Genomic DNA, 44,533 nt, shown 5'->3' on the forward strand with positions numbered 1-44,533 from the left:
AATGTGAAAAAAGGCAACTAGAAAATAACTAAGAGTTTCCAACATATTCACGTGTCGAATATTAGAATGAAAATTGTGAAAACCCTACCATTTTATGCCCTTTGTAAGCATACAATAGCCCCTTGTCAATGTCAATGCATTTGGAGTGAATTTCTTCACAAACTAATTATACCAAACAAGGTATTCCGATAGCTAATAAATTAGCGAAAAAAGAGACAGGAATTATTTCAATTCCTGCCAATTTCTTCTTTTCTCGGAAAAATTAATTCCGTTTCGATAGAATCTTCCTGATTTGCCTTTTTTGCAAAGACTTTTGCGAGGTATCTTCCCTCCTCAGGAATCAACTCAGCAGAAATCTCCTTTTGAATCATACCCCTCTTCAAATTCCGGCTTATATCAAGGAATCCAACAAAGCGGTAGTCTTCCGGATTGAAAAGGGCGATGCCAAACTCATCCGCCCCGCCAGGCAGATACACCTCATACCGGAACGTTCCCGGTTTATCTCCCTGGGTCAAATCAAACCCCATCACCTTTGGATACCCCGGTTCCTCAACCACATACAAATAGGGAATTCCTATCACGTTTGTTCCATCTTCCAACTCAAGCCGGCCGTCATAAATCTTTTTCCGCGATAATATTTCATCTACCCTGAGCCCAACTTTCACTCTCCGGCTTTCGCCAGGATTAAGGGTAAATGATAGAGGAAGCTGCCACTCTAATCCTTCCTCCGCCTCAGGCATCCGAAAGGAATATGTTCGGGTCTTTAAGCTTTTATTTTCAATGGTTAAAACCGCTTCGCTCTGGCCACTCAGGCCCGATGTCCCAAACTTTCCAAAGTGGAGTGAGGCTGGCAGCACGAGTGAGGCCGCCTGAACAGCCTCCAGAATTTGCACTCTTCCAGCCCCCTGTTCATAAGTTCGGTAGGGTTTTTGGATTCCTTTGGAGATAGGCTTGGCTGTATTCATCAAGGCTGCTTTTACTTCTAGCGGCGACCAATCAGGATGAGCCTGAAGGATTAGCGCGCAGGCCCCGGCAACATGAGGAGCTGCCATGCTGGTGCCTTGAAGTGCCATGTAGCCCCCGGGAATCGTACTATTAATGGCTACTCCGGGGGCAACAACGTCCGGCTTGATTTCCCAGGTACCTGTTACAGGACCGCGCGAGCTAAATGCTGCAAGCCTGTCCTGTTCCTCTTCCATACTAATCCGTATCGATCTATTTCCACTTTCTATCTGTTTTTTTAAAAACTCTCCCGTCTTTTTACTGACAGAGACAACGGGAATTTGAAGCTCTTCTTCTAGATTTCCGATAAATCTTCCATTCGTATTATTATAAATCATCACACCTTTGGCGCCTGCATTTTGTGCATTTTGGGCCTTTTTCGTAAAGGTAGTGGTGCCCCTTTTAATCAGGACAAATTTATTTTTTGCATCTGATAGTTCTTCCTTTTTTCCCATTCCACCTACAGCCAGCTCCATGGATTTGCTGGTATCCCACTGACCCGAACCCGCCATAGGTTCCAAACGGATTTTTTCACTAGTTCCTTCTATTAATAAGAAAGGAATATTCATTATAGGTGTTGAAGCCCCTACTGAAATGGCCTTTGCAGCTGTGCCAGGTGAGCCAACCGACCACACATTGGGTCCTGAGTTTCCAGAGGCGGCTACTGCGACAATTCCTTTATCGACAGCCTTGTTAAGAGCAAGACTGATGGGAAGGTCTGGACCATTTATCTCGTTTCCTAATGATAGATTTAGAACATCCACCTTATCCTTAATAGCCTGTTCAATAGCAGAAAGGATTTGTTCTGTTGTTCCGGATCCACCCGGGCCCAGCGCCCTGTAGGCAATAATCTTTGCTTCCGGAGCTACACCCTTTATTTTTCCATTGGCAGCAATAATTCCGGCAACATGGGTTCCATGGATGGTCGGGAGCCCCTGCTGAACCTTTGTTTCCATTGGGTCAGCATCGCCATCTACCAAATCATGCCCCCCAGCATAATTATTCCTGAGGTCAGGATGTGTATAATCAAGGCCTGTATCGATTACTCCAACCGTAATTCCTTTCCCCGTAAGGCGCCTGTCAAGCTTATCAAAATAACCGCGTACCGCTTCTCCCCCTATCATCTTTACGTTATCCACCGTATCCGCCTGATAGGAATAGACAGGAGAAATCTTCATAATATCCTCTTTGAAGGAGAGTTTACTGAAAGTCTCAGCATCTCCTTTAACAGAAAAACCGTAAAGCGCCTCAGTGAAAATATGACGCAGCTGCAGTCCAGGATAAGAGGAGAGCAGCGCTTTAATCTGGGTTTCTGTTTTTGGTTCCTTTAAAAGCACAATAGCAACCTGTTCCTTTTCATAGGGAACAGGGGGAACCACAAGCAGTTTTCCAATCGCCATTCCTGTACCTGGTAAAATGAGAAAAACCACTAAAGCGGCAGCAAGAAATTTCATTGTGATCCCTACTTTTATTTAGATTGTCTTCTATTCCACCAATTTTGGTATCTTTTCCGCGAAAACCCCGTACTTATCCGCCAATTTTGGTCTCCATTTCCGCGAAAATCTAGTACTTATCCGCCAATTTTGGTCTCTATTCCGCGAAAACCCCGTACTTATCCGCCTAAGTTGAGAACAATTCCGCGAAACCCTCACTCTTTTCCGCGTTTATAGGGTTTTCATGTAAAAAGGAAAGTATACAAAAAAATCCAGCCTATTGGCTGGATTTCTCTTTTATTATTTAGTTCCAAACAGTCTGTCTCCTGCGTCCCCAAGTCCAGGAACGATGTAGCCGTGATCGTTTAACTTTTCATCAAGAGCAGCAATATAAATGTCCACGTCAGGGTGAGCATTTCTCACTGCTTCAACACCTTCTGGAGCTGCAATTAGGCACATGAATTTAATGTTTTTTCCGCCGCGCTTTTTCAGGGAGTTAATCGCTTCAATTGCTGAACCGCCGGTAGCAAGCATTGGATCAACAACGATGAAGTCTCTTTCTTCCACATCGCTTGGAAGCTTTACATAATATTCAACTGGCATTAAAGTTTCAGGGTCACGATATAAACCGATATGGCCCACTTTTGCAGCCGGAATTAATTTAAGGACTCCGTCTACCATTCCAATTCCGGCACGAAGGATTGGGATAACTCCAATTTTTTTACCGGAAAGAACCTTTGATTTCGTAAGGCTTACAGGTGTTTCAATTTCAATTTCTTCAAGAGGCATGTCCCTTGTAATTTCAAAAGCCATCAATGTTGCTACTTCATCAACCAGTTCACGGAACTCTTTAGTTCCTGTGCTTTTGTCTCTTATGTAAGTTAGCTTATGCTGAATGAGTGGATGATCAAATACGTAAACCTTTGCCACGGCTATCGCCCCTTTATTAAATTAGATATTCTTTGGAACTTTAAATTAATGCCTAGCTCCAGCGCCCAGTGAGTTTTCAACTTCGAAAAGCCTAAAACAACTTCGAAAAGCCTAAAACGAATCGCTTTGCTCTTCGTGTTTCCTTTATCTCCGTCGAATCGGGGACCTGCAGGAAGCAGGTCAGAAAGACGTTGCCACAGGACGTGGCGAATTTAGCCTTTCTCCAAATCCCTTACACCGCTTAACAGTCGCTTACGCTCTACTATTTAAGTTCTGCAAAAATAAGCAAATCATGTTGCAAATTTTGCTTTTTCACACTTCGTCTAATTTTACAGAAAAATATTTCATTGGGCAACTATCATAAATTAAAAAAACATCAATCCTTCGACACGCGATTCAAAAAGAAAAAACCGACCTAATGATACGGCCGGTTAAAGGTAATTATAGTTCTGGATAAAGGGTAAATTTACCTGTTAAAGCTTCAACGCGCTTACCTGCTTCAGCAAGAGTTTCTTCATTTTCATAGTTTTTAAGAGCCAGGGAAATGATAGAAGCAACTTCGTCCATATCCTCCAAGCCAAATCCGCGCGTAGTAACGGCAGCAGTACCGATTCGGATTCCGCTAGTCACAAATGGGCTTTCAGGATCAAAAGGAATGGTATTTTTGTTTACTGTGATTCCGATATCATCAAGAACCTTTTCCGCAACCTTACCTGTTAAGCCAAGTGAACGAAGGTCAACAAGGAGTAGGTGATTATCCGTTCCTCCTGATACAAGGTTCAAGCCTTCTTTTTGCAGCCCCTCAGCAAGACGCTTAGCATTTTCGATAATCTTCTTGGAATATTCTTTGAAACTGTCCTGAAGAGTTTCTCCAAAAGCTACTGCTTTTGCCGCAATGACATGCATAAGAGGTCCGCCCTGGATGCCTGGGAAGATGGATTTATCAATCTTTTTAGCCCATTCTTCCTTGCAGAGGATCATTCCTCCACGTGGTCCGCGTAAAGTTTTATGAGTTGTGGTTGTCACAAAATCTGCATAAGGAACTGGGCTTGGGTGCAAGCCTGCTGCAACAAGGCCAGCAATATGCGCCATATCAACCATAAAGTAAGCTCCTACATCATCAGCGATTTCACGGAACCTTTTAAAATCAATTTCACGAGGATACGCACTTGCTCCAGCTACAATTAGCTTCGGCTTATGCTGACGGGCTTTTTCCAAAACATCGTCATAATTAATTCTGTGTGTATTTTCATCAACGCCATATTCAACGAAATTGTACTGTACACCACTAAAGTTAACAGGACTTCCGTGTGTAAGGTGCCCGCCATGGGATAAGTTCATGCCCAGAACAGTATCGCCGTGCTCAAGAATTGTAAAATAAACGGCCATGTTTGCCTGAGCACCTGAGTGCGGCTGAACATTTACGTGTTCCGCTCCAAAAATTTGCTTAGCACGATCGCGTGCGATGTTTTCTGCAATATCCACGTATTCACAGCCGCCGTAATAACGTCTGCCCGGATATCCTTCTGCATATTTATTTGTAAGAACAGAGCCTTGCGCTTCCATTACAGCTTCACTTACAAAGTTCTCTGATGCAATCAATTCAATCTTTGAGCGCTGACGGCCCAATTCCTGCTGCATTGCCTCAAAAAGCTGTGGATCCTGCTGTGCCAAATGTTTCATGGTTTATCCCCCTCAGTTCTTTTATGTTCGAAAAACTGGGCATTCGCCCAAGCATGAAGGCGAATGTCCTCTTTTACTTATGTGTTCAGAATTTTTAATTCTGATTACCTAAAAAACAATCTTTAGAAAATTCCCATTTTAGTTTAGCATGTTCATACCTAAAAAGAAAAGGACAATATCCTTTCTGCAAAAAAGAAAGGACCCTATTGATGGAGTCCTAGTGGCAAGCCTGATTGCTATCAGTTTTTTCGTATACGGCTCTCGAGCCTCCAATTAATTTTGGCCTAGCTTTTGCTAAGGTTACATGCGCACCGCCAACACTCTTCTGCTTAATACGCACCGGAACGGCCACATGCTTTAAATGCATCCCGATAAAGGTGTCGCCAATGTCAATTCCCGCATCAGCTTTCAAAAATTCTACCACCGATGGGTTTTCCATATGCTCGTACGCAAAGGTTGCCATTGCTCCCCCAGCCTTACGAACCGGGATTACAGAGACGGCCTCCAGGTTTCTGGCATCAGCTGAACGGCTTTCAACTACCAGTGCACGGTTTAGATGCTCACAGCATTGAAAGGCAAGCTCAATACCCGTTTCCTCCTGGAGCTTTTTCAGCTGGCGAAAAATCATTTCCGCTGCATCGAAGGTTCCGGCTGTTCCGATTTTCTCGCCCATAACCTCACTGGTACTGCAGCCAACCACTAATAAAGCTCCCGGCTTAAGATCTGCCTGCTCCTTAAATTGGCTTAAAACAGAAGCAAATTCTTTTTCCCATTGTTCAAGAGTCTCTGCCATCTTTGCATTCCCTCCAATATTTCGGATTAGAAGTACTTTTAATCACCAAGTCCTTTAAGTTCTTATCACGCGCAAAACGGCACATCCTCGAAAAAACAAAGCTTTTTATTCGCAAGAGGCCTAGCTGATGAAGCTTACCTTGTCCTACGCCTTTTGCCTGACTAGGACTTCCTCGGAAAAGAGCAATGATATAGCTAACGAAGCCTTCCTTGTCCTTCCTGTCCGTCGTGCTGATTAGCCAAGAATTAAGCTTTACAAATTTTGATTTTCGTATTCAGAAATCTTTCCAATTCGGTTTGAATGGCGTCCTGCCTGAAACTCTTCTGTCAGCCAGACTTCAGCAATTTCTCTAGCTAATCCTGGTCCAATTACACGTTCACCCATCGCAAGAATATTGCTGTCATTATGCTGGCGTGTTGCTCTTGCGCTGAACGTGTCATGAACAAGCGCACAGCGAATTCCTTTTACTTTATTCGCCGCAATGCTCATACCGATGCCTGTTCCGCAAATTAAAATGCCCCGGTCAAATTCACCGTTTGCTACCTTTTCTGCTACCGGAAGGGCGTAATCCGGATAATCCACCGAAGTACTGCATTCACAGCCAAAATCTTTATACTCAATGCCCAGTTCCTCTAATAATCCCGCAATTTCTTTTCTAATATTTACTCCGCCGTGATCTGAAGCCAGCGCTACTTTCATACTCCCTGCCTCCTTAATATTCCGTTCAATTAAAACTCATTTTTATTTTGACACATTCAGTAGAAATTTTAAAGCTATTGATTTTTCGAAATAAAAGCCCCCTCCTGACCTGGAGAGAGCTTCCTATTATAGTTTAAACTTTGTAATGGTCTCCTTGAGTTTTGCTGCCTGTTCCGTAAGGTCAGCCGCAAGGTGCTCGACTCCTTCAATCACATGAGCCTGTTCCACTGTAGCGGAAGCCACTTCCTGCGCACCTGCCGATGTTTCCTCAGCAATCGCCGCTACCTCCTGCGATTGTGTTGCCGTATGGCGAATGCTCTCCATTTGGCGGTCAACCAGTCCTGTAATGGATTGAACCATACCAGCCATGTCGTTAATGGTTGCCGTCATTTCCTCTATCACTTCATTCGTCCTTGTTCCCTTTTTCGCTTCGGCATTGGCCGTATCAACCTGCCCTGAGATTTGTTTTACTACATTTTGAACCTCAGACTGGATACTCTTTATCAATTCCGAAATTCCCTGAACTGCTCTGGCGCTTTCATCTGCAAGCTTGCGGACTTCCTCTGCGACAACAGCAAATCCTCTGCCATGGTCACCTGCCCTTGCAGCCTCAATTGATGCATTTAGAGCCAAAAGGTTTGTCTGGGAAGCAATATCGCCAACCAGCTGAATGATTTGTTCAACCTTCGCTGCATTTTCTTCCAGATGTTTAACGGTTTTTAAGGACTCACGGTTGTCCTGGGCCAGAAGCTCAATTCCAGAAACAAGGGATTGAATAACCTCCTTGGAAACCTGGAGATCATGAACCATTTCCTTAGATACATTTTCGGCTGTTTTTGCTTTTTCCTGAACCTCTTCCGCTATTAAAATAACTTCCTCAACAGACTCGGCTGTTGTTTGAATGGAAGCTGCAGAATTCTCCGCTCCCATGGAAATTTCATTAATGGTTCTTGAGATGCTTTCCGCCTGTTGAAAGGCAGCAGCTGATCTGTCCGAAATATGTATCACTTTATTATTGGTTTCGATAAAATTCTCATCAATTTTATGAACCATCTCTCTTAGATTTTCAAGCATATGGTTAAAAGCATTTCCAAGGGACCTCATCTCATCATCTGACTTGGAAAGTTCGACATCCTGGCTAATATCCCCATCAGCTGCTTTCAGAGCCACTGCTTCAAGCTTCTGAAGCGGCTTTACTATAAAACTGGCAGCAAAAAAGGCGAGGATTCCGGACCAGATTACCCCGAGTAGTAAGGTTATTAAAGTGAAACTGCCTTCTTGGATGTACTTTGATATAAAAGGATAAATGAAGTAAATAAAAACTTCACTTGTTGAATAGGTGATAAATGCGAGTATTGTTGTAAAAAAAACAAGCTTTTTCCTCAGTCCAAACTTGTACTTCCTTTTCGCTTTCATTTTGCTCCCCCTGGTGGTGATTTATAGTCTATTTATTTGTTCAATGACACGATCGATAAAACCCTCTAGCTCTTTATAAGTTGCCCGGTAGATATCCAGATTCCCGCCATACGGGTCGTTAACATCATGGTTCATGGTTTCTCCGGCAAATTCCTTTAGTGTAAACGTCTTTCGCCCGGCATCTGGAAAGTTCCCAATGAGGGCATTCTTATGAGAGGCTGTCATCGTGAAAATAAGTGTTGCCCAATCGACAAGCTCTTTGGTGACAGGCTTGGACTGATGGTCATGCTGAATAGCGTTTTCCTCCCAGGCCTTCCTTGCATTCGCGGATGGACCGTTTCCACTCGCAGCAAAAACCCCTGCCGATTTCACCTCTATATTCTTTAAATTTTTACTCTTCAGGATGGCTTCTGCCATCGGGCTTCTGCATGTATTTCCGGTGCACACGAACAATATGCGATGCATTTGGCGCCCTCCTTTTCTTACATTATAAGTCATTTTTCGTGTATTCCAATACTCCTTATAAAAATTTAACCATTTTTTCCTTTTTAAAACAAAAAACACCCATTTCGGGTGTCAAAAACGATTTTTTTAAAGACAACAGGTCAAAACGGAAAAAGGAGCTTGATACCGAACGCTAGCAATATACTTCCACCAAGCGCTTCACTATAGGCACCCAGCCATCCCTGTACCTTTCTGCCCGCCAAAAGGCCTGCCCAGGTTAAAATGGTCGCAGCAATTCCGAAACAAAGAATCGTCATCACCATTCTAGCCCCGTAAATTCCAAGTGAAAGGCCTACCGAGAGGCTATCAAGACTAACGCTCAACGCAAAAACAAGCAAGCCGAAGCCTTCTGGCTTAATCACGCTTCCTTCATCTTTTTTCAGGCTGGACCAAATCATCTGCAGCCCAAGTATAATGAGCAGCAGGCCGCCTAAATATGTAGCAAGAGTCCCGAATGTTTCCGATAAAAATTTGCCGGCAACCATTCCAACCAGCGGCATCCAAATATGAAAGATTCCAATCATTATGCCTATTTTAAAGATCTGCCTAAGCCTCAATTGGTACATTCCCATTCCGAGGCCTACTGAAAAAGCATCCATTCCTAGCGCAAACGCCATTAACATTAGCGTAAGCAATTCCCCAAGCACTGCTGACATCACTACCACCCCGTCCCTCGGACTTGCTATTTCAGCTTATGCTCGTCTTAACCCTTTTAGAATCAGGATTCGAGGAAAAGAAACGTTGTGTTTGAAGAATAGCGGTTAATCGATAAGTGTCCGAAGGTGATTGATTAAGAGTTTGAAATGATGGATATGTCTTCTAAAATGAGCGATTAATTCTCCTAAATGAGCGATTAACCCGAAAAAATGATTGATATGGACCAACCCCGTATAGGTTTTTCTAAAAAAGAGGTAACTTGCCCTTAGTTAAGTCCAATTACCAAAGCCAGGCCTCGGTCCTGGCTTTTCTATTAACCAAAATGAATGATAAATTGCCGTAAATGATTGATTTCGTCCTTAACTTGATTGATATGTCTGCGAAGATGATTGATTAATTCTTCAAAATGATCGATTACCCTTAAGAAATGCGTGATATGCTACAACCCCGTAAAGGTTTTTCTATATAAGAGGTAACTGGCCCTTAGTTAATTCCAATTACCAGAGCCAGGCCTCTTCCTGGCTTTTCAGATAGCAAAATCATGGGTCCAGTTAGATAAATTGCCGTAAATGATTGATTGAGTCCTTAACTTGATTGATATCTCCCCGGAAATGATTGATTAATTGTCTAAAATGATCGATTAAGCCATAGAAATGATTGATATGGTCCATCCCCGTAAAGGTTTTCTAAAAGAGGAAACTGGGCCTTAGTTAAATCCAATTACCATAGCCAGGCAGCCGCCTGGATCTTCTATTAGCCAAAATGATTGATTAATTGCTGTGAATAATTGATTGAATCCTTAACTTGATTGATATGTCCCCCAAGATGATTGATTAATTGTCCAAAATGATCGATTAATCCGAAGAAATGATCGATAAGACGCAACCCCGCAAAGGTTTTTCTATAAAAGAGGTAACTGGCCCTTAACGAGGGGAAGATCCAATTACTAGAGCCAGGCTTCGAGCCTGGCTTTTCTATTATCCAAGATGAAAGATAAGTTGCCGTAAATGATTGATTAAATTCTTAACTTGATTGATATCTCCCCCAAGATGATTGATTAATTGTCCAAAATGATCGATTAATCCGAAGAAATGATCGATATAACCCAACCCCGTAATTCAAAAGAAAAACCCCCCCTCCTATTTAGGAGGGGGGGCACGTTATTCGGATATGATTTTGTTTCCAGCTGCCTTGAGGAGGCGGTTCATGATTGCCTGGCCGACTCCTTCAACAGGGAAAACTTCACTGAAAATAATGTCCATGTTTTCATCGTTAAACGAACGAAGGGTATCGTATAGAGCGGTGGCTACTGTCGGGAGAGATTCTCTTTTTCCACAGGCTAGGACGATATCTGCCTGGTAGTCCTCCTGCCGTTCTTCAGTAGTCAAAACCCCTACACGAAGGCCTTCTTTCCTTTTTTCATCAGCGAGTTCCTGAAGAAATTTCTGGCTTCCTTTAACCAGATACATCGGGGCATCAGGTGCGTAATGCTTGTATTTCATGCCCGGAGCCTTCGGTTTCTCCGCTTCATTTAAAAGTGCTGGATCTGTAACTACCTCTCCAATAACCTCTTCAAGCTGCTCCTTTGTAACCCCGCCCGGGCGCAAAATAACTGGAACTTGTTCTGTGCAATCGACTACCGTGGATTCTACTCCCACACCTGTCGGGCCGCCATCGATTATCCCCGCAATTTTTCCTTCCAGGTCGTCCTTTACGTGTTTAGCTGTGGTAGGACTGGGTTTGCCAGAGCTGTTTGCACTTGGTGCTGCTATTGGAAGGCCACACTTTTTTAAAATAGCCAGCGCTACAGGGTGGTCCGGCATCCTGACTGCAATTGTATCCAGACCTGCTGTTGCCTTTTCAGACAGAATGCCTGTCTTCTTTTTAAAAATGATTGTTAACGGACCTGGCCAAAATTTATCCATTAATATAGAAGCTTTCTCAGGAACTTCCTCCACAAATCCATTTAACTGTGATTTATCTGCGATATGAATAATGAGAGGATTGTCTGATGGCCTGCCTTTGGCACTAAATATTTTTTGGACAGCTTCATCATTTTCAGCATTTCCTCCGAGTCCATAAACCGTTTCAGTCGGGATGGCAACTACTTCATTTTTCGTTAACAATGAAGCTGCCATTTCAACCTGTGGATTGTCTGTTAGATTATCCACAGACTTATCCACTGACAAAAGAATTGTTTTCATCTAAAGTCCACCTTTTTTCCAAACGTAAAATATATTTTCAACCCTTATAATCGGGCACTTTTATTAATAAGTACGTTTGAAAGTATAAAAGATGGTGATGGTAAATACAAGTTTTATCCACAAAATGTGGATAAAGTGTTCATAACAGTGGATAACTTTGTGGATATATCCACAATTAAAAAGAAAATTTCAAAAATATTGAGTTATCCACATTCAAAATGTGTTTAATATGTGGAGAGTTAATTAATTCTTCTGGAAGGTTCCCCCATTCTGTTTCCCGGAAGCCTAGTACATGAAAAAAATCTAGTGCACCCCTCTTATTCGTGGCAAGAAACAGGTGAAATATCCTTCTTTTTTTTGCGAGGAGCATCACTTCTTTAAAAAGATAGATAAGATCATTCTCCCCCATATCCGGAGTAATCACTAGCGACCGTAACAGTCCTGATTCCCCAAAAGACTCAAGACCCATCATTCCTTTAATTTCCCCCATGCTATCTTCCATTAACAGAAAGTAGGGCAGACTTTCTGGTGAAATCCCTTCTGTTCCCAAACCAGCTGTTTCCAAAAAGTCTACTATTCTATTAAAGTCCATTTTCTCCGCACAACGAATAACTGCCTGCATTTTTTTCACCCCGGTTTTAGTTTTCTACTACCATTGATATGCACTTTTGATAGAAGTAGAACCTGGAAAACCGGCAGAAAGAACCATTTCATTTCTGAAATATAAAAAACCAGAGCAACGATTCGCTGCCCTGGCTTTGGGAAGATCTTTCTCTTATTCAAGCGACTATATTAGTCTTTTTTTCTATTTCTGGATTCTCCGCCTTTTTCACCGATTTCCTCGTAGAAATCATCGCCATGCTTATCACGTGTTGCTTCGCCGCCTTTACGGCCGATTTCCTGATAGAATTCCTTGTCGTGGTTCTCAGCAGTGGATTCTCCACCTTTACGGCCGATTTCCTGATAGAATTCCTTGTCATGGTTTTCAGCCGTGGATTCTCCGCCTTTACGGCCAATCTCCTGATAGAATTCCTTGTCATGAGTTTCAGCTGTCGTTTCTCCGCCTTTACGGCCAATTTCCTGATAGAAATCCTTGTCGTGGTTCTCAGCAGTGGATTCTCCGCCTTTCCGGCCGATTTCCTGATAGAACTCACGGTCATGATTGCGGCTCGTTGCTTCGCCGCCCTTACGTCCTCTTTCCTCACGAGACATCTTATCGTTGTTATTATCCTTTTTAGCCATTTAAGATCCACTCCTTTAGAAGATTTTTGACGTTACACCCTTTATATATCCCGTTGATTATAAAAAAAACCAATGTAAGGAATTTGTAATGGACTTGTCCATCAGCTGTAAAATAAATGGTAGACACTTCTCAACTTTTAATTTCTTTGTAATAGAAAAGGGTACTTTTGGCTCTTTATTGACAGAAAAAGAGCTGGCATTCTGCCAACTCTCTTAATTAAATATTCTTTCCCATAGTTCTACTACAAAAAATTTCACTTCGACCGGTTTTTCATCTTCAGCTGTATAGACTGAAGCCTTCTTTACTCCCTGTAGTTCTTCATCTTCTGAACTGTAATGTTTTACCTCTTCTACATTAGCATTTGGTTCTATTGTTTTTTCAGTCGAGGCTTCTTCCTTGCTCTCTATTTTTACCGGCTCGGCTCTTTCTATTGTTTTTGCTTTGGTAACTGATTGTTGGATTTCCGGTTTATCTGTTTCTTCCTTTACCTCGGTTTCGTGTTTTAGTTCTTCATTTAATTCAGTTTCTTGTTTTGGTTCTTCTTTTACTTCCATTTCTTGTTTTGTCTCTTCATTTACTTTTGATTCTTTATCAGTATCAGACTTTTTATCTGAAAATCCTGCGCTGACTGCTGTTCCGCTTGAAAAATCAAGGAAGCATAGCGGCGGATACAGTACACACCACCAGTTCGCTCCTTTACCTTCACCAAGTGTTATCAAAATGGCTTCATATTCACCCGCTGGATATAAAAACTCACCGTAAAGCTTCGTAGGAAATTGAACCTTTCCAAAATTAACTTTTACGCTTTGCTTTGATTTCTGTTCTTCCACAACTTTCTCAGCGATCTTCTGGATTTCTGGAAGTTTTGAACGAATCAGCGTTCTTGCCTCATCTATTGAAGTAAGATCCTTCACCCAAAGGGTAATATTTTCATTTACTTTATCTCTTACCAGGCGCTTTAAAGCCTGGTCCGATTCCATATCACTATTAGCCAGAATTCTAAGCCTGATCGCTTCACCAGGTATTACAACTTCTTCCTTCGCTTGTACTGCTTCATTTTTCGGTATATATAAACTCAATATAGTTCCAATTGATAAAATTAATAAATATGCCCAAACCATCGTTCTGCTTCTCATCTCTCGCACCGTCCCTTCACTAACCCATTGTGGACAAAATGCCAGGTTCTTAAACTATGAAAATAAGAAAAATGAATTTGGATTTATAAAATCTCTTTTAAAAGAAAATAATATAGCGAGGTGATTTAATGAGGAAATTGTTTATTATCATTTTTAGTCTTATTTTTATTTTTCCCATTACCAGCCAAGCTGAACAAAGCAGTCCTTCCATAAAAGTTGCCTTTGTCAGGGATGGGTATTTATGGATTAAAGCAGACAATAAAGAGATAAAACTATCGAAACAAAAATCCAAATACCCTGTTCCTCCTCAATGGTCTCATGATGGGAATATGCTCCTTTATCAAAAAGAAACTAAGGGATTGGATACGGTACCACAATATGAGTTATGGGTTTATGACTTTAATACTAATAAGCATCAAAAGGTTTTTTATAATGCACAAAATCCAAAGTGGTCTCCCAAGGAAAATATCATAGCTTTTCAAAGCGACGGTGTTTTAAATGTTTCTGACTTAAAAACATTCTATAATATTGCCTTAGGTGTGAGTGACTATGAATGGCAGCCCGATGGGAAAGGCTTTATTGCCTCTTCGAGTGCTTCCCTCACCCCCCTTGGCTGGAGTAATCCGGTTCTATATACCATCTCCATTGCTGAAGGATATAAGAATATCACCAATTTATCAAAAAATGTGAAAGAGTTTTTTACCATTCCAAAAGAAATAACAAAAGGTAAAATAAACATCCTGTCAATCAATGCAGATTCGTTTGCTTATTCACCAGATCATCAGTGGATTTCCTTTATTTTATCGCCTACAGCGTCCTGGTCCATGGACAGCAACATGCTTTGCGTCATCTCGGCAAACGGAAAAGAATTTCAGCCAATAGATGAAATCATTTTACATTTAGACAGACCTCAGTGGGCCGATAATAAGAACCTTTTAGGATATATTGCTGGAGGAGGAAGGACGTATTTGGTTTTACAAATAAAAAAATGAAGGTGACTGAGCTCCCCGCATATCAAACCTTGACTCTCACTCCTCCCGAGTTTGCTGAATTGGGTTTTACCTGGGTTAACGATTCACAGGTAATTGTCTCAAGGGTAAAAGAGAGCGAATGGTCAAACGATCCTTCCAAACGCCCGGAACCTTCCTTATATGCTTTGGATTTATCAGGGCAAAAGCAAATAAAAATCACATCTCCTCCAATGGGAAAAGGCGATTATCAGCCTCAATACGTTCCTGTTGCAAAAAAGATAACCTGGATTAGAAAAAGCGACTTAACTTCCAATGGAGATCTATTGATGGCAAACCCAAATGGGCACGGGGTCAAACTGTGGGTCAAAAATATAGGGCCCTATTCCATCTTTCGTTGATTTTCATTAAAAAAAGCCAGGCTTCGGCCTGGCTTTTGGCATTTTTAAAGGTTGTTGACCCCTTAGATAGTAATTAGGAGTTCTATCCATGAATTTTAGTGTGCGATTGATTCGTTTTGCTCTCCTAATGCGAAAAAGCCCCGATATTTCCGGGGCTTTAAATCAAAATCCTCTTTCGGCAAATACCATTCGATCCTTGCCGTTAATATCATATAGAATGTCGACATTCGCTGATGGGAATGTTTTTTCAAGCAGTTCTTTAACCAATGGCCCCTGTCCGGCACCTATTTCAAAACCGACTAAAGCCCGGGAATTTAATACCAACGGAAGTTCTTTCATGAACCTTCTGTAAAAATCAAGCCCGTCCTCCCCGGCAAATAAAGCACGGTGCGGTTCATGTTCTGTGACGACCTCAGACATGCCCGCCATATCACTGACAGGGATATAAGGAGGGTTTGATAGTACTAAATCAAAGGACTCGCCTTCCTCAATAAAAGGAATAAGCAAATCTCCCTGGACAAACTGCACGTCAGCGCCAAGCCGGTCAGCATTATTTTTGGCCACGCCTAAAGAATCATCTGCAATATCTGAGGCAGAGACGTTCAACTCAGGACATTCCAGCTTCATGGTAACCGCAATTGCACCGCTTCCGGTCCCGACATCCACCATTCGCCTGCCGGTGCCGCCTCCAAGTCTTATTTCAACTCTTCGCAAAGCTTCCTGGACTAGTTCCTCCGTTTCAGGCCTGGGAATGAGCACCGCCTCACTGACCTTGAAAGAACGTCCGTAAAAATCTTCTTCTCCAATAATATATTGGACTGGCATTCCATTTACATGTTCCATTACTGCCAGCTCAAACTTTTCATAGATATCACCCGAAAGTTCTGAACGCAGTTCGGCAAAAAGCTGAGACCTTGTCATACCCGATAAGTGCCTCAGCAGCAATTCTCCCGCATTTTCATCGCGATTGGCACTTTTTAAAAAAGAAGAAGCCCATTTGAGGGCTTCAAACACTTTTTTAGACATTCGATGCATCCTCAAGACGCTGAGATTGGTCAGCAACAATTAGAGCATCAACAATTTCATCAAGCTTTCCTTCAAGGATCTGGTCAAGCTTTTGGATGGTTAACCCGATGCGGTGGTCGGTCACACGATTTTGCGGGAAGTTGTAAGTACGAATCCGCTCAGAGCGGTCCCCTGTTCCTACCGCAGATTTACGAACCTGATCATATTCCGCTTGTGCCTCCTGCAAAAACTTGTCATAGACACGTGCACGCAATACCTTCATGGCCTTATCCTTGTTTTTATGCTGGGATTTTTCATCCTGACAGGAAACGACGATACCGGTAGGAATATGAGTTAAACGAACAGCTGACATCGTTGTATTAACACTTTGTCCGCCAGCGCCACTTGATGCAAAAGCATCAAATCTAATATCTTTATCGTGGATTTCTACTTCTACTTCCTCTGCTTCCGGCAGGCATGCTACTGTAGCAGTCGAAGTATGGATTCGTCCGCCTGATTCAGTTTCAGGCACACGCTGAACACGATGGGCTCCGTTTTCAAATTTAAGCTTTGAATAGGCTCCCTGCCCATTGATCATAAAAATAATTTCTTTAAATCCGCCAAGACCAGTTGGGTTGGTGTCAATAACTTCTGTTTTCCAGCCTTGAGCTTCAGCAAAACGGCTGTACATCCGGTAAAGATCTCCGGCAAAAAGGGCCGCTTCGTCACCGCCAGCTGCTCCTCTGATTTCAAAGATAACGTTTTTATCATCATTAGGGTCTTTAGGGATAAGAAGAATCTTCAAACGGCTTTCCAATTCCTCAATTTGTCCTTCTAATTCATTGACCTCTTCTTTTACCATTTCGCGCATTTCAGCATCAAGCTTTTCCTCTAGCATAGCCTTAGCGTCCTGAAATTGTTGTTTCGCTTCTTTATACTCGCGATAAGCCATAACAGTATCTTGTATATTAGATTGTTCCTTCGAATATTCACGAAGTTTCTTAGTATCATTTATAATTTCCGGATCGCTCAAAAGCTCATTCAGCTTTTCATAACGATCTTCAACTGCTTGAAGACGATCGAACACAGTTACTCACCTCAGTTTTTAGTCCATACCATTTTAATTATAGTATAGGGGATACAAAGCGTCAAAACCAATTAAAGGAGAGGAAAATAAAAAACATGCCCTGTAATAGGAGCATGTTATCTTCTGTCTTCCCGAACTCTCACTTCTATATTATATCGGGGTAAAGCTTTAGTCAGCTTTCGGTGAATGCGGGCTTGTGCATCCATTCTTTCCTGATCAGAAAGAACTCCCTTTTTATAAACTGTTACCCACATTCTGTCTCCGTTGATCCAGACAGAACCTGGCTTAAATTCTTTGGTTGCGGCAACTGTTTGCCTTGCCTTATCAACATCCGGTCCACCGTTGGGGCTAACTTCACTTCTTTCTGTTGTACCCTCCAGGTTGAGGAAATTGGGATTCTGGTCGCCCATTCGCTGCCTGCCATCATTCCGATTGGACATAAATTGAGGATTAGTCTTATCCTTCCTTAAATCATAGCTTGCTTTGTCATTAGCATTATTATTACAGCCAGCTAAATAAAGAACGGCCATTATGGTTAAAATCATTAATTTTTTCATCTGTACCACCTCTAATACTATCGTTCCCCTATTTCCTAAAGGTGTTTCAGAAAATTTTTTCCACATACATGGACATTAAAAAACCGCAGCTTGTCCGCTGCGGTTTTAGATTATTTATTAAGGACTTCTGCTTCAAGCATGCGGCTTGATGTTTTAGGTACCTCATGGTGATGACGGCAGCGTGGCTCATAGGCTTCTGATGCTCCAACCAAGATAACAGGGTCGTGGTAGGAAGCCGGGCTTCCGTTAATCAGACGCTGCGTTCTGCTTGCAGGTGAACCACAAACGGAGCACACAGCCTGCAGCTTTGTTACCAATTCAGCAACAGCCATAAGAGCAGGCATTTTCCCAAAAGGCTCTCCCCGGAAATCCTGGTCTAAACCTGCACAAATAACGCGATAGCCGCTGTCAGCAAGCTGCTGGACTATACGAACAATTTCATCATCGAAAAATTGAACCTCATCAATTGCAATTAAATCCACTTCAGCATCAATATGATCTAGAATCTCAGTAGATTGGGCAAGAGGCTTGGCAATAAAAGAAGAGCCATTATGGGAAACAACTGATTCCTCACTATAGCGATTATCAATTTTCGGTTTAAAAACAGCAATTTTTTGTTTGGCAAATTGTGCACGTCGAACTCTTCGGATTAATTCCTCCGATTTACCTGAAAACATGCTGCCACAAATAACCTCAATCCATCCGCTTTGTTTCATCACATACATAAAACAGGCCTCTCCTTCCTTGCTAACACCACTTATGTTCTATTTTTGACAAAAAAAATATATGTAACCTTTAATATTTATCCAAGACGATTATGCTGGAAACCCTTTAAAAGTAAAAAACAGGCAAGCGATGAAGATTCTTGCCTGTTTTGACCAGTTATTCTTGTTCTTGTAGTTGAGATTTAAGGCCGTATTTCTTGTTGAAGCGGTCAACACGTCCGCCAGCTTCAGCAAATTTTTGGCGACCAGTATAGAACGGGTGACACTCGGAACAAGTTTCTACACGAATCTCGTTTTTAACGGATCCAGTTTCAAAAGTGTTACCGCAAGCGCAAGACACCGTAATTGTTTTATAATTTGGATGAATACCTGTTTTCATTCTTTTCATCTCCTTCTGCCCTGAGTCATTCTGAAACAGAGTTATAAATTAATGCTTGTCTTTTTAACAAACATTAATAAGCTAAAAACACACTATGATCATTATAGCAAGGGATCCTAGTTTTTGCAACAAGTGACTAAGCATAAAAATCTGGAATTTATTTACTATTCCTATTGACGGGCTGTAGAACGGCTGCCCTTCATTTCTTCACCAAGAATAGCAAAAAACTCTTCATTTGATTTTGTCTGCCTTAATTTTTTTAGGAAGCGTTCAGCAAAATCCGGGCTATCAGACATTGACTTACGTATTGCCCACAGTTTGTCGAGATGGTCTTTAGGAATAAGCAGCTCCTCTTTACGTGTACCTGAGCGGCGAATATCAAGCGCCGGGAAGATTCTGCGTTCAGCAAGAGAGCGGTCAAGGTGAAGCTCCATGTTTCCTGTCCCTTTAAATTCCTCATAAATAACATCATCCATCCTGGATCCAGTATCTACAAGAGCTGTTGCCAGGATTGTCAGACTGCCGCCTTCTTCAATATTTCTCGCCGCACCAAAGAAACGCTTTGGACGGTGAAAGGCAGCAGGATCTATACCCCCTGAAAGAGTCCTTCCACTTGGAGGGATAACCAGGTTATAAGCACGTGCAAGACGAGTAATACTGTCCATCAATATAACAACATCGCGTTTATGTTCTACCAGACGCATCGCACGGTCAAGAACTAGCTCCGCTACTTTAATATGGTTTTCAGGAACCTCATCAAACGTCGAGCTAACAACATCTCCGGCTACGGAACGTTCAATGTCCGTAACCTCCTCCGGCCTTTCATCAATCAGCAGCACGATAAGTTCTGCTTCAGGATGGTTGGTCGTAATGCTGTTGGCAATTTCCTTAAGCAGCATGGTTTTACCTGCTTTTGGCGGAGCCACAATAAGACCCCTCTGTCCAAAACCGACCGGAGCAACAACGTCCATAATTCTTGTTGATAAATGCTTAGGAGTTGTTTCAAGCTTCATTTGCCTGTTTGGATATAAAGCTGTTAACGCAGGAAAATGGACCCGTTCCTTTGCAGATTCGGGATCGTCACCATTTACGGCTTCGACCTGCAGCAGACCATAATAGCGTTCGTTTTCCTTAGGAGGACGAACCTTCCCCGAAACTTTGTCCCCATTCCTTAGGTCAAAGCGGCGAATTTGGGAGGCAGAAATATAAATATCCTCCGAGCTTGGTGAATAATTAATTGGGCGAAGGAAGCCAAAGCCTTCCGATTGAATGATTTCCAGCACGCCTTCCATGAAAAAATAGCCTTGTTGCTCGGCTCGGCTTTTTAGGATGGCAAAAATTAATTCCTTTTTCGTTAATTTGCTGTAGTAAGAAACCTTGTACTCACGAGCAAGCTCGTACAGTTCCTTCAGCTTCATATTTTCAAGACTTGATATTGTAATATCCATTTGTACACCACTCTTTAAAATTTTGTTCCGTTTCCCCGACAACAGACAGAATAACCCCTCTTGGGAATGAACTGTTATTGACTTCAAGAATGAAAGTTAAGCTTCTTTTAGAAAAGTAAACGTTGGAGGATTGGGAAAGTCTGATTTACGATTGCTTTGAAGTATAAAGAAGAAAAGAATTATGAAGTATAAAACAATTTCTATTTTACCCTGTTTATAAAAAAATAATCAACTAATATTTATTATTGGATGAAAACAAGAATGCGAAACTATTGTCGAAAAAGGTAAACAAGCCCTTTCTCCTGAACCAGTCAAGGCCCTGGGAGAAAGGGTTTGCCTAATTTTCAGCTCTGTTATCTTTATTGTATATTTTCTTAGAAAAAACTTGGCATTCACTAGGCTCTTTTGCGGATGCCCTAGTTTTGATTACGCTTTTTGAATTTATGTATGAATTCAAAATCGCTAAAAAGCGTTAGTGCCTGTTAGCAGGTTGAAATCCTAATGTCGCCAGTTCCTTAAAGAAACGAATGTCTCGTGGATCCCTAATCAACATCAGAGCTTCATTTTTAAAAATTATTTAATTACAAGGTTCGGTTTCTTTTTCAAGCTATGCTGTCCATCAATAAAACGGACTGTTCCCGATTTCGCTCTCATAACAATTGAATGGGTTGAACCATAGGAGCCTTTGAATTGCACACCTTTTAACAGTTCTCCGTCCGTTACACCTGTAGCAGCAAAGATGGCGTCATCCCCACGGACTAGGTCCTCCATCCGAAGTACTTTGTTTACGTCCAGACCCATTTTAATGCAGCGTTCGATTTCGGCATCATTTTGGGGAAGAAGCTTTCCTAAAATTTCACCGCCCAGGCATTTCAGTGCAACGGCAGCCAAAACGCCTTCCGGGGCACCGCCAGATCCAAATAAAATATCTACGCCTGTTTGATCAAAAGCTGTATTAATCGCTCCAGCCACATCACCGTCATTAATCAGTTTAATTCTAGCTCCTGCTTCGCGAAGCTGGGCAATAATATGCTCATGGCGGGAACGATTTAGAACGGTTGCCACGACATCTTCAATATCCTTGTTTTTTGCTTTGGCTACCGCTTTTAAATTATCCAATACAGAAGCATTAATATCTACCTGGCCCACAGCTTCAGGGCCAACCGCAATCTTTTCCATATACATATCAGGTGCATGCAGAAGGTTTCCATTATCTGCAACAGCCAGAACCGCCAGCGCATTCCATCCGCCGGATGCAACGATATTAGTTCCTTCCAAAGGATCAACGGCTACATCCAGACGGGGACCGTACCCGGTTCCTAGCTTTTCCCCGATATAAAGCATTGGGGCCTCATCCATTTCACCTTCACCGATCACAACAGTACCCTTCATTGGGATCGTATCAAACACATCCCGCATAGCTGATGTCGCTGCATCGTCTGCTTCATCTTTTTTACCACGGCCCATCCAGCGGGCAGATGCCAGCGCAGCAGCTTCCGTTACGCGGACAAGCTCCATCGTTAAACTTCTCTCCATAGCTTTCGTCCCCCATTCTCTCACTTACATTGCCTCTATTAAAGCTGTTTGCGTCCCGCTCAGCGCAGGACTAGTGAATACCTTTTTACTGTCTAGCTCCAGCTCCAGCGAGTTTTCATCCTACTTCTCCTTACGATCAGTCTACATCGCTCCTGGGCCATAGAATTCTCCAGGAAGCTACTGTTCAGCTTGTCCCAAAGCTGCAAGATAAAAATCACCAGAAGTGATTTCCTGGAGTTTTCCAGGCAGATGCTTTGCTCTTCGTATTGCCTTTAACTCAGGAAAAGAGAAGGCCTCAAGGACGCAGGTGAGAAAGACGTTGCCACAGGACATGGCGATTTTAGCCTTTCTTCATACGTATCCCACGCTTAACCTGAGCTTCCGCTTTTCTTATGTGTTTTTCATTTGTTCTACTTCTTCTTTTGTAAGAGCTTCACGCCAGATGGTTGCTCCGAGCCCATTTAATTTCTCAACAAGATTACTGTAGCCTCTGTCGATATGTTCGACGCCGGTGACTTCAGTAATGCCTTCAGACATTAGGCCCGCAATAACTAAAGCGGCCCCAGCTCTCAGGTCGCTAGCCTTCACCTTTGCTCCTTGAAGCTGAACAGGTCCATTAACAATAGCGGAACGTCCCTCAACTTTTATATTAGCATTCATTCTTCTTAATTCATCAATATGTTTAAAACGGGCACTATAAATAGTGTCAGTTACCATGCTTGATCCAGATGCCTTGTTAAGCAGAGCCGTAAACGGCTGTTGAAGATCAGTAGGAAATCCCGGATATACAAGGGTTTTAATATCAACAGGCTTTAGATTCTGTGCTTTGCCAATAAAGACCTGGTCATCTCCGGACTCAACCTGGACTCCCATTTCACGTAATTTTGCAATTAGGGACTCCAAGTGATGAGGAATCACATTATCAATTAATACACCTTCACCAACAGCTGCTCCCAAAATCATGTAGGTTCCAGCTTCAATCCGGTCAGGAATGATGGTATGCTGGCAGCCGTGCAAGCTGTCAACGCCATCAATTCTGATTACATCAGTGCCGGCACCTTTTATTTTTGCACCCATGTTTGTCAAAAGCGTTGCAACATCAATGATCTCTGGCTCTTTCGCTGCATTTTCGATAATAGTCCGTCCTTTTGCCCGAACCGCAGCGAGCATGATATTAATAGTTGCTCCAACACTTACAACATCCAGATATATTCTTGCCCCGCGAAGTTCATCTGCTCGGAGATAAATGGCTCCCTGCTCATTCGTAATACTTGCACCGAGAGCCTCAAAACCTTTAATATGCTGATCGATCGGTCTTGGTCCAAGGTGACATCCGCCCGGCAGCCCGATAACGGCTTTTTTAAAACGTCCGAGCATAGCACCCATTAAATAATAGGAAGCACGGAGTTTTTTTACTTTACCATTAGGAAGAGGCATAGAAATCATTGCCGACGGGTCTACCGTCATGTCGTTTTCAGATAAACGGACCGTACCTCCAATTTCCTCCAGTAAGTCCTTCAAAATTTCAACATCAGAGATATCCGGCAATCCTTCTATTGTTACTGGCGAATCGGCCAATATTGTCGCGGGTATTAGCGCCACCGCACTATTTTTTGCTCCGCTGATTCTAACAGTTCCTTTAAGAGGATAACCGCCTGCAATTTTAAGCTTTTCCATTTCCGACTCCCTTCTATGCCATTTGCCACCGTATTCCCAAGCCCGTTCAAACGAGACAGCGCTTACTTGTTTCGTTCTACAGGAAGGACTACGCCTGCTACTTAAATAAATGGCCATACCATATTTTGGTAATACAGAACCCCAAAATTCGACAGTATCTATTTAAGTAGTTTACACGAAAAAACAAAATTCATGTATCTTTTAAAGAAAAACTTTATTATTCCTTTAATTTTTGAATCCAAGGACCTATTTTAAAAAACATGAAGAATTCAAGCGGGAATTCCTGTCTTTTAGGAATGCGTCTTTCCTTTGTCAGTCAAATGGTATCCAATCCCATTAGCACTTGTCGAAATATGCGTACAAGCGGATGGCGGTGGATGCGGCTATAATTTCAGCTTCCACTTTTAGCGAAATTTTCTTACTTTTAAAAAAGAAGTGAAACCGCCACTTTAGAAAGGGGCGGTTTCAAGTAAAAGTATATTGCATAACACCCATGAACTATCTATATTCATGTTTTGGCGTTTCTTACGCTCTTCCGGCAGAACCAAACTCACGCATTTTGCCGATAACTGTTTCTTTAATTGCGTCACGAGCTGGGCCCAAATATTTACGTGGATCATATTCATTTGGTTTAGCCGCTAAAACTTCGCGAACGGCTTTAGCGGATGCAATTTGGTTTTCAGTGTTAACGTTGATTTTAGCAGTTCCAAGAGAAACGGACTTTTGGATATCCTTTGTTGGGATTCCAGTACCTCCGTGTAATACTAGAGGAAGACCAATAGCATTACCGATTTCTTCCATCTCTTTGAATCCAAGATTAGGCTCACCTTTGTAAGGTCCGTGTACAGAACCTAGTGCTGGAGCTAGGCAATCAATGCCAGTACGTTTAACAAGCTCTTCACATTCTTTAGGATCCGCATAGATAACGCCCTCAGCTACAACATCATCTTCCTGTCCGCCGACAGTTCCAAGCTCAGCTTCAACAGATACACCTTTTGAATGAGCATACTCAACTACTTTAGAAGTAATTTCAATGTTTTCTTCAAATGGATGGTGGGAAGCATCGATCATAACAGATGTAAAACCTGCATCAATAGCTTCTTTACACTTTTCAAAGCTTGAACCGTGGTCAAGGTGAATGGCAACAGGAACAGTTACTTTATAATCTTCCATTAAACCTTCAACCATTTTAACAACAGTTTTAAAGCCACCCATATAACGTCCTGCGCCTTCAGAAACTCCAAGAATTACTGGAGAGTTTTCTGTTTGTGCAGCTTGTAGGATTGCCTGAGTAAACTCAAGGTTATTTAAATTAAATTGTCCAACAGCATAGCCTTCTGCTTTGGCTTTTTGAAGCATTTCGGTCATGGAAACTAAAGGCATATTTATTCCTCCTTAATATAGGTCGACATCTTTTTAGGAACAGAGATTCCAAGTAAAGGATTTCCTATTACCTGAATATTTATGTATATTTCCAAAAAGATGGACGGCCTCTGCAAGTTCATTAGTATCATATCAAAAAGACTAAGGAAATGCCATTAATCAGGTGGAGTTTTAGAAAGTGTCACAATGAAAGCGTACACACTTTTTTAATACCCGATTTCCTGTCGAAAAAACTACTTTGAATCAGATTTAGCAGCCAAATTATTTCTTACAGCGGCCCGAATATCATCAATATCAAACGGCTTTGCAAAATGGGTAATAGCACCCAAATCCTTAGCTTCCTGAATCATGTCGAGTTCTCCATAGGCCGTCATAATGATTACTCGGATATCAGGATCAATTACCTTCATCCTTTTTAAAATCTCAATGCCGTCCATTCCGGGAATTTTCATATCGAGCAAGACTAGATCTGGTGCATGTTTTTTTACGATATCAAGTGCTTGCAGACCATTTGCGGCCTGAAAAGTTTTGTAGCCTTCTTTTTGAAACACTTCATTCAGTAAAATTCTGATTCCAAACTGGTCATCAACGATCAAAATTTTTTCGCTCATATTTCAGCCTCTCCCCGTATCATTTTCCCCACATTTTTACTATTATTTCTATCCACTAGATACATTCTATTTCCTACGCTGAAACTCCTGCCAGTTTTCGACTTTTTCTTAGTCGAATAATATAATAAGAAAAGTAGACTCACTTGAGTTGATTTCCTGTGGCAACACTTTCCTAAACTACTTTCATTTAGAAGAAAAAATGGTAACAAAAAGAGTTCTTAGTGACCGAAACCTACTTTTCTGAGAGGATAAGCGTTAACATAGTGAGGTCTTTTGTGAAGCATGCGCGACTGATTTGATACATGCATATGAAAAATCGGAAACTCTGTCAGCCCTACTGAAGAAAAATAAGAGATAGAATTAACCTTTGAAACAATATGAACTTTTACAAGGAGGTACACCACATGTTAAAAATGTTTTCTACCCAATTGGCGGGTTTATTTAAAAGAATCCAGGAGAAACAAGAATTCTCTTTTGAAGATGGCGGGAGACTTCTTGCCCAGGCTCCAGCAGGAGACGGATTTATTTATATATTTGGAAGCAGGGAAATGCAGGCAGTAACATATGAGGCTCTTGAAGGTTCAGAGAAGCTTTCATTTTTCCAAAGTTACAGAGATGGGGTACTTGAGCCCGAAGACCGAGTTTTAATTTTTTCAAGATTTTCAAATGATGAGGATGCTGTAAATCTCGGACTTACTTTAAAGGAAAAGGGAATCTCTTTTGTTGCAGTCTCAACAGCTGTAAGTGATCCTGACAGTTCAGATTTAACTGAAACGGCGGATGTCCATATTGATTTAGGTCTAAATAAAGGGCTTTTGCCTGACGAAGAAGGCAACCGATTTGGCTTTCCTTCCTCTATGGCTGCTCTATTTGCCTTTTATGGCCTTAAATTTACTATCGAAGAAATATTGGCGGAGTATGAATAAGAGAAAATAAAAATTCTAGTCAAAAAAAGACCGGCCTCTTTATGAGGTACCGGTCTTTTTTCCCTGAAAATTTACACGTATACTTTTGACTTTTAAAACTGTCTAGTTCCAGCGCCTAGTGTCCATACGTCGCTTAACGGGCGCTTGCGCTTTATTTATTAAGAGCAGCTCCGACAAATTCACGGAAAAGCGGCTGCGGGCGAGTTGGACGAGAAAGAAATTCCGGATGGAATTGGGAAGCAACAAACCAAGGGTGATCTTTTATCTCGATAATCTCGATTAATCTGCCATCAGGGCTTGTCCCGGAGAAAACAAATCCTGCCTCTTCCATTGCCTGGCGGTAATGGTTATTAAATTCATAACGATGACGATGGCGCTCATATACAACCTTATCTTCATATGCTTCGAACGCTTTTGTTCCTTCCTGCACCTTACAAGGATATAAGCCTAGGCGAAGCGTACCGCCCAAATCTTCAATATCCTTTTGTTCAGGAAGAAGGTCAATGATTGGATGCTGAGTCTCAGGGTTAATTTCTGCAGAGTTTGCATCTTTAAATCCAAGAACATTACGTGCATATTCCACAGTTGCCAGCTGCATGCCAAGGCAAATGCCTAGGAATGGCTTTTTATTTTCACGAGCATAACGGATGGCTTCAATCTTGCCTTCAATTCCACGGTCACCAAATCCGCCGGGTACAAGGATACCATCAGAATCGCCTAAAAGTTCATCAACGTTTTCGGCTGTAACATCATTGGCATTTACCCAATTGATTTCAACATCCGCATCATAGGCATAGCCTGCATGGCGAAGAGCTTCAACAACAGATAAATAAGCGTCCTGAAGTTCTACATATTTTCCTACAAGTGATATCTTTGTTTTGTTTGATAGATTGCGAACCTTCTCCAATAATGCAGTCCAGTCAGACATGTCCGCTTCTTTTGTAACCAATTTAAGGTGGTCACAAACGATTTGGTCCATGTTTTGTTCCTGAAGTGCTAATGGAACAGCATAAAGAGTGTCTGCATCCTCTGCTTCAATTACCGCTTTTGTGTCAATATCACAGAAAAGGGCAATTTTATCCTTCATATCTTGTGTCATTGGCAGTTCAGTTCTGACCACAATGATATTTGGCTGAATACCAAGGCTGCGGAGTTCTTTTACACTGTGCTGGGTTGGCTTTGTTTTCATTTCACCAGCTACTTTGAGGTATGGTATCAAAGTACAGTGGATGTACATAACATTGTCACGGCCGATATCGCTTTTGATTTGGCGGATTGCCTCAAGGAATGGCAAGGATTCAATATCCCCAACTGTTCCGCCGATTTCCGTGATAACAACATCAGCATTCGTTTCGCTGCCTGCGCGGAAAACTCGTTCTTTAATCTCATTTGTAATATGCGGAATAACCTGTACCGTGCCTCCAAGGTAATCGCCCCGGCGCTCTTTTCTAAGAACAGTAGAGTAAATTTTACCAGTCGTTACATTACTGTTTTTTGTCAAATTAATGTCAATAAAACGTTCATAATGTCCCAAATCCAGGTCCGTTTCTGCTCCGTCTCCTGTTACGTACACTTCACCGTGCTGGTATGGGCTCATAGTTCCCGGATCTACGTTTATATACGGGTCAAACTTTTGGATAAAAACGTTCAGGCCCCTGTTCTTCAATAATCGGCCAAGTGAAGCAGCAGTAATACCTTTTCCAAGCGAAGAAACTACGCCGCCCGTCACAAAAATATACTTTGTCATGAATTGAATTCCCCCTTAAATACAGTTTGTACATCTCGTAAATGTTTTAAAAAAATATTTTCCTGCGGATCTGCCGCATAGTATCAGAAATTGGGGTGATGAAATGATACGGTTGTCCATATCAACGGATTTAATTTGGATACTTAAAAAACAATCCGGTCCCAAAATAAAAAAGCGCCCCGCTTACTAATTGTAAGGGAGCGCTTATTAGCTAAAAATTAAATCGTCCTTTTTTAAGGAGCCCAAAAACGATTCTACAAGCCGTTCAATAAAAAGTCAAGAGCAATTACAGATCTTTCTCTTTATCGAGGACATCTTCCTCTTCTTCCTCATCGTCATCATCATCGAGTGCAAACTCATCTTCATCCTCAATAATGTCTTCATCAATGTCTTCATCGACTGCTTCCACATCATCGACTACATCAATGTCCTCAAATAGGTCGTCCTCTTCTTCATCGTCATCATCGACGGCATCATCTTCATCGTCAGCAAAGTCATCGAGGTCATCATATTCCAAATCTTCCTCAATGTCTTCATAATCTTCGATGTCATCCTCGTCGACAACCTTCTTAGCCTTTTTCTTCTTAGGCTTGGCAGCAGGAACCATTTCTTCCTCAAATTGTTCAACTGGATACCATGTACGAAGTCCCCATCGGTTATCGCCAATTGCCAGAAAACGGCCATCTATATTTAAGTCAGTATAAATTTGTGCAATTCTTGATCTGACTTCTTCATTTGTCAGTCCACAAGCTTGTTTAATTTGTTCAATCATCTCATTAAAGCCAATTGGCTGTTTTCCATTTTTTAAAATCTGGAAAGCCATCTCCACAAATGATAGTTCCTTCAACTGCTCTTTTGAGTATAGTTGTTTCAGACTCAACTTGGGCACTTCCTTTCTATTTGCCACTATTAAATATATAAATGACGGTCATTTAGGAAGGATTCTCCTAAAGGCATATTCTTCATTATAAACAAATTCCTGCCGTTTATGCTAGTTCTATCTTGAGTTTTACTTGATTTTTTCAAACATTGCCCGCTATTTTTTATTACTTTTGTATTTTTTAACCTCTTTATAGGTAATAACTGCAAAGAAAATAGCTAGGAGCAAAAAAGAAACCGCACCCAACTGCAGCTGATAAAGATAATATAGAGGCCAGGCAAAAATTAAAAGTAACAAGATTATAAAATATATATTCATTCGTTTGCACCCTGTCTGATACTGAGTTTATGTATAAGTCCATACTATGACTATGCAGGGAAAAAATCCACTTCTTAAGTACTTTCTCAGCAAAAATTAATAAAAGGCCCTGGGCAAAGCAGTCTTTGCCCACGGCCTTTAAACTATTTTTACAGTATGGCTTCCGACTTTCTTTTTACATATTCCGGCGGTACTGTCCTCCGACTTCATATAAAGCCTGTGTAATTTGTCCAAGGCTTGCCACATTAACCGTTTCCATGAGTTCTGCAAAGATATTGCCCCCATTTACCGCGGTTTCTTTTAAACGGGCAAGCGCCTGTTGAGAGTCGTCTTTATTTTTATTCTGGAACTCCCTTAAATTTGAAATTTGCATTTCTTTTTCTTCTTTTGTTGCACGGGCGAGTTCCATATTATTCATTTGCTCTTCAGACGGAGGATTAGGATTTAGGTAAGTGTTAACTCCAATGATCGGCAGCTCTCCGGTATGCTTTTTCATTTCATAGTACATGGATTCATCCTGGATTTTTCCGCGCTGATATTGGGTTTCCATTGCTCCCAATACCCCTCCTCTATCGTTTAGGCGTTCAAATTCCTGAAGAACAGCCTCTTCAACTAAGTCTGTCAGTTCTTCGATAATGAATGCCCCCTGGAGTGGATTTTCATTTTTGGTTAAGCCATGCTCTTTTGTAATAATCATTTGAATGGCCATAGCTCTGCGTACAGATTCTTCTGTTGGAGTCGTAATAGCCTCATCATAAGCATTTGTGTGCAAAGAATTGCAATTGTCTTGCAGCGCCATTAATGCCTGCAATGTTGTCCGGATGTCGTTAAAATCAATTTCCTGGGCATGCAGTGAGCGGCCCGATGTTTGGATATGATACTTTAACTTTTGACTTCTTTCATTTGCTCCGTATTTGTCTCTCATAACAGTTGCCCAGATCCGTCGGGCTACACGGCCGATAACCGTATATTCAGGATCAAGGCCGTTTGAGAAAAAGAAGGAAAGATTCGGCGCAAAATCATCAATATTCATACCCCGGCTTAAATAATACTCTACATACGTAAATCCGTTCGAGAGTGTAAAGGCCAGCTGCGAGATTGGGTTAGCACCTGCTTCTGCAATATGGTAGCCAGAAATAGAAACAGAGTAATAATTTCGTACCTGATGGTCAATAAAATATTGCTGAATATCGCCCATCATTCTTAAAGCAAATTCTGTTGAGAAGATACAGGTGTTTTGGCCTTGGTCCTCTTTAAGAATATCAGCCTGAACAGTACCACGGACGGTTTTTAGCGTATAAACCTTAACCTCGGCATACTCTGCTTCAGTCAGTTTCCGGCCAAGCTCCTTTTCCTTTATTGCAGCCTGCTGCTCAACTGCTGTATTCATAAACATAGCAAGAATAATTGGAGCAGGACCGTTTATCGTCATGGAAACCGAAGTTGATGGATGGCATAAATCAAAGCCATCATACAGCTTTTTCATATCTTCAAGGGAACAGACGCTTACCCCGCTTTCTCCAACTTTTCCGTAGATGTCTGGACGATAGTCGGGATCCTCACCGTAAAGCGTTACCGAGTCAAACGCTGTACTCAGACGTTTAGCCGGATCATCCTTAGATAAATAATGGAAGCGGCGGTTTGTTCTCTCAGGTGTGCCTTCTCCGGCAAACTGGCGTTTTGGATCCTCGCCTTCTCGCTTGAACGGGAACACTCCTGCCGTATATGGGAAGTATCCAGGAACGTTTTCGCGATATACCCAGCGAAGAATTTCACCATAATCCTTGTATTTAGGAAGTGCTACCTTTGGAATATCCAGGCCAGATAGGCTTTTAGATTTTAAGGCTGTGATAATTTCCTTATCACGAATTCTTGTTACCAATTGGTCCTGAGAATAAGCCAATTTAGTTTTCTCCCAGCCTTCAAGTACCTTTTTGGATTCTGGAGTCAATTGAGCTTCTGTTTCCTGTTTTATTTTTTCAAGTGATGACAGTATTTCTTCTCCGCCATCTCGCTCCTTTACCGCCTGGATAGCACCTTCCAGCTGGAAAAGCTTACGGGCAATATTTGCCTGGTCTTCAGCTTTCTGATGATAGCGGCGGACCGTTTCTGAAATCTCACGTAAATAGTAGCGGCGGTCGTTAGGGATAATGATATTTTGTTTTTCAACAATGGCTTTTTTATTAAATGATGTCGTCCACGCTGTTCCCGCTTTTTCATTGATTGTTTCGATCAACGCTGCAAACAGAGCATTTGTCCCAGGATCATTAAATTGGCTCGCTATTGTTCCATACACAGGCATTTGATCCATTTCCTTTTCAAAAAGCATATGGCTACGCTGGTATTGTTTTTGAACCTGGCGCTTTGCATCCTCGGAACCTTTACGTTCAAATTTATTGATAACAATCAAATCTGCAAAGTCAATCATATCTATTTTTTCAAGCTGTGAAGGTGCGCCAAACTCACTTGTCATGACATAAAGAGCAACATCACAAATTTCTGTAATTTCTGCATCCCCCTGGCCAATTCCACTTGTTTCTACAATGACCAGATCAAAGCCTGCTGCTTTAACAACAGAAACTGCATCCTTTATCGCCAGCGACAATTCACTTTTAGAGCCCCTTGTTGCAAGGCTTCGCATATAAACACGAGGATTGAAGATAGAATTCATGCGGATTCTGTCCCCTAAAAGAGCCCCGCCTGTTTTTTGTTTTGTAGGGTCAACTGACAAAATAGCTACTTTCTTTTCCGGAAGCTCATTGATAAAGCGTCGGATCAGTTCATCTGTTAATGAGCTTTTTCCTGCTCCCCCCGTACCGGTAATTCCCACAACTGGAACGGAATGAACAAGTGTTTTTACTTTTTCAATTACCTCTTCAGCCGTTGCTGCCATTTCTTTTTCAAGGTCAGCCTGAATCTCAGCAATGGTTATTAGTCTCGCAACAGTATTTACATCCCCCGACTGCAGCTTCTCCCATTGCTCCGCATCCTGGGGTGCAGATGGTGAATAATCACATTCCTTAAGCATGAGATTAATCATTCCTTGCAGGCCTTGAGTTCGACCGTCTTCGGGAGAAAAGATTCTTGCGATTCCGTAGTCATGCAGCTCTTTAATCTCCTTTGGAATAATAACTCCGCCTCCGCCGCCATAAATACGGATATGTTCAGCGCCCTTTTCCTTTAAAAGATCGTACATGTATTTAAAATATTCAACATGCCCGCCCTGGTAAGAGGAAATGGCAATCCCCTGGACATCCTCCTGAACAGCTGCATTCACAACCTCTTCGACGGAACGATTGTGTCCGAGGTGAATGACTTCTGCTCCGCTTGATTGAAGAATTCTTCTCATAATATTAATCGAGGCATCGTGACCATCAAATAAGCTTGAAGCTGTAACAAACCGAACATGATTCTTCGGTTTATAAATCTCCACTGTACTCAAATTTTCTCCCCCTTGCGTTTTTTATTTACCCGTTTGTTCTCAAGGCTACTTTTGAAGCCCATTAAAAAGTAGCTCTGTTTGCAATTCGATATATTCTTCAAGTGAATAGACTTTCTGCAGCGCCCAGCGGCGGAATCCCCACATTTGCCCTTGGACAAAAATATTATGGGCAATCATTTTTACCTGCTTCTCTGATAAAACCAACTCGCCGTTTTGAACACAGCGCGAAAGCAGATTTTCAAACATTGCCACCATTTCAATTTCCTTTCTCAATACATAAGGAAGCGTGTCCTTTGTAAGCGACTTCGCTTCCTGGTACATGACAAGGACCTCATCCTGCATTTCGTCGACAATCTTAAAATAATAATCAATGCCAAGCTTCAGGCTTTCGAGGGTTCCCCGGTTATGGTCCAGGTCCTTCTGAAGCCTGTCGCGCACCTGGTCATAAAGGCTATCACAGACAAGATATAAAATATCTTCCTTGGTTCTGATATATTCATAGAGGGTGCCAATACTGAACCCGGATGCCTTAGCAATTTCTCTCGTGGTTGTCCGGTGGAATCCCTTTTGTTTAAAAAGAGTAACCGCTCCTTTTATCATTTGGTCACGCCTCTTGATTACCAAGCGCTCATCCTTTACGGAAGCCTGGACTTCCTTTTTTTTCATATCAGTTTCTCCACCACCATCACTTGCCGCTTTTGCAGCCTTTTTATCCGAGGCAGGACCCTGCAGCTGTCTGCTCATAATCGAGGATTATTTTGTCAGCATTCTTGAAATGACAAGGCGTTGAATTTCCTGTGTTCCTTCATAGATTTGAGTAATTTTCGCATCACGCATAAAGCGTTCCACTGGATAATCTTTTGTATATCCGTATCCGCCGAAAACCTGAACTGCTTCAGTGGTTACCTTCATTGCCGTATCCCCAGCCATTAATTTCGCCATGGCAGACGCCTTTCCATATGAATGGCCTTCAGTCTCTAGCCATGCAGCCTGATAGGTTAGCAGTCTTGAAGCTTCCACAGCAGTTGCCATATCGGCCAGTTTAAAGCCGATGCCCTGCTGAGACGCAATGGGCTTTCCGAATTGGACACGTTCCTTTGCATAATCAACTGCTGCATCAAGTGCTCCCTGTGCAATTCCTACAGCCTGGGCAGCAATGCCATTACGGCCGCCATCAAGAGTCATCATAGCGATTTTGAAGCCATCGCCTTCTGAACCAAGTACGTTTTCCTTCGGCACTCGGCAGTCTTCAAAAATAATTTCGGTTGTTGGCGATGAGCGAATGCCTAGTTTCTTTTCCTTTTTGCCGACAGAAAAGCCCGGGAAGTCTGCTTCAACAATAAATGCTGTCGTGCCCTTTTGTTTACTTGAAGGATCTGTTAATGCAAAAACAACATAAATATCGGCTACTCCGCCGTTTGTAATGAAAATTTTTGAGCCATTCAATACATAATGATCCCCGTCAAGACGGGCAGTTGTCCGCATTCCGCCCGCATCCGATCCGCTGCCTGGCTCAGTAAGGCCATAAGCCCCGATTTTTTTTCCTTCTGCCATCGGACGAAGGTATTTTTGTTTTTGCTCCTCAGAACCAAATTTAAAAACCGGCCATCCAGCTAGAGAAGTATGGGCAGATAAAGTTACACCTGTAGAAGCACAAACCCTTGAAAGCTCTTCTACAGCAATGCAATATGCAAGATAATCGCTTCCGATGCCGCCGTATTCCTCAGGCCAAGGAATACCTGTCAGACCAAGCTCTGCCATTTTATCGAAGATTTCACGGTCAAATCGCTCTTCTTCATCTCTTTCAGCTGCTGTTGGAGCCACTTCGTTTTTCGCAAAATCGCGGACCATTTTCCGGATCATTTCATGCTCTTCTGATAATGTAAATTTCACGTCTGTTTCCCCCTACATTTTTCGAAATAGAATTATGTGCCTATCAGATTCGTTTGACTGCTTCTTTTACTTTTTGGTTTGTTAGATTTGTTGTTTCTGGTGCTCCCTTACCGCGGACGGATGGGAGCCTCTTCGGCGCCTTTTGCCGTTTAAAACTTTTTGGAGTGAAACTACTCCTTTGCATTTAGCTCTTTTGCTTATCCTGCAAATCACTAAAACTTACAGATGCTTACTAATGACGATTCTTTGGATTTCACTTGTACCTTCGTAGATCTCGGTTATTTTAGCGTCTCGGAAGTAGCGTTCAACCGGATAGTCTTCCGTATATCCATATCCGCCAAAAACCTGAATGGCTTCAGTTGAAACCTCTACCGCTGTTTTAGATGCAAACAGTTTTGCCATTGATGATTCAAAACCGCATTTCAAGCCTTGAGCTCTTAAATCAGCGGCCCGATAGATTAATAGTTTCGCTGCCTCGACACTAGTGGCCATATCAGCAAGCTTAAAGCCTAATCCCTGCTGAGCTGCGATGGGCTTTCCAAATTGATGGCGTTCTTTTGCATAATCAACAGCAGCCTCCAGGGCAGCTTCCGCAATACCCAGCGCCTGGGTGGCTATGCCAATCCTTCCGACCTCCAGATTGGCGAGAGCAATTTTAAAGCCTTCACCTTCTTTGCCAAGAAGGTTTCCTTCCGGGACCCTCATATCTTCAAAGGTAAGCTGTACCGTTCTTGAACCATGAAGGCCCATTTTCTTTTCGTCTTTCCCAATGACAAATCCCGGTGTGTTTTTATCGACGATAAATGCAGAAACTCCCTTGCTTCCAGCCTCAGGATTTGTGGATGCAAATACAATATACACATCCGCTTCTCCGCCATTGGTAATAAACACCTTTGAACCATTAAGGACATATTCATTGCCTTTTTTTACAGCTCTCGTTTTTAAGCTTCCAGCATCTGAACCGGCGCTTTGCTCAGTCAGGCAGAATGCTCCCAGATATTCTCCCGAAGCCAATTTCGGAAGGTATTTATTTTTTTGTTCATCCGTACCAAAGTAAAGGATTGGATAGGTTCCAACCGATGTATGGACAGAAAGGATGACCCCAACTGTGGCACTTACCTTGGACAATTCATGTATCGCAATAATATAAGAAATAAAGTCCATTTCAGAGCCGCCATACTTTTCAGGGACAGGGATCCCCATCAGCCCTAGTTCACCCATTTTTTTTATAATTTGCCGCGGGAATTCCCCTTGTTCCATTTTTTCTATGAACGGGGTAATCTCAGACTTGGCAAAGTCCCGAACCATTTTTCTCATCATTTCCTGTTCTTCTGTAAAACGCAGTTCCATATCTTTTCCCCCTTGAAGTCAGTCCTTCAAGCTCCTTTACTCATATACATAAAATCCTCGACCCGTTTTTTTGCCAAGCCAGCCTGCTTTTACATACTTCCTTAATAGCGGGCAAGGACGATATTTATCATCACCAAACCCTTCATGCAGGGTTTCCATAATATAGAGGCAGGTATCAAGCCCAATAAAATCAGCAAGTGTAAGCGGCCCCATCGGGTGGTTCATGCCCAGCTTCATTACCTCATCTATGGCTTCCTTCGAAGCAACCCCCTCATAAAGCGTGTAAATTGCTTCATTGATCATTGGCATAAGTACACGATTTGAAACGAATCCAGGGAAATCATTTACTTCAACTGGCACCTTGCTAAGGGTTTTCGTCATATCCTCAATTGTTTGATACACTTCATCAGATGTAGCCAGCCCGCGAATAATCTCCACAAGCTTCATCACTGGTACAGGATTCATAAAGTGCATTCCAATTACCTTTTCTGGCCGTTTGGTGGCAGCTGCGATTTCCGTTATGGGAAGCGAGGAAGTATTGCTGGCCAGGATGGCATGAGCCGGGGCTATTTCATCCAGCTGGGCAAAGATTTTTGCTTTCACTTCCATGTTCTCTAACGCAGCTTCAATAATCAGGTCCACATTACTCGCATCCTGCAAATCAGTTGAAGCTGTCAGGCGGTTTAAAATCTCTTCCTTTTGATCTTGCGTCATCCTGCCTTTTTCCACCTGGCGGGATAAATTTTTATTGATTACTCCGAACCCGCGATCTGTATATTCTGGTTTTAAATCATTAAGCAGGACTTGATAGCCAGCCATAGCACAAACCTGGGCAATACCTGACCCCATTTGCCCGGCGCCTATAACCATTACTTTTTCAACCTTCATTTCTTTCCCTCCGCCTTTGTTTATCCTCTGTCCCTATATTGCATAACGGGCAATTGCCCTTTGGATTTTCCTATGCTTTTGGTACTTCAATCAAAATTGCATCGCCCTGTCCGCCGCCGCTGCAGATCGCCGCAATGCCTAAACCGCCGCCCCGCCGCTTTAATTCGTGCATCAAGGTAATAATAATGCGCGCCCCGCTTGCTCCGATTGGATGTCCGAGGGCAACCGCACCGCCGTTTACATTTACCTTTTCAGGGTCCACATTGGCAATTTTCCCGCTTGCCAGCACTACGGCTGCAAACGCCTCATTAATTTCAAACAAATCGATTTCTTCGAGTTTACGGCCTGCTTTTTTGAGAAGCTCATTAATAACCAATCCTGGAGTTCTGGGAAAATCCTTTGCCTCCACAGCAACGGCTGCATGTGCGAGAATAACGGCTTCTGCCTTTCTTCCTTCGCGCTCAGCACGCTCTTCACTCATCAAAACTAGTGCCCCTGCTCCGTCATTTACTCCTGGAGCATTTCCGGCTGTAATGGTTCCGTCTGAATTAAATACTGGAGCGAGTCTGGCAAGTTTTTCATTTGAAGTATCCTTACGCGGTGACTCATCATGTTCAACTAGGACCGGCTCTCCCTTACGCTGTGGAATTGAAACAGGAATAATTTCTTCAGCAAATTTTCCACTCTCAATAGCAGCAATCGCCCGTTCATGGCTGCGGAACGCCCATTTATCCTGTTCTTCACGGGAAAGCTCCATCTCTTTTGCTGTTGAATTCCCATAGGTGCCCATATGAACACCTGTAAAGCTGCAGCTTAAGCCGTCATGGACCATCAAATCCTTTACAGATGAATCGCCCATTCGCAGGCCCCATCTGGCTTTCGGAAGAATGTACGGAGCATTGCTCATCGATTCCATACCGCCCGCCACAATGACTTCTTCATCCCCTGCCCGAATAATCTGATCTGCCAGAGTTACACTGCGCATTCCGGAAGCACAAACCTTGTTAATTGTTTCGGTTTTTACCTCCCATGGCAAGCCTGCGTGCCGTGCCGCCTGACGGGACGGGATCTGTCCCTGTCCTCCCTGAAGTACACATCCAAGAATGACTTCCTGTACTTCATCCGGCTGTATATTTGCACGATTGATTGCTTCCTTAACCGCAAAACCGCCAAGCTCAGAAGCAGTAAAACTGCTTAACCCACCGCCAAATTTTCCAAATGGAGTCCTTACTCCGCTTAAAATAACCGTTCTGCCCAATGCAACCCTCTCCTTATAATCTATTTTTCTATCAGACAAGCACCATTGACTGAACGCTCGCTCGATAATCAAGCACTACTTTATGAAAAAAATGGAAATGTAAGCGTTTTAATATATCATACAATAAAAATAGCAGGAACCGAAATGCTTTACACAAAATCCCTAAAATTTTATGAATTAGCACAAACTTCAGTCCCTGCTACTTATAAACAGGTTTTGTTTTTTGTTACCGTGTTCATCTTTAGTGTTGATTCCGCTAGCGGTGCTCGCTTCTACTCATACCACCATAGTGGAAAATCAACAATCTGCTTTAACACAGCCTTTTTGGTACTTTTTATTAGGAAACAAGCTGTTTTACATCTCCAAATACAGCCTTCTCCAGCAGTTCAGCCACATCATAGGTGCTAACTTGGTCTTCCACCTCTTTAGCCTTTGTACCATCAGACAGCATCGTCAAACAGTATGGACATCCGGAACTGATTACGGTCGGATTAACAGCCAATGCCTGTTCCGTTCTGGCAACATTGATGCGGTGGCCCGTTTCTTCCTCCATCCACATTAAGCCGCCTCCTGCGCCACAGCACATTCCTGTTTCACGGTTCCTTTCCATTTCAACGAGTTTGACACCCTGAATGGATTTTAGAATTTCCCTTGGCGGATCATACACATCATTGTATCTTCCTAAATAGCAGGAATCATGGAACGTAATCGTTTCATTGACTGCATGTGCCGGCTTAAGCTTTCCTTCCTTAACCAGCTTATAAAGTATTTCTGTATGGTGATATACTTCAGCAGTTAAGCCGAAATCTGGATACTCATTTTTGAAAATATTGAAAGCATGCGGGTCAATAGTAACGATTTTCTTAATCTCATTTTTCTCAAACTCTTCAATATTCTTAGTTGCAAGCTCCTGGAAGAGGAATTCATTACCCAAACGGCGAGGCGTATCACCAGAGTTCTTCTCTTTGTTGCCAAGGATGGCGAATTTCACTCCTGCCTCGTTTAAAAGCTTTGCAAAAGAAAGGGCTATTTTTTGGCTGCGATTATCATATGAACCCATTGAGCCAACCCAGAAAAGATATTCAAACTCTTCGCCAGCTTTATTCATTTCCTTTACAGTTGGAACAGCAACATCATCGCGCAGTTCGCGCCAGTCTTCGCGTTCCTTTCTGTTTAAGCCCCATGGATTTCCCTGGCGCTCGATATTGGTCATGGCGCGCTGGGCATCCGGGTCCATCTTTCCTTCTGTTAAAACAAGATAACGGCGAAGGTCGATAATTTTATCAACATGCTCGTTCATTACTGGACATTGATCTTCACAGTTTCGGCAAGTCGTACATGCCCAAAGCTCTTCTTCTGTAATAACATCTCCGATAAGGTTCGGACTGTATTCAACTGCTGCTGCGGCCTCTTCAGCACCTTTTCCAGCACCTGATAAAGCAAGCTGATTTCCTCTTGTATTCGCAAAGGCAAAAGTCGGAACCCATGGCTGCTTAGAGGTTACAGCTGCTCCATAATTAGTTAAATGGTCGCGAAGCTTAACGATAATATCCATTGGGGAAAGCATTTTTCCTGTTCCGGTAGCGGGGCACATATTTGTACAGCGTCCACATTCTACACATGCATAAAAATCAATCATTTGAAGCTGATTGAAATCCTCAATTTTCCCTACACCAAATGATTCCTGAGATTCGTCTTCAAAATCAACCTTTTTCAGCTTGCCAGGTCTGCTGAGGCGGCTGAAATAAACATTAACCGGTCCTGCTATCAAGTGGGCATGCTTTGATTGAGGGACATAAACAAGGAAAGATAATAAGAAAATCAAATGAATCCACCATGCTACATAAAAAATACTAATTGCTGCTGTTTTCCCAATAAAGGAAAGCCCTACAGCAATACCGGATGCAACCGGTTCTGATAGGGAAGCGCTTTCTCCATGCCAGATCATACCCATTCCATTTCCAAGCAGAACAGACAGCATCAGGCCACCGATAAATATAAGAACTAATCCGGACTTGAAATTTCTTTTTAAACGGACTAACTTTTCAACATAGCGTCTGTAAAACGCCCATACCACCGCAACCAGGATGACCAGAGTGACAATTTCCTGGAAGAATGTAAATGCCGGATACAAAGGGCCAAGAGGCAGATGTGAGCCTGGCTTTAATCCCTTCCAGATAAAATCAATAGCACCAAACTGGACAAGAATAAATCCATAGAAAAACATGACATGAATCGCACCGCTTTTCTTGTCCTTTAAAAGCTTCTTCTGGCCAAATACATTGACCCAAATCTTCTCCAGCCTTGCTTTGACGTCATTATCAAACTCAGCTTTTTTACCAAGCCTGATGTACTGGATTCTTGTTTTAACTACATACACAAACAAGCTAACTGCGTAAGCGGTTACAGCAAGAAATGCAATTAAATTAATCCATAAAAGCCCATTCATATAAATGCCCCTTCCCTAAAAAAAATTGTGTCTGCCCATCCCGTTTCTTGCATGCCTGCTTGCCAGTTTGTTTCAGATATCCCGGCCGCGACAGTTAAAAACCTTGTAGAGCATCCTTGAGTTAAAAATTTTCAGAACATACACTTAAATCCATTATATAATGAATGAGCATTCAGTCAATCTTTTTGATACAACTTTTTAAAATTAGTGTTTAACCGGCTGCTCATATCCGCAGGGCATTTAGGAAAACATACTAGAAAGCAAAGCTAACTACCCAAGGAGAGGTTTACATGGCCGCCACACTTATTTTAGGATTCATTTTATTAATAATTGCCTGGCTGACTGCAGACTTTAAGCTGGGCAGAAAAAAACATTTAAACAACTTAGCAAAACAAAAGGCACACCCCATTCTTAAAGGACGAATGGACCTCTTCCCTCATGGAAAAGAACTGTTCAGGGATTATCTCGGAGAGCTGAAAAATGCAAAAAAGCATATTCATGTGTTATTTTACATTGTGAAAAATGACAGCATCAGCATGGAGTTTTTTTCAATTTTAAAAAAGAAAGCCAGTGAGGGTGTGGAAGTCCGGCTCCTCCTCGATCGACTGGGAAGCTTCATGGTAAAAAAAGAAATGATCAAGGATCTCAGAAAAGCAGGAGTGCAATTTTCCTTTTGCAATAAGCCGTCCCTCCCTTACCTTTTTTATTCCTCGCAGGTTCGAAATCATAAAAAAATAACGGTTATTGATGGCGAAACGGGTTACCTGGGAGGCTTTAATGTCGGGAAAGAATACATAGATGAGGACCCAAAGCTTAGCCCATGGAGGGATTACCATATAAAAATAAGTGGGGAATCAGTGCCGGCACTTCAGGAAGAATTTTTGCAGGAATGGATGGAAAATGCAGGGATTAACCTTTTATCAAATCCCGAGTACTTCCCAAAATCCTCAGGGGGCGAGATACACCATCAATTTATCCCAACGGAAACAGGCACACTGGAGACCCTTTATATCAAAAATATTCAAAAAGCAGAAAAAACAATCCTCATAGGAACTCCTTATTTTATCCCAAGCCGCAAAGTTTTTAATGAACTTATTCATGCCGCACGGCGAGGTGTTTCGATAACTATATTGGTTCCGCAGAAGACTGACCATTTACTTGTCCGAGAAGCATCCTACCGGTATTTTCGCCAGCTTTTAAAATTGGGTGCTAAGATTTTTCAATACAAAAAGGGATTCTACCATGCCAAAACAATTGTTATAGATGATGCTTTTTGCGATATCGGTACCGCCAACTTCGATAGAAGAAGTATTTTTTTAAACAAAGAAATCAATTGCATCATTCATGATTCTAATTTTATTGAAAGGGTAAAGGAAGTAATCCATCAGGATATTCTTGACTCGAAGTCCCTGACTTTAAGTGAGCTCAATCGTCCAAATCTTTTCAGGTCCTTAAAGGAAAGCCTGGCTGGATCCATTTCTCTTTTTTTATAGGCTTTGCTAATCTTGCCTTTCCGCTTCCGGTGCTCGCTTTCCGCGGGAGTCTCGAAGCTTTTGCTTCAATCAAATTAAGGAAAAATCAACAATGAGGCTTACAGTGCTTTTTTATAATATCAGTGTAACGAGAGGAGGGCTGGCATGATTATCCGTTTTGGTTATGTTTCAACTGCTATTAGTCTTTGGAATGCTTCCCCTTCCAAAACACTTACGTTTACTAGGTACAAGCAGCTCGATAAAGAAGAACGCATGAACAAATTGCTTTCTGTCACCAGAGAAAATCTCGAAAATACCAGAAGAATGCTTTACTACAATATTGCCCATCAGATAGATGTATATCGAATGTCGAGTTCCATTGTCCCGCTGGCCACGCATCCGGAGGTTCGCTGGGATTTCCTCTCTCCTTTTAAAGCGCTTTGGGAGGAAATCGGTTCCCTCGTTAAACGACACGGACTCCGCGTAAGCTTCCATCCAAACCAATTCACTTTATTTACTTCAGTTAAAGACGAAATTACAAAAAATGCCGTGATTGATATGGAGTATCATTTTCAAATGCTTGAAGCGATGGGAGTTGAGAAGCAAAGTGTGATCAACATTCATATCGGTGGGGCCTATGGGGACAAGGAAGTATCCATCAAGCGTTTTTATGAAAATTTGAAACAGCTGCCATTGCATATTAAAGGAATCATGACACTTGAAAATGATGACAAAACCTACAATATGGAAGAAACCCTGGCAGCCTGCCAGCAGGAGGGCATTCCTTTCGTATTTGATTACCATCATCATATGGCTAATCCCGGCAGCGGGAATTGGGAGTCACTTTTGCCTGATGTTTTCAAAACATGGGAGGAACGTCCTTACGTTCCAAAAATCCATCTCTCCTCCCCCAAGGCGGAGAATACTTTTCGTTCACATGCGGACTTTGTTGATTTGGAATTTGCCCGGCCTCTTCTGATGAGGCTTAAAGAGATAAAGCAGGATGTGGATATTATGATTGAAGCAAAAGCAAAGGATCAGGCACTTTTAAAACTCGTCGAGGATGTTAGCTGTATTCGTGGCTTTAAAAGAATAAGAGGTGCAGCATTCGAAGTAAAATAGCTTATGACTGAGGTGCACAATATCATGAATCTTCTAAAAGTAAATGGCAGCATCCAATGGGGCAGGCTTGCCGCTAATGTCCTCATACCTGTAGCAGGTGGAACGCTTGCCGGGATTTTCGCTACCAGAAATGCAAAAGAGATTTATAAGGACCTTGAACAACCGTCTTTCGCTCCTCCATCCTGGGTCTTTCCGACTGTTTGGACTGGCCTCTATACATTAATGGGAATTGCCAGTTACCGCATTTTATCTAAAAAGGATGCAGAAACGAAGAAGGCTTTGATTCCGTACAGTATCCAGCTTGGACTGAATTTCCTCTGGTCATTTTTATTTTTCAAATGGGGACTGAGGGGAGCAGCATTTATCGAAATCGCCTTGTTATTTACGACGATTACACTAACCACCTTTCAATTTTACCAAAAGGATCGTGCAGCCGGTTTAATGTTTATGCCTTATTTGGGTTGGGTGGCCTTTGCACTCGGCCTGAACTACTCTATGTGGAAACTAAATTATAAGAAAAGCGCAAGCGCCCGTTCAGCGACGTATGGACTGGGGCCCACTTCGACTGAGATAAAGGATACACGAAATGCAAAGCATTTCGATGTTGACTTATCGTAGGGAGAAGTGGGATGGACACTAGGCGCTGGGCGCTGGAGCTAGACAATTTAATAGGTAAAACTTTATACTCCCTCATGAAAGTAAGGTTTTACTCTTATTTTCTTTGTTTTTCTTAGTATTTCATATTACTTTGTTTGAACACTTTATGAAAGACAGTAAAGAATTATTTATTTTTGGGGAGGAGGGCATACTCAAATAAACCCTCCTCTTATCCATTTACAAGAAAAGGGTTTTTATGAATGATATGGTCGCCCATTGGACCCACAATATTCATGGCGGCATACCCTCCCATTTCTCACAGCGTCATATGATTCATATGCGCATACATTCCTTCGTCCTGCCTATCCAATGAAGTGGGGTCGGTTTTGCTTTCCTGCAGGATCAATGCCCAAAAGTATAAATATTACCGACTGCTCCGAGCTTCTAATGTCCAAATACAATACTGTTAAAAATCCACAAAAACTAATCCTAATTATTATAAAAGTTACCTGTTAGAATTTCTTTTATCATTGGAGGAGGACATATTATGCCTCCTCTGTGAATAGCTTTAAACCCAAAAGTTTCTACATATACAACGGATATTCTCCATGCTTACTTGAACTTTAGATGCAGTGTATCTTTGTCTACTACCTATTTCATCAAAGGGGTCAGCGATGCTTTCTTACAGGGTCTTTGCCCATGAGTATAAATATT

General features: G+C 42.2%; 38 protein-coding genes. 6 read left to right on the top strand and 32 right to left on the bottom strand.

Annotated elements, in window-relative coordinates; genetic code table 11:
* Positions 1-227: 227 nt before the first annotated feature.
* The 13 genes from AC3WR0_RS07270 to spoIIR all read right to left on the bottom strand — a co-directional run bounded on the left by AC3WR0_RS07270 (position 228) and on the right by spoIIR (position 13,700).
* Entirely contained in the window at positions 228-2,456 is a 2,229-nt protein-coding gene (locus AC3WR0_RS07270; RefSeq protein WP_492551672.1) for a S8 family serine peptidase, read from the bottom strand.
* Between the two features lie 279 nt (positions 2,457-2,735).
* Entirely contained in the window at positions 2,736-3,365 is a 630-nt protein-coding gene (upp, locus tag AC3WR0_RS07275) for a uracil phosphoribosyltransferase (RefSeq protein ID WP_492551673.1), read from the bottom strand.
* A gap of 441 nt (positions 3,366-3,806) precedes the next feature.
* Positions 3,807-5,048 carry a serine hydroxymethyltransferase gene (glyA, locus tag AC3WR0_RS07280; protein WP_492551674.1) on the bottom strand — a complete coding sequence of 414 codons (1,242 nt, stop codon included), beginning with the start codon at positions 5,046-5,048 and terminating at the stop codon, positions 3,807-3,809.
* A 217-nt stretch (positions 5,049-5,265) separates the two neighbouring features.
* Positions 5,266-5,841, bottom strand: coding sequence for a TIGR01440 family protein (locus AC3WR0_RS07285; RefSeq protein WP_492551675.1), 576 nt, complete (start codon positions 5,839-5,841; stop codon positions 5,266-5,268).
* A gap of 252 nt (positions 5,842-6,093) precedes the next feature.
* Positions 6,094-6,540, bottom strand: a complete 447-nt coding sequence (gene rpiB / locus AC3WR0_RS07290; protein ID WP_027323475.1) for a ribose 5-phosphate isomerase B — start codon at positions 6,538-6,540, stop codon at positions 6,094-6,096.
* A 126-nt stretch (positions 6,541-6,666) separates the two neighbouring features.
* Positions 6,667-7,956 carry a methyl-accepting chemotaxis protein gene (locus tag AC3WR0_RS07295; protein WP_492551676.1) on the bottom strand — a complete coding sequence of 430 codons (1,290 nt, stop codon included), beginning with the start codon at positions 7,954-7,956 and terminating at the stop codon, positions 6,667-6,669.
* Positions 7,957-7,977: 21 nt separating this feature from the next.
* Complete coding sequence (locus tag AC3WR0_RS07300) at positions 7,978-8,421, bottom strand: low molecular weight protein arginine phosphatase (RefSeq protein WP_492551677.1); 444 nt, start codon at positions 8,419-8,421, stop codon at positions 7,978-7,980.
* 140 nt (positions 8,422-8,561) lie between these two features.
* Entirely contained in the window at positions 8,562-9,116 is a 555-nt protein-coding gene (locus tag AC3WR0_RS07305) for a manganese efflux pump MntP (RefSeq protein WP_492551678.1), read from the bottom strand.
* 754 nt (positions 9,117-9,870) lie between these two features.
* On the bottom strand, positions 9,871-10,002 hold the full coding sequence (locus AC3WR0_RS07310; RefSeq protein WP_492551679.1) for a hypothetical protein: 132 nt from the start codon (positions 10,000-10,002) through the stop codon (positions 9,871-9,873).
* Positions 10,003-10,277: 275 nt separating this feature from the next.
* Positions 10,278-11,321 carry an L-threonylcarbamoyladenylate synthase gene (locus AC3WR0_RS07315; protein ID WP_492551680.1) on the bottom strand — a complete coding sequence of 348 codons (1,044 nt, stop codon included), beginning with the start codon at positions 11,319-11,321 and terminating at the stop codon, positions 10,278-10,280.
* A gap of 175 nt (positions 11,322-11,496) precedes the next feature.
* A complete protein-coding gene (locus AC3WR0_RS07320) occupies positions 11,497-11,943 on the bottom strand; it encodes a GNAT family N-acetyltransferase (protein ID WP_492551681.1) in 447 nt (148 codons plus the stop codon).
* 170 nt (positions 11,944-12,113) lie between these two features.
* Positions 12,114-12,563, bottom strand: a complete 450-nt coding sequence (locus AC3WR0_RS07325) for a KGG domain-containing protein (protein ID WP_492551682.1) — start codon at positions 12,561-12,563, stop codon at positions 12,114-12,116.
* A gap of 213 nt (positions 12,564-12,776) precedes the next feature.
* On the bottom strand, positions 12,777-13,700 hold the full coding sequence (gene spoIIR / locus AC3WR0_RS07330) for a stage II sporulation protein R (RefSeq protein ID WP_492551683.1): 924 nt from the start codon (positions 13,698-13,700) through the stop codon (positions 12,777-12,779).
* A gap of 128 nt (positions 13,701-13,828) precedes the next feature.
* Here spoIIR and AC3WR0_RS07335 point away from each other — a divergent pair, with 128 nt between their 5' ends.
* On the top strand, positions 13,829-14,692 hold the full coding sequence (locus AC3WR0_RS07335) for a TolB family protein (RefSeq protein WP_492551684.1): 864 nt from the start codon (positions 13,829-13,831) through the stop codon (positions 14,690-14,692).
* Positions 14,693-14,751: 59 nt separating this feature from the next.
* Entirely contained in the window at positions 14,752-15,069 is a 318-nt protein-coding gene (locus AC3WR0_RS07340; RefSeq protein ID WP_492551685.1) for a hypothetical protein, read from the top strand.
* Positions 15,070-15,231: 162 nt separating this feature from the next.
* Here AC3WR0_RS07340 and prmC read toward each other — a convergent pair whose 3' ends face one another.
* The 10 genes from prmC to AC3WR0_RS07390 all read right to left on the bottom strand — a co-directional run bounded on the left by prmC (position 15,232) and on the right by AC3WR0_RS07390 (position 25,477).
* Complete coding sequence (gene prmC / locus AC3WR0_RS07345; RefSeq protein WP_492551686.1) at positions 15,232-16,095, bottom strand: peptide chain release factor N(5)-glutamine methyltransferase; 864 nt, start codon at positions 16,093-16,095, stop codon at positions 15,232-15,234.
* Positions 16,088-17,161 (bottom strand): peptide chain release factor 1, encoded by a 1,074-nt coding sequence (prfA, locus tag AC3WR0_RS07350; protein WP_492551687.1) that lies wholly within the window; start codon positions 17,159-17,161, stop codon positions 16,088-16,090. Before prfA ends, prmC begins: the two co-directional genes overlap by 8 nt.
* Before the next feature lie 116 nt (positions 17,162-17,277).
* A complete protein-coding gene (locus AC3WR0_RS07355; protein ID WP_492551688.1) occupies positions 17,278-17,718 on the bottom strand; it encodes a hypothetical protein in 441 nt (146 codons plus the stop codon).
* A gap of 110 nt (positions 17,719-17,828) precedes the next feature.
* Positions 17,829-18,443 (bottom strand): thymidine kinase, encoded by a 615-nt coding sequence (locus tag AC3WR0_RS07360; RefSeq protein ID WP_492551689.1) that lies wholly within the window; start codon positions 18,441-18,443, stop codon positions 17,829-17,831.
* Between the two features lie 157 nt (positions 18,444-18,600).
* On the bottom strand, positions 18,601-18,822 hold the full coding sequence (gene rpmE, locus AC3WR0_RS07365; protein WP_027323488.1) for a 50S ribosomal protein L31: 222 nt from the start codon (positions 18,820-18,822) through the stop codon (positions 18,601-18,603).
* 170 nt (positions 18,823-18,992) lie between these two features.
* Entirely contained in the window at positions 18,993-20,270 is a 1,278-nt protein-coding gene (rho, locus tag AC3WR0_RS07370; RefSeq protein ID WP_027323489.1) for a transcription termination factor Rho, read from the bottom strand.
* A gap of 573 nt (positions 20,271-20,843) precedes the next feature.
* The gene (gene glpX, locus AC3WR0_RS07375; protein ID WP_027323490.1) at positions 20,844-21,806 is read right to left on the bottom strand and encodes a class II fructose-bisphosphatase; all 963 of its coding nucleotides are present in this window, start codon (positions 21,804-21,806) and stop codon (positions 20,844-20,846) included.
* 390 nt (positions 21,807-22,196) lie between these two features.
* Positions 22,197-23,483: a UDP-N-acetylglucosamine 1-carboxyvinyltransferase gene (gene murA, locus AC3WR0_RS07380; protein WP_027323491.1), complete on the bottom strand. Its 1,287-nt coding sequence runs from the start codon at positions 23,481-23,483 to the stop codon at positions 22,197-22,199.
* A 525-nt stretch (positions 23,484-24,008) separates the two neighbouring features.
* Positions 24,009-24,866 (bottom strand): class II fructose-bisphosphate aldolase, encoded by an 858-nt coding sequence (locus AC3WR0_RS07385; protein WP_492551690.1) that lies wholly within the window; start codon positions 24,864-24,866, stop codon positions 24,009-24,011.
* Positions 24,867-25,099: 233 nt separating this feature from the next.
* A complete protein-coding gene (locus AC3WR0_RS07390; protein ID WP_027323493.1) occupies positions 25,100-25,477 on the bottom strand; it encodes a response regulator in 378 nt (125 codons plus the stop codon).
* Positions 25,478-25,881: 404 nt separating this feature from the next.
* Here AC3WR0_RS07390 and AC3WR0_RS07395 point away from each other — a divergent pair, with 404 nt between their 5' ends.
* The gene (locus AC3WR0_RS07395) at positions 25,882-26,403 is read left to right on the top strand and encodes a DUF2529 domain-containing protein (RefSeq protein ID WP_492551691.1); all 522 of its coding nucleotides are present in this window, start codon (positions 25,882-25,884) and stop codon (positions 26,401-26,403) included.
* A gap of 151 nt (positions 26,404-26,554) precedes the next feature.
* On the opposite strand, the gene pyrG is transcribed toward AC3WR0_RS07395, so the two are convergent.
* From pyrG to AC3WR0_RS07440, 9 genes are all read right to left on the bottom strand, one after another.
* Positions 26,555-28,150: a CTP synthase gene (pyrG, locus tag AC3WR0_RS07400; RefSeq protein WP_492551692.1), complete on the bottom strand. Its 1,596-nt coding sequence runs from the start codon at positions 28,148-28,150 to the stop codon at positions 26,555-26,557.
* Between the two features lie 286 nt (positions 28,151-28,436).
* Complete coding sequence (gene rpoE / locus AC3WR0_RS07405) at positions 28,437-29,030, bottom strand: DNA-directed RNA polymerase subunit delta (RefSeq protein ID WP_492551693.1); 594 nt, start codon at positions 29,028-29,030, stop codon at positions 28,437-28,439.
* 493 nt (positions 29,031-29,523) lie between these two features.
* Positions 29,524-32,790 (bottom strand): fused isobutyryl-CoA mutase/GTPase IcmF, encoded by a 3,267-nt coding sequence (gene icmF, locus AC3WR0_RS07410; protein ID WP_492551694.1) that lies wholly within the window; start codon positions 32,788-32,790, stop codon positions 29,524-29,526.
* 45 nt (positions 32,791-32,835) lie between these two features.
* Positions 32,836-33,456, bottom strand: a complete 621-nt coding sequence (locus tag AC3WR0_RS07415) for a TetR/AcrR family transcriptional regulator (RefSeq protein ID WP_492551695.1) — start codon at positions 33,454-33,456, stop codon at positions 32,836-32,838.
* A gap of 87 nt (positions 33,457-33,543) precedes the next feature.
* Positions 33,544-34,683 (bottom strand): acyl-CoA dehydrogenase, encoded by a 1,140-nt coding sequence (locus AC3WR0_RS07420; RefSeq protein WP_492551696.1) that lies wholly within the window; start codon positions 34,681-34,683, stop codon positions 33,544-33,546.
* 219 nt (positions 34,684-34,902) lie between these two features.
* Positions 34,903-36,033 carry an acyl-CoA dehydrogenase gene (locus AC3WR0_RS07425; protein ID WP_027323500.1) on the bottom strand — a complete coding sequence of 377 codons (1,131 nt, stop codon included), beginning with the start codon at positions 36,031-36,033 and terminating at the stop codon, positions 34,903-34,905.
* A 36-nt stretch (positions 36,034-36,069) separates the two neighbouring features.
* Positions 36,070-36,921: a 3-hydroxybutyryl-CoA dehydrogenase gene (locus AC3WR0_RS07430; protein ID WP_492551697.1), complete on the bottom strand. Its 852-nt coding sequence runs from the start codon at positions 36,919-36,921 to the stop codon at positions 36,070-36,072.
* Between the two features lie 70 nt (positions 36,922-36,991).
* Entirely contained in the window at positions 36,992-38,179 is a 1,188-nt protein-coding gene (locus AC3WR0_RS07435; protein ID WP_492551698.1) for an acetyl-CoA C-acetyltransferase, read from the bottom strand.
* 337 nt (positions 38,180-38,516) lie between these two features.
* Positions 38,517-40,628 carry a (Fe-S)-binding protein gene (locus tag AC3WR0_RS07440; RefSeq protein WP_492551699.1) on the bottom strand — a complete coding sequence of 704 codons (2,112 nt, stop codon included), beginning with the start codon at positions 40,626-40,628 and terminating at the stop codon, positions 38,517-38,519.
* Between the two features lie 290 nt (positions 40,629-40,918).
* Between AC3WR0_RS07440 and cls the strand changes: the two genes are divergently transcribed.
* The 3 genes from cls to AC3WR0_RS07455 all read left to right on the top strand — a co-directional run bounded on the left by cls (position 40,919) and on the right by AC3WR0_RS07455 (position 43,840).
* Positions 40,919-42,121: a cardiolipin synthase gene (gene cls / locus AC3WR0_RS07445; protein WP_492551700.1), complete on the top strand. Its 1,203-nt coding sequence runs from the start codon at positions 40,919-40,921 to the stop codon at positions 42,119-42,121.
* Between the two features lie 144 nt (positions 42,122-42,265).
* Positions 42,266-43,222, top strand: a complete 957-nt coding sequence (uvsE, locus tag AC3WR0_RS07450) for a UV DNA damage repair endonuclease UvsE (RefSeq protein WP_492551701.1) — start codon at positions 42,266-42,268, stop codon at positions 43,220-43,222.
* Between the two features lie 24 nt (positions 43,223-43,246).
* Positions 43,247-43,840, top strand: coding sequence for a TspO/MBR family protein (locus AC3WR0_RS07455; RefSeq protein ID WP_492551702.1), 594 nt, complete (start codon positions 43,247-43,249; stop codon positions 43,838-43,840).
* Positions 43,841-44,533: the final 693 nt, after the last annotated feature.

This window comes from Neobacillus sp. FW104-15D2, from assembly GCF_058790155.1.

What these genes read in the sequence shown, in the direction of transcription:
- AC3WR0_RS07270 (WP_492551672.1), bottom strand. Translation starts at nt 2,456, where the DNA reads ATGAAATTTCTTGCTGCCGCTTTAGTGGTTTTTCTCATTTTACCAGGT.
- glyA (WP_492551674.1), bottom strand. Translation starts at nt 5,048, where the DNA reads ATGAAACATTTGGCACAGCAGGATCCACAGCTTTTTGAGGCAATGCAG.
- AC3WR0_RS07285 (WP_492551675.1), bottom strand. Translation starts at nt 5,841, where the DNA reads ATGGCAGAGACTCTTGAACAATGGGAAAAAGAATTTGCTTCTGTTTTA.
- rpiB (WP_027323475.1), bottom strand. Translation starts at nt 6,540, where the DNA reads ATGAAAGTAGCGCTGGCTTCAGATCACGGCGGAGTAAATATTAGAAAA.
- AC3WR0_RS07295 (WP_492551676.1), bottom strand. Translation starts at nt 7,956, where the DNA reads ATGAAAGCGAAAAGGAAGTACAAGTTTGGACTGAGGAAAAAGCTTGTT.
- AC3WR0_RS07300 (WP_492551677.1), bottom strand. Translation starts at nt 8,421, where the DNA reads ATGCATCGCATATTGTTCGTGTGCACCGGAAATACATGCAGAAGCCCG.
- AC3WR0_RS07305 (WP_492551678.1), bottom strand. Translation starts at nt 9,116, where the DNA reads ATGTCAGCAGTGCTTGGGGAATTGCTTACGCTAATGTTAATGGCGTTT.
- AC3WR0_RS07315 (WP_492551680.1), bottom strand. Translation starts at nt 11,321, where the DNA reads ATGAAAACAATTCTTTTGTCAGTGGATAAGTCTGTGGATAATCTAACA.
- AC3WR0_RS07320 (WP_492551681.1), bottom strand. Translation starts at nt 11,943, where the DNA reads ATGCAGGCAGTTATTCGTTGTGCGGAGAAAATGGACTTTAATAGAATA.
- AC3WR0_RS07325 (WP_492551682.1), bottom strand. Translation starts at nt 12,563, where the DNA reads ATGGCTAAAAAGGATAATAACAACGATAAGATGTCTCGTGAGGAAAGA.
- spoIIR (WP_492551683.1), bottom strand. Translation starts at nt 13,700, where the DNA reads ATGAGAAGCAGAACGATGGTTTGGGCATATTTATTAATTTTATCAATT.
- AC3WR0_RS07335 (WP_492551684.1), top strand. Translation starts at nt 13,829, where the DNA reads ATGAGGAAATTGTTTATTATCATTTTTAGTCTTATTTTTATTTTTCCC.
- prmC (WP_492551686.1), bottom strand. Translation starts at nt 16,095, where the DNA reads ATGTCTAAAAAAGTGTTTGAAGCCCTCAAATGGGCTTCTTCTTTTTTA.
- AC3WR0_RS07355 (WP_492551688.1), bottom strand. Translation starts at nt 17,718, where the DNA reads ATGAAAAAATTAATGATTTTAACCATAATGGCCGTTCTTTATTTAGCT.
- AC3WR0_RS07360 (WP_492551689.1), bottom strand. Translation starts at nt 18,443, where the DNA reads ATGTATGTGATGAAACAAAGCGGATGGATTGAGGTTATTTGTGGCAGC.
- rpmE (WP_027323488.1), bottom strand. Translation starts at nt 18,822, where the DNA reads ATGAAAACAGGTATTCATCCAAATTATAAAACAATTACGGTGTCTTGC.
- rho (WP_027323489.1), bottom strand. Translation starts at nt 20,270, where the DNA reads ATGGATATTACAATATCAAGTCTTGAAAATATGAAGCTGAAGGAACTG.
- glpX (WP_027323490.1), bottom strand. Translation starts at nt 21,806, where the DNA reads ATGGAGAGAAGTTTAACGATGGAGCTTGTCCGCGTAACGGAAGCTGCT.
- murA (WP_027323491.1), bottom strand. Translation starts at nt 23,483, where the DNA reads ATGGAAAAGCTTAAAATTGCAGGCGGTTATCCTCTTAAAGGAACTGTT.
- AC3WR0_RS07385 (WP_492551690.1), bottom strand. Translation starts at nt 24,866, where the DNA reads ATGCCTTTAGTTTCCATGACCGAAATGCTTCAAAAAGCCAAAGCAGAA.
- AC3WR0_RS07390 (WP_027323493.1), bottom strand. Translation starts at nt 25,477, where the DNA reads ATGAGCGAAAAAATTTTGATCGTTGATGACCAGTTTGGAATCAGAATT.
- AC3WR0_RS07395 (WP_492551691.1), top strand. Translation starts at nt 25,882, where the DNA reads ATGTTAAAAATGTTTTCTACCCAATTGGCGGGTTTATTTAAAAGAATC.
- pyrG (WP_492551692.1), bottom strand. Translation starts at nt 28,150, where the DNA reads ATGACAAAGTATATTTTTGTGACGGGCGGCGTAGTTTCTTCGCTTGGA.
- AC3WR0_RS07415 (WP_492551695.1), bottom strand. Translation starts at nt 33,456, where the DNA reads ATGAAAAAAAAGGAAGTCCAGGCTTCCGTAAAGGATGAGCGCTTGGTA.
- AC3WR0_RS07425 (WP_027323500.1), bottom strand. Translation starts at nt 36,033, where the DNA reads ATGGAACTGCGTTTTACAGAAGAACAGGAAATGATGAGAAAAATGGTT.
- AC3WR0_RS07430 (WP_492551697.1), bottom strand. Translation starts at nt 36,921, where the DNA reads ATGAAGGTTGAAAAAGTAATGGTTATAGGCGCCGGGCAAATGGGGTCA.
- AC3WR0_RS07440 (WP_492551699.1), bottom strand. Translation starts at nt 40,628, where the DNA reads ATGAATGGGCTTTTATGGATTAATTTAATTGCATTTCTTGCTGTAACC.
- cls (WP_492551700.1), top strand. Translation starts at nt 40,919, where the DNA reads ATGGCCGCCACACTTATTTTAGGATTCATTTTATTAATAATTGCCTGG.
- uvsE (WP_492551701.1), top strand. Translation starts at nt 42,266, where the DNA reads ATGATTATCCGTTTTGGTTATGTTTCAACTGCTATTAGTCTTTGGAAT.
- AC3WR0_RS07455 (WP_492551702.1), top strand. Translation starts at nt 43,247, where the DNA reads ATGAATCTTCTAAAAGTAAATGGCAGCATCCAATGGGGCAGGCTTGCC.